General features: G+C 54.8%; 47 protein-coding genes and 1 tRNA gene. 25 read left to right on the top strand and 23 right to left on the bottom strand.

The window, feature by feature from the left end; translation table 11 throughout:
* On the top strand, positions 1-103 hold a 103-nt coding region (locus ACOTX5_RS21025), incomplete at its 5' end, for a hypothetical protein (protein ID WP_223230349.1).
* Between the two features lie 282 nt (positions 104-385).
* Here ACOTX5_RS21025 and ligB read toward each other — a convergent pair.
* Positions 386-2,056 carry an NAD-dependent DNA ligase LigB gene (gene ligB, locus ACOTX5_RS21020; RefSeq protein ID WP_045910954.1) on the bottom strand — a complete coding sequence of 557 codons (1,671 nt, stop codon included), beginning with the start codon at positions 2,054-2,056 and terminating at the stop codon, positions 386-388.
* Positions 2,057-2,306: 250 nt separating this feature from the next.
* Here ligB and gmk point away from each other — a divergent pair, with 250 nt between their 5' ends.
* From gmk to recG, 5 genes are read left to right on the top strand one after another with little or no spacing between them, the layout of a single operon-like run.
* A complete protein-coding gene (gene gmk, locus ACOTX5_RS21015) occupies positions 2,307-2,930 on the top strand; it encodes a guanylate kinase (RefSeq protein ID WP_006177710.1) in 624 nt (207 codons plus the stop codon).
* Between the two features lie 54 nt (positions 2,931-2,984).
* Positions 2,985-3,260 (top strand): DNA-directed RNA polymerase subunit omega, encoded by a 276-nt coding sequence (gene rpoZ, locus ACOTX5_RS21010; protein WP_000135058.1) that lies wholly within the window; start codon positions 2,985-2,987, stop codon positions 3,258-3,260.
* A 19-nt stretch (positions 3,261-3,279) separates the two neighbouring features.
* Entirely contained in the window at positions 3,280-5,394 is a 2,115-nt protein-coding gene (gene spoT / locus ACOTX5_RS21005) for a bifunctional GTP diphosphokinase/guanosine-3',5'-bis pyrophosphate 3'-pyrophosphohydrolase (protein WP_003860921.1), read from the top strand.
* A gap of 4 nt (positions 5,395-5,398) precedes the next feature.
* Positions 5,399-6,088, top strand: coding sequence for a tRNA (guanosine(18)-2'-O)-methyltransferase TrmH (gene trmH / locus ACOTX5_RS21000; RefSeq protein ID WP_003860922.1), 690 nt, complete (start codon positions 5,399-5,401; stop codon positions 6,086-6,088).
* 3 nt (positions 6,089-6,091) lie between these two features.
* Positions 6,092-8,173, top strand: a complete 2,082-nt coding sequence (gene recG / locus ACOTX5_RS20995; protein WP_045910955.1) for an ATP-dependent DNA helicase RecG — start codon at positions 6,092-6,094, stop codon at positions 8,171-8,173.
* Positions 8,174-8,176: 3 nt separating this feature from the next.
* Here recG and gltS read toward each other — a convergent pair whose 3' ends face one another.
* Positions 8,177-9,379, bottom strand: coding sequence for a sodium/glutamate symporter (gene gltS, locus ACOTX5_RS20990; RefSeq protein WP_047727030.1), 1,203 nt, complete (start codon positions 9,377-9,379; stop codon positions 8,177-8,179).
* Between the two features lie 225 nt (positions 9,380-9,604).
* On the opposite strand from gltS, the gene xanP reads away from it, so the two are divergent.
* Both xanP and ACOTX5_RS20980 read left to right on the top strand, forming a co-directional pair.
* Complete coding sequence (gene xanP, locus ACOTX5_RS20985) at positions 9,605-10,996, top strand: xanthine/proton symporter XanP (protein ID WP_015570053.1); 1,392 nt, start codon at positions 9,605-9,607, stop codon at positions 10,994-10,996.
* 118 nt (positions 10,997-11,114) lie between these two features.
* Positions 11,115-12,809 (top strand): AsmA family protein, encoded by a 1,695-nt coding sequence (locus ACOTX5_RS20980; protein WP_063945182.1) that lies wholly within the window; start codon positions 11,115-11,117, stop codon positions 12,807-12,809.
* Between the two features lie 84 nt (positions 12,810-12,893).
* Here ACOTX5_RS20980 and yicI read toward each other — a convergent pair whose 3' ends face one another.
* Both yicI and ACOTX5_RS20970 read right to left on the bottom strand, forming a co-directional pair.
* Positions 12,894-15,212: an alpha-xylosidase gene (yicI, locus tag ACOTX5_RS20975; protein WP_045910958.1), complete on the bottom strand. Its 2,319-nt coding sequence runs from the start codon at positions 15,210-15,212 to the stop codon at positions 12,894-12,896.
* Positions 15,213-15,224: 12 nt separating this feature from the next.
* Positions 15,225-16,616 (bottom strand): glycoside-pentoside-hexuronide family transporter, encoded by a 1,392-nt coding sequence (locus ACOTX5_RS20970; protein ID WP_017693975.1) that lies wholly within the window; start codon positions 16,614-16,616, stop codon positions 15,225-15,227.
* 287 nt (positions 16,617-16,903) lie between these two features.
* Between ACOTX5_RS20970 and ACOTX5_RS20965 the strand changes: the two genes are divergently transcribed.
* Positions 16,904-16,998: transfer RNA gene (locus ACOTX5_RS20965), tRNA-Sec, on the top strand.
* A 112-nt stretch (positions 16,999-17,110) separates the two neighbouring features.
* The gene (locus ACOTX5_RS20960) at positions 17,111-17,599 is read left to right on the top strand and encodes a hypothetical protein (RefSeq protein WP_223832643.1); all 489 of its coding nucleotides are present in this window, start codon (positions 17,111-17,113) and stop codon (positions 17,597-17,599) included.
* Between the two features lie 308 nt (positions 17,600-17,907).
* Here the strand turns inward: ACOTX5_RS20960 and ACOTX5_RS20955 are convergent, their stop codons facing one another.
* Positions 17,908-18,111 carry a toxin-antitoxin system HicB family antitoxin gene (locus ACOTX5_RS20955; protein ID WP_017693977.1) on the bottom strand — a complete coding sequence of 68 codons (204 nt, stop codon included), beginning with the start codon at positions 18,109-18,111 and terminating at the stop codon, positions 17,908-17,910.
* A 136-nt stretch (positions 18,112-18,247) separates the two neighbouring features.
* On the opposite strand from ACOTX5_RS20955, the gene ACOTX5_RS20950 reads away from it, so the two are divergent.
* The 5 genes from ACOTX5_RS20950 to ACOTX5_RS20930 all read left to right on the top strand — a co-directional run bounded on the left by ACOTX5_RS20950 (position 18,248) and on the right by ACOTX5_RS20930 (position 21,383).
* The gene (locus ACOTX5_RS20950; protein WP_006812446.1) at positions 18,248-18,589 is read left to right on the top strand and encodes a SymE family type I addiction module toxin; all 342 of its coding nucleotides are present in this window, start codon (positions 18,248-18,250) and stop codon (positions 18,587-18,589) included.
* A 58-nt stretch (positions 18,590-18,647) separates the two neighbouring features.
* Positions 18,648-19,676, top strand: a complete 1,029-nt coding sequence (locus tag ACOTX5_RS20945; RefSeq protein WP_072052497.1) for a virulence RhuM family protein — start codon at positions 18,648-18,650, stop codon at positions 19,674-19,676.
* Between the two features lie 262 nt (positions 19,677-19,938).
* Entirely contained in the window at positions 19,939-20,424 is a 486-nt protein-coding gene (gene tssD / locus ACOTX5_RS20940) for a type VI secretion system tube protein TssD (RefSeq protein ID WP_017383637.1), read from the top strand.
* A gap of 9 nt (positions 20,425-20,433) precedes the next feature.
* Positions 20,434-20,799: a tlde1 domain-containing protein gene (locus tag ACOTX5_RS20935; protein WP_072052498.1), complete on the top strand. Its 366-nt coding sequence runs from the start codon at positions 20,434-20,436 to the stop codon at positions 20,797-20,799.
* Positions 20,796-21,383: a hypothetical protein gene (locus ACOTX5_RS20930; RefSeq protein WP_223832644.1), complete on the top strand. Its 588-nt coding sequence runs from the start codon at positions 20,796-20,798 to the stop codon at positions 21,381-21,383. The genes ACOTX5_RS20935 and ACOTX5_RS20930 overlap by 4 nt, the downstream gene beginning before the upstream one ends.
* A 32-nt stretch (positions 21,384-21,415) precedes the next feature.
* On the opposite strand, the gene ACOTX5_RS20925 is transcribed toward ACOTX5_RS20930, so the two are convergent.
* The 4 genes from ACOTX5_RS20925 to ACOTX5_RS20910 all read right to left on the bottom strand — a co-directional run bounded on the left by ACOTX5_RS20925 (position 21,416) and on the right by ACOTX5_RS20910 (position 24,301).
* Positions 21,416-21,859, bottom strand: coding sequence for a GNAT family N-acetyltransferase (locus ACOTX5_RS20925; protein ID WP_017383639.1), 444 nt, complete (start codon positions 21,857-21,859; stop codon positions 21,416-21,418).
* A 48-nt stretch (positions 21,860-21,907) separates the two neighbouring features.
* Positions 21,908-22,678 (bottom strand): GlxA family transcriptional regulator, encoded by a 771-nt coding sequence (locus ACOTX5_RS20920; RefSeq protein ID WP_223230145.1) that lies wholly within the window; start codon positions 22,676-22,678, stop codon positions 21,908-21,910.
* A gap of 353 nt (positions 22,679-23,031) precedes the next feature.
* Positions 23,032-23,511 carry a hypothetical protein gene (locus ACOTX5_RS20915; protein ID WP_045910970.1) on the bottom strand — a complete coding sequence of 160 codons (480 nt, stop codon included), beginning with the start codon at positions 23,509-23,511 and terminating at the stop codon, positions 23,032-23,034.
* A 1-nt stretch (position 23,512) separates the two neighbouring features.
* Positions 23,513-24,301 (bottom strand): winged helix-turn-helix domain-containing protein, encoded by a 789-nt coding sequence (locus ACOTX5_RS20910; protein ID WP_045910971.1) that lies wholly within the window; start codon positions 24,299-24,301, stop codon positions 23,513-23,515.
* A gap of 834 nt (positions 24,302-25,135) precedes the next feature.
* Here ACOTX5_RS20910 and ACOTX5_RS20905 point away from each other — a divergent pair.
* The 6 genes from ACOTX5_RS20905 to ACOTX5_RS20880 are packed head-to-tail and all read left to right on the top strand — an operon-like array spanning position 25,136 to position 31,171.
* Positions 25,136-25,738, top strand: coding sequence for a helix-turn-helix domain-containing protein (locus tag ACOTX5_RS20905; RefSeq protein WP_015570068.1), 603 nt, complete (start codon positions 25,136-25,138; stop codon positions 25,736-25,738).
* Between the two features lie 52 nt (positions 25,739-25,790).
* Positions 25,791-26,375, top strand: a complete 585-nt coding sequence (locus tag ACOTX5_RS20900; RefSeq protein ID WP_032668879.1) for a fimbrial protein — start codon at positions 25,791-25,793, stop codon at positions 26,373-26,375.
* Positions 26,376-26,428: 53 nt separating this feature from the next.
* Positions 26,429-27,106 (top strand): fimbrial biogenesis chaperone, encoded by a 678-nt coding sequence (locus ACOTX5_RS20895; RefSeq protein WP_032104018.1) that lies wholly within the window; start codon positions 26,429-26,431, stop codon positions 27,104-27,106.
* A 23-nt stretch (positions 27,107-27,129) separates the two neighbouring features.
* Positions 27,130-29,655, top strand: coding sequence for a fimbria/pilus outer membrane usher protein (locus ACOTX5_RS20890; RefSeq protein ID WP_045910973.1), 2,526 nt, complete (start codon positions 27,130-27,132; stop codon positions 29,653-29,655).
* Positions 29,646-30,164 (top strand): fimbrial protein, encoded by a 519-nt coding sequence (locus ACOTX5_RS20885; RefSeq protein WP_015570071.1) that lies wholly within the window; start codon positions 29,646-29,648, stop codon positions 30,162-30,164. Before ACOTX5_RS20890 ends, ACOTX5_RS20885 begins: the two co-directional genes overlap by 10 nt.
* Positions 30,164-31,171 carry a fimbrial protein gene (locus ACOTX5_RS20880; RefSeq protein WP_017383645.1) on the top strand — a complete coding sequence of 336 codons (1,008 nt, stop codon included), beginning with the start codon at positions 30,164-30,166 and terminating at the stop codon, positions 31,169-31,171. The genes ACOTX5_RS20885 and ACOTX5_RS20880 overlap by 1 nt, the downstream gene beginning before the upstream one ends.
* Position 31,172: 1 nt before the next feature.
* Here the strand turns inward: ACOTX5_RS20880 and ACOTX5_RS20875 are convergent, their stop codons facing one another.
* Positions 31,173-31,697, bottom strand: a complete 525-nt coding sequence (locus ACOTX5_RS20875) for a lipocalin family protein (RefSeq protein ID WP_015570073.1) — start codon at positions 31,695-31,697, stop codon at positions 31,173-31,175.
* A 117-nt stretch (positions 31,698-31,814) separates the two neighbouring features.
* Here ACOTX5_RS20875 and ACOTX5_RS20870 point away from each other — a divergent pair, with 117 nt between their 5' ends.
* The 4 genes from ACOTX5_RS20870 to ACOTX5_RS20855 all read left to right on the top strand — a co-directional run bounded on the left by ACOTX5_RS20870 (position 31,815) and on the right by ACOTX5_RS20855 (position 35,347).
* Positions 31,815-32,540 (top strand): MerR family transcriptional regulator, encoded by a 726-nt coding sequence (locus tag ACOTX5_RS20870; RefSeq protein WP_017383646.1) that lies wholly within the window; start codon positions 31,815-31,817, stop codon positions 32,538-32,540.
* A 99-nt stretch (positions 32,541-32,639) separates the two neighbouring features.
* On the top strand, positions 32,640-33,050 hold the full coding sequence (gene uraH / locus ACOTX5_RS20865; protein WP_017383647.1) for a hydroxyisourate hydrolase: 411 nt from the start codon (positions 32,640-32,642) through the stop codon (positions 33,048-33,050).
* Between the two features lie 102 nt (positions 33,051-33,152).
* Positions 33,153-34,112, top strand: coding sequence for a YbgA family protein (locus tag ACOTX5_RS20860; protein ID WP_032646730.1), 960 nt, complete (start codon positions 33,153-33,155; stop codon positions 34,110-34,112).
* A 146-nt stretch (positions 34,113-34,258) separates the two neighbouring features.
* A complete protein-coding gene (locus tag ACOTX5_RS20855) occupies positions 34,259-35,347 on the top strand; it encodes an AAA family ATPase (protein ID WP_023302851.1) in 1,089 nt (362 codons plus the stop codon).
* 28 nt (positions 35,348-35,375) lie between these two features.
* Here the strand turns inward: ACOTX5_RS20855 and ACOTX5_RS20850 are convergent, their stop codons facing one another.
* The 13 genes from ACOTX5_RS20850 to ACOTX5_RS20790 all read right to left on the bottom strand — a co-directional run bounded on the left by ACOTX5_RS20850 (position 35,376) and on the right by ACOTX5_RS20790 (position 48,749).
* On the bottom strand, positions 35,376-36,329 hold the full coding sequence (locus ACOTX5_RS20850) for a GlxA family transcriptional regulator (protein ID WP_017383650.1): 954 nt from the start codon (positions 36,327-36,329) through the stop codon (positions 35,376-35,378).
* 25 nt (positions 36,330-36,354) lie between these two features.
* On the bottom strand, positions 36,355-37,134 hold the full coding sequence (locus ACOTX5_RS20845; RefSeq protein ID WP_045910974.1) for an MBL fold metallo-hydrolase: 780 nt from the start codon (positions 37,132-37,134) through the stop codon (positions 36,355-36,357).
* A gap of 89 nt (positions 37,135-37,223) precedes the next feature.
* Positions 37,224-38,474, bottom strand: a complete 1,251-nt coding sequence (locus ACOTX5_RS20840) for an HlyD family secretion protein (protein ID WP_017693988.1) — start codon at positions 38,472-38,474, stop codon at positions 37,224-37,226.
* A 6-nt stretch (positions 38,475-38,480) separates the two neighbouring features.
* Positions 38,481-39,230 (bottom strand): hypothetical protein, encoded by a 750-nt coding sequence (locus tag ACOTX5_RS20835; protein WP_017383653.1) that lies wholly within the window; start codon positions 39,228-39,230, stop codon positions 38,481-38,483.
* Positions 39,227-41,323, bottom strand: a complete 2,097-nt coding sequence (locus ACOTX5_RS20830) for a peptidase domain-containing ABC transporter (RefSeq protein WP_017383654.1) — start codon at positions 41,321-41,323, stop codon at positions 39,227-39,229. The genes ACOTX5_RS20835 and ACOTX5_RS20830 overlap by 4 nt, the downstream gene beginning before the upstream one ends.
* A gap of 67 nt (positions 41,324-41,390) precedes the next feature.
* A complete protein-coding gene (locus ACOTX5_RS20825; RefSeq protein WP_001196016.1) occupies positions 41,391-41,576 on the bottom strand; it encodes a hypothetical protein in 186 nt (61 codons plus the stop codon).
* A 23-nt stretch (positions 41,577-41,599) separates the two neighbouring features.
* On the bottom strand, positions 41,600-41,794 hold the full coding sequence (locus ACOTX5_RS20820; protein WP_013094846.1) for a hypothetical protein: 195 nt from the start codon (positions 41,792-41,794) through the stop codon (positions 41,600-41,602).
* Between the two features lie 73 nt (positions 41,795-41,867).
* Positions 41,868-42,521 (bottom strand): hypothetical protein, encoded by a 654-nt coding sequence (locus ACOTX5_RS20815; RefSeq protein ID WP_006812468.1) that lies wholly within the window; start codon positions 42,519-42,521, stop codon positions 41,868-41,870.
* Between the two features lie 6 nt (positions 42,522-42,527).
* Positions 42,528-44,126, bottom strand: coding sequence for a hypothetical protein (locus ACOTX5_RS20810; RefSeq protein ID WP_063945183.1), 1,599 nt, complete (start codon positions 44,124-44,126; stop codon positions 42,528-42,530).
* The gene (locus tag ACOTX5_RS20805) at positions 44,104-46,698 is read right to left on the bottom strand and encodes a CS1-pili formation C-terminal domain-containing protein (protein WP_045910975.1); all 2,595 of its coding nucleotides are present in this window, start codon (positions 46,696-46,698) and stop codon (positions 44,104-44,106) included. The genes ACOTX5_RS20810 and ACOTX5_RS20805 overlap by 23 nt, the downstream gene beginning before the upstream one ends.
* A gap of 6 nt (positions 46,699-46,704) precedes the next feature.
* Positions 46,705-47,382 carry a pilus assembly protein gene (locus ACOTX5_RS20800; protein WP_045910976.1) on the bottom strand — a complete coding sequence of 226 codons (678 nt, stop codon included), beginning with the start codon at positions 47,380-47,382 and terminating at the stop codon, positions 46,705-46,707.
* A gap of 45 nt (positions 47,383-47,427) precedes the next feature.
* Positions 47,428-48,051, bottom strand: coding sequence for a common pilus major fimbrillin subunit EcpA (locus ACOTX5_RS20795; protein ID WP_003860995.1), 624 nt, complete (start codon positions 48,049-48,051; stop codon positions 47,428-47,430).
* A 227-nt stretch (positions 48,052-48,278) separates the two neighbouring features.
* Complete coding sequence (locus ACOTX5_RS20790) at positions 48,279-48,749, bottom strand: hypothetical protein (protein ID WP_126489793.1); 471 nt, start codon at positions 48,747-48,749, stop codon at positions 48,279-48,281.
* Between the last annotated feature and the right edge of the window lie 594 nt (positions 48,750-49,343).

Below are 49,343 nucleotides of genomic sequence, written 5' to 3'. Positions count from 1 at the left end.
GCGGCATTCTGGCTACACAATAACAAGGGAAGACTTACTCGTGGCTGCAACCCTACTAGCTCAAAATTTATTCACACATGGTTACGCTTTGGGGAAATTATGAGGGGATCTCTCAGTACATCACCTATAACCCCTTCATTCCCGGCTATTGCTCTCGATTAATAGTGATTGAGATCAATTATGCCGATCTCTCAAAGAAAATAAAAACGCAAGCAGAGCAAATCCTGAAATCGGGATCGGGAATAATATTTCCTCAAAATATATTTACCATGAATAATTCATTTATATTCATAATTATTGCGTATATAAACCGCGTCTCATAAATACGCTATTCACGGCAGCGGAAGTGTGCCCCCTCGCCAGTCTGTTCAGGAGCGCACGCAGATTAAAATCCACCGATGTGCTCTGCGGCCAGCCATTTTGCCAGGGCATCAATCTGAGGCTGATGCAGCCAGTTTACGATCTGGCGGGCCTTCTCCTGCCCGACACCCGGCAGCATCCGCCACTCCGCTTCGCTTCGCTGAATCAGCGCCTGCCAGGTGCGATCCCCTGCCGCCTTGAGCGTCGACCGGGCCAGCGGTATTCCCATCGCGGTGATCCAGCGGATAAAAGGTCGCTCCCGCGCCAGGTTAAACTGATGCCACAGCGCAGCGCCATGCGATGCCGATATCCCCGCCGTCGCGGTGAGCTGCGCCTGCGTGAGCTGTAGCCAGGAGAAGAGGTGCTCAAACCGATGCGCCTGATAGAGGGTCCGCCATCCTGATTCGCCCACTCCTTCGATATCTAACGCCTGCCTGGAACTTAGCCACGTCAGCCGGGCAAAAAATTGCTCCATGCACTCCGGGGAGGCATAGAAACAGGTTAAACCGTTATAGCGCGATGAGGGCGGCTGCGGTTTACGGCGATCCACATTGCGCCACACCACGTTATCCAGCCGGGGAATACCTTGTCCCGCCAGGCTTACCAGCACCTGATCGCCGGGGGCAATATCCAGCCTCTGCCAGCGGTTAACCGACCCTAAGCTGACGCGCTGTACGCGTTTATCGTCGAGCATCAGCGGCTCAAGCTGCGCAATCGCGGTGATCCGCCCGGTACGGCCAACGGTAAAGTGAATCGCTTTGACTTCCGTCACCTGGGCCACAGGAAGGTATTTCCATGCGACGACCCAACTCCCTTCCCCCGGCAGCCATCGCTCGCCCGGCGGCTCTGCCGAGGCGCGAACCACAATGCCATCCGTGGCGAAGGGCAACGAAGCCTTAAACCAGGCCGTCCGCTGCGCCTCCACATCAGCCGCGTTTTTAACCGGCACGGTATAGCGGGCCGTCAGGGTAAAACCTGCCTCCGCCAGCGTGGAAAGGCGTGCTTTCATCGCTTTTGGGCCGTCCGGCCAGGCCCAGATAAAAATGCCTGTCTGCTTCAGCGCTGCGCGATCGGTCGCGCGCATCATTGCCCCCGCTACCTTCGCACGCGCGTTCATCCCCCCCATCCGCTGCTGGATATGCCCGTCGCGCAGCAGAAAAAGTTCACCCTGCAACACGCTGTTGGCAAGCGGCCCGGCCAGCGTTTGCGGAATAGCGGGGATCATTCGCGCCTGTGCCGTCCACTCTTCCCCCTGTAAGCCGTCGCCCCGGCTAATCGCCTGCACCAGCTTGCCGTTTTTGTAGACCAGGGTGACCGCAACACCATCCACCTTTGGCTGTACCCAGAGATCCTGCTGCGTCGCCATCCAGCGGCTAAGCGCCTGCTTGCTTTCTACCTTATGCACGCCGGTATGGGCGAAGGGATGTTTCACCGTCCCACTGGCGGCTGGAAGATCGTCGTGCAGCGGTTCATCGTGAAAACAGCGCTGCCACTGTTTTAAGCGGGCGTTAAGCCTGTCGTAAACGTCGTCGCTCACCTCGCTGCGGCCCTGCTTCCAGTAATCTTCATTCCAGCGGGTCAGCTGCGCCTTCAGGGCCGCGATCTCCTGCCCGGCTTTAGCCGGTGACCAGACCGGGCAAATAGCCATCGCCCCGCTGCTTAAGAAGATCATCAGTATGCTTATCCATTTCACCATTATTACCCCTCCCTGTTTTGCGAAGGGTATACCCTGCCCGTGAGCCGCAGACCAGCTACAAAATTGCATTTTACGAGCGCGCTTCAGCGCATTGTTTTTATTGCAGCAAAAAGAAGGTAAAAGCTGAAAACGGCACGCAAAATTTAATCATCCAGGGGAAAAAGTGTGACAAAGGCTACGTCACACAGCGGCGACGTGTATAATAAGCCCGTATGTAGGACTTCTTCGTTAACACATACAAAAGACTCTCATGGCTCAAGGCACGCTTTATATTGTTTCTGCTCCTAGTGGCGCGGGTAAATCCAGCCTTATTCAGGCACTGTTAAAAACCCAACCGTTGTACGATACGCAGGTTTCTGTTTCTCACACCACGCGAGCACCGCGTCCGGGTGAAGTGCACGGTGAACACTATTTCTTTGTGAATCACGACGAATTCAGAGCGATGATTGGCAGAGACGCGTTTCTTGAACACGCAGAAGTTTTCGGTAACTACTACGGTACTTCGCGTGAAACCATTGAGCAGGTACTGGCGACCGGCGTTAACGTGTTCCTGGATATCGACTGGCAGGGCGCACAGCAAATTCGTAAGAAAATGCCTGATTCGCGCAGTATCTTTATTTTACCGCCATCGAAAGATGAACTGGATCGTCGCCTGCGTGGTCGCGGCCAGGACAGCGAAGAAGTTATCGCGAAGCGTATGGCGCAGGCAGTTGCAGAAATGAGCCATTACGCGGAATATGATTACCTTATTGTGAATGATGATTTTGATGCCGCGCTGAGCGATCTCAAAACTATCCTTCGCGCAGAACGTCTGCGTATGAGCCGCCAGAAGCAGCGACATGACGCATTAATCACCAAACTGTTGGCAGACTGAACCCACTTTCAGTATCATGCCCAGTCATTTCTTCACCTGTGGAGCATTTTAAGTATGGCACGCGTAACTGTTCAGGACGCTGTAGAGAAAATTGGTAACCGTTTTGACCTGGTGCTGGTCGCCGCGCGTCGCGCTCGTCAGATGCAGGTAGGCGGTAAAGATCCGCTGGTACCGGAAGAAAACGATAAAACCACCGTTATTGCACTTCGCGAAATCGAAGAAGGTCTGATCAACAACCAGATCCTCGACGTGCGTGAGCGCCAGGAGCAGCAAGAGCAGGAAGCCGCTGAATTACAAGCTGTTACCGCTATTGCTGAAGGTCGTCGTTAATTAAACCTGCGGGTCGCCCTTGTATCTGTTTGAAAGCCTGAATCAACTGATTCAAACCTACCTGCCTGAAGACCAGATTAAGCGTCTTCAGCAGGCGTATCTCGTTGCACGTGACGCTCACGAGGGCCAGACACGTTCAAGCGGTGAACCCTATATCACGCACCCGGTAGCGGTGGCCTGTATTCTGGCCGAGATGAAACTCGACTACGAAACGCTGATGGCCGCCCTGCTGCATGACGTGATTGAAGATACCCCTGCCACCTACCAGGACATGGAACAGCTGTTTGGCAAAAGCGTTGCCGAGCTGGTGGAAGGGGTCTCTAAGCTTGATAAGCTGAAATTCCGCGACAAGAAAGAGGCGCAGGCCGAAAACTTCCGCAAGATGATCATGGCGATGGTGCAGGATATCCGCGTCATTCTCATCAAACTGGCTGACCGCACCCACAATATGCGCACGCTGGGCTCACTTCGCCCGGATAAACGTCGCCGCATCGCCCGTGAAACCCTCGAAATTTACAGTCCGCTGGCGCACCGTTTAGGTATTCATCACATTAAAACCGAGCTGGAAGAGCTGGGTTTTGAGGCGTTGTACCCGAACCGCTATCGCGTGATTAAAGAGGTGGTGAAAGCCGCTCGCGGTAACCGTAAAGAGATGATTCAAAAGATCCTCTCTGAAATCGAAGGGCGTTTGCAGGAAGCGGGCATTCCGTGCCGCGTGAGCGGTCGCGAAAAGCATTTGTACTCTATCTACTGCAAAATGGTGCTCAAAGAGCAGCGTTTTCACTCGATTATGGATATCTACGCGTTCCGCGTCATCGTCCACGATTCAGACACCTGTTATCGCGTGCTGGGGCAGATGCACAGCCTGTACAAGCCGCGTCCGGGGCGCGTCAAAGATTACATCGCCATTCCAAAAGCGAACGGATACCAGTCTTTGCACACCTCCATGATTGGCCCGCACGGTGTCCCTGTTGAGGTGCAGATTCGTACCGAAGATATGGATCAGATGGCGGAGATGGGTGTCGCGGCGCACTGGGCTTATAAAGAGCACGGCGGCGAAAGCAGCACCACCGCGCAAATCCGCGCCCAGCGCTGGATGCAGAGCCTGCTGGAGCTGCAACAGAGCGCAGGTAGCTCGTTTGAATTTATCGAGAGCGTTAAATCCGATCTCTTCCCGGATGAGATTTACGTTTTCACGCCGGAAGGGCGCATTGTCGAACTGCCTGCGGGCGCGACACCGGTCGACTTCGCTTACGCCGTGCATACCGATATCGGCCATGCCTGCGTAGGTGCCCGCGTCGACAGGCAGCCTTATCCGCTGTCGCAGCCGCTCTTCAGCGGACAGACGGTGGAGATCATTACCGCGCCGGGGGCACGTCCTAACGCCGCCTGGCTGAACTTTGTCGTGAGCTCAAAAGCGCGCGCAAAAATCCGCCAGCTGCTGAAAAACCTCAAGCGCGACGACTCCGTTAGCCTGGGGCGTCGTCTGCTCAATCACGCGCTGGGTGGCAGCCGCAAACTGGCAGAGATCCCGCCAGAAAACATTCAGCATGAGCTGGAGCGTATGAAGCTCGCCTCGCTGGATGACCTGCTGGCAGAGATTGGTCTCGGCAACGCCATGAGCGTGGTCGTGGCGAAGAACCTGCAACAAGGCGAAACGACAGCCGTTCCTGCCACCACGCAAAATCATGGTCACCTGCCGATCAAAGGCGCTGACGGGGTGCTCATCACCTTCGCCAAATGCTGCCGTCCTATCCCGGGCGACCCGATTATTGCGCACGTCAGCCCGGGTAAAGGGCTGGTGATCCACCATGAATCCTGCCGTAACATCCGTGGCTATCAGAAAGAGCCTGAGAAGTTCATGGCGGTCGAGTGGGATAAAGAGACGGCGCAGGAATTTATCACTGAAATCAAGGTGGATATGTTCAACCACCAGGGTGCCCTGGCGAACCTGACGGCAGCGATCAACACCGCCTCATCCAACATTCAAAGCCTGAATACGGAAGAAAAAGATGGCCGCGTTTATAGCGCCTTTATTCGCCTGACCGCCCGTGACCGTGTGCATCTGGCCAATATTATGCGCAAGATCCGCGTGATGCCGGACGTCATTAAAGTCACCCGTAACCGAAACTAGCATTATGAATTCAAAACGTTACGAGCGAATCTGCGAAATGCTCGCCAGGCGTCAGCCTGATCTGACGGTCTGCATGGAGCAGGTCCATAAACCTCATAACGTCTCTGCTATCGTCCGCACCGCAGATGCCGTCGGCGTGCATGAAGTCCACGCCGTCTGGCCTGGCGCACGTATGCGTACCATGGCCTCCACCGCCGCAGGCAGCAACAGCTGGGTATCCGTGAAAACTCACCAGACTATTGGTGAAGCGGTCTCGCACCTGAAAGGGCGTGGCATGCAGGTTCTGGCAACCAACCTCTCTGCTAAAGCCGTGGATTTCCGTGAGATCGACTACACCCGTCCGACCTGCATTTTAATGGGCCAGGAGAAAACGGGGATCACGCAGGAAGCACTGGATTTGGCCGATCGGGACATCATCATCCCGATGATCGGCATGGTCCAGTCACTCAACGTGTCGGTCGCCTCAGCGCTGATCCTGTATGAAGCGCAGCGCCAGCGTCAGAATGCCGGAATGTACGAGCGCAGCAACAGCATGCTGCCGGAAGAGGAGCAGCAGCGCCTGCTGTTTGAAGGTGGCTATCCGGTGCTGGCTCGCGTTGCGAAGCAGAAGAAATTGCCTTACCCCCACGTCAACGCGCAGGGCGAAATTGAAGCCGATGCCGAGTGGTGGTCCACCATGCAGTACGCGGGGTAAATCATGAAAGGCCGCCTGCTGGACGCCATACCGCTCAACAGCCTGACGGGCGTGGGCGCGGCACAAAGCAGTAAACTGGCGAAGATAGGCCTGCACACCGTGCAGGATCTCCTGCTCCACCTCCCCCTGCGCTACGAAGACCGTACTCAGCTTTATAAGATTGGCGATCTGCTGCCCGCTATTTACGCCACCGTTGAAGGGGAAGTGCTGAACTGCAACATCACCTTTGGCGGACGCAGGATGATGACCTGCCAGATCAGCGACGGCACCGGCATTCTCACCATGCGCTTTTTCAACTTCAATGCGGCAATGAAAAACAGCCTTGCCACTGGACGACGCGTACTTGCGTACGGTGAAGCCAAACGGGGCAAATACGGCGCGGAGATGATCCACCCGGAATACCGCGTGCAGGGCGATCTCAGCTCACCTGAGCTACAGGAGACGCTCACGCCGGTCTATCCAACCACTGAAGGCATTAAGCAGGCTACGCTGCGCAAGCTCACCGACCAGGCGCTGGAGCTGCTTGATACCTGCGCCATTAACGAGCTGCTGCCGCCGGAGCTGGCGCAGGGCATGATGAGCCTGCCGGAGGCGTTGCGCACCCTGCACCGTCCACCGCCAACGCTTCAGCTTGTTGATTTAGAGAGCGGGAAACACCCCGCCCAACGGCGTCTTATCCTTGAGGAATTACTGGCTCACAACCTGAGCATGCTGGCTCTGCGCGCAGGAGCGCAGCGCTTCCACGCGCAGCCATTAAGCCAGCGTGATGAGCTCAAAGATAAGCTGCTGGCCTCACTGCCGTTTAAACCCACCGGCGCCCAGGCGCGGGTGACTGCCGAGATCGAACGCGATATGGCGCTGGATGTGCCGATGATGCGTCTGGTGCAGGGCGACGTGGGTTCCGGGAAAACGCTGGTCGCCGCGCTGGCCGCTTTGCGCGCCATCGCCCACGGTAAGCAGGTGGCGCTGATGGCGCCGACGGAACTGCTGGCCGAGCAGCACGCCAACAATTTCCGTAACTGGTTCGCCCCGCTGGGAATCGAAGTGGGCTGGCTGGCCGGGAAGCAGAAGGGCAAAGCGCGCCTTGCGCAGCAGGAAGCCATTGCCAGCGGGCAGGTGCAGATGATTGTCGGAACGCACGCCATTTTCCAGGAACAGGTGCAGTTTAACGGCCTGGCGCTGGTCATTATCGACGAACAGCACCGCTTTGGTGTTCATCAGCGTCTGGCGCTGTGGGAGAAAGGTCTGCAACAGGGCTTCCACCCGCATCAGCTGATCATGACCGCCACGCCGATTCCGCGCACCCTGGCGATGACGGCCTATGCCGATCTGGATACCTCCACCATCGACGAACTCCCCCCGGGCCGTACGCCGGTGACGACGGTCGCCATTCCGGACACGCGCCGCAACGACATCATTGACCGCGTGCGCAACGCCTGCACCCACGAAGGACGTCAGGCTTACTGGGTCTGTACCCTGATTGAAGAGTCTGAGCTGCTGGAAGCGCAGGCTGCCGAAGCCACGTGGGAAGAGTTAAAGCTCGCCCTGCCGGAGCTGAACGTCGGTCTGGTTCACGGACGCATGAAGCCTGCCGAGAAGCAGGCGGTGATGCAGTCGTTCAAACAGGGCGAGCTGCATTTGCTGGTCGCGACCACGGTCATCGAAGTGGGCGTGGACGTGCCGAACTCCAGCCTGATGATTATTGAGAACCCGGAGCGCCTGGGCCTGGCGCAGCTCCACCAGCTACGAGGCCGCGTGGGCCGTGGCGCGATCGCCTCTCACTGCGTGCTGCTCTACAAAGCCCCGCTGTCGAAAACCGCGCAGATGCGTTTGCAGGTATTACGCGACAGCAATGACGGCTTCGTGATTGCGCAAAAAGATCTGGAGATCCGCGGCCCGGGCGAACTGCTGGGCACGCGTCAGACGGGTAACGCCGAGTTTAAAGTGGCGGATTTATTGCGCGATCAGGCCATGATCCCCGAAGTACAACGCCTTGCGCGTCATATTCATGAACGCTACCCCGAACAGGCGGCAGCGTTAATTGAACGCTGGATGCCGGAAACCGAGCGGTATTCCAACGCCTGACGGTCAGCCAAACATCGGCAGCATCAGGTAGAGCTTAATGACCAGCGCGTTGACGATATCAATGAAGAATGCGCCCACCATCGGCACCACCAGAAACGCCATGTGCGACGGGCCGAACCTTTCGGTGATCGCCTGCATATTCGCGATGGCCGTTGGCGTCGCTCCCAGACCAAACCCACAGTGGCCCGCAGCCAGTACCGCCGCATCATAGTTTTTGCCCATCATGCGCCAGGTAACAAAGATGGCATACAGCGCCATGAACACGGCCTGCACCGCCAGGATCGCCACCATCGGCAGCGCCAGCGAGGCCAGTTCCCACAGCTTGAGGCTCATCAGCGCCATCGCCAGGAACAGCGACAGGCTGACGTTCCCCAGCACGGACACTGCGCGCTCAAAGACGCGGTAGAAGCCCATCTGCGCCAGACCGTTGCTCAGGATCACCCCGATAAACAGCACGCAGACAAAGGTTGGCAGTTCGAAAGCCGTTCCCGCCAGCCATTGCGCAACGATTTTGCCCACGGTAAGGCAGATGGCAATCATGGCGATGGTTTCAATCATCACCAGCGAGGTGATGCTGCGGCCAACGTCCGGTTTTTCAAATGCGGTCGGCACCATTTCATCGTCTGGCCTGCCTTCCGGCCTGGTGGAGTGTTTCACCAGATAGCGCGCCACCGGGCCGCCAATCAGCCCGCCAAGCACCAGGCCAAAGGTCGCGCAGGCCATTGCCACTTCCGTTGCGTTTTCAAAGCCATAGCGTTCGATGAACAGCTTGCTCCACGCCGCGCCCGTTCCGTGGCCACCTGACAGGGTAATCGACCCCGCCAGCAGACCCATCAGCGGATCCAGCCCCAGCAGCGAGGCCATACCGATGCCGATGGCGTTTTGCATCAGCAGCAGGCCCACCACAACAATCAGAAACACGCCCAGCACCTTGCCGCCCGAACACAGGCTTGCGAGGTTAGCGTTCAGGCCGATAGTGGCAAAGAAGGCCAGCATCAACGGATCTTTCAGGGACATATCAAAATCGATTTCCCAGCCCATGCTTTTTTTCAGCACCAGCAGGGCCAGCGCCACCAGCAATCCACCGGCGACAGGTTCAGGAATGGTATACTTTTTCAGAAAGGAAACACTGTGTACCAGCTTGCGACCAAGCAGAAGAACCAGCGTTGCGGCAACAAGGGTCGACAACGTATCGAGATGAATCATAAAAGGCTCCTGTTATGCGCGTGTTCCATACACACGCGGCGTTATCCTGGGCCGGGTGATGCTCGTCATGAGCCGCCGGCGCGAAAAGTGTAATTTTTTTTTCCTGTTCGTTGTAGAAAACCTGCTCACACCGGCAGATTTTCTCTCTTTTTTTTGCTGGCAATCGTTTGCTTTTACCAGGTGGTCAGCTAAAATGCCCGCTTTTCCACCGTGGGATTGCCGCCGATGTCTGTTAACACTCTGGAGTCTGCTGATGCGCAACCGATTGCGCAGAAGCAAAACAGCGAACTGATTTACCGCCTTGAAGATCGTCCCCCGCTGCCTCAAACCCTGTTTGCCGCCTGCCAGCACCTGCTGGCGATGTTCGTTGCGGTCATCACGCCGGCTCTGCTGATTTGCCAGGCGCTGGGGTTACCGGCGCAGGATACGCAACACATCATCAGTATGTCTCTGTTCGCTTCCGGCGTGGCCTCCATCATTCAAATTAAAGCCTGGGGTCCGGTGGGCTCGGGTTTGCTGTCGATTCAGGGCACCAGCTTTAACTTTGTGGCGCCGCTGATCATGGGCGGTACGGCATTGAAAACCGGCGGCGCAGATGTCCCGACGATGATGGCGGCGCTTTTCGGCACCCTGATGCTGGCAAGCTGCACAGAGATGATCATTTCCCGCGTTCTGCACCTGGCGCGCCGGGTGATCACCCCGCTGGTCTCCGGCGTGGTGGTGATGATTATCGGCCTGTCACTGATCCAGGTGGGTCTGACCTCCATCGGGGGCGGCTACGCGGCAATGAGCGACCATACCTTCGGCGCGCCGAAAAACCTGCTGCTGGCAGGCGTCGTGCTGGCGATCATTATTCTGCTTAACCGCCAGCGTAACCCGTACCTGCGCGTGGCATCGCTGGTGATCGCCATGGCGGCCGGTTACCTGCTGGCGTGGGCGCTGGGCATGCTGCCGGAAAACACCACCCCAACCAACAGCGCGTTGATTACCGTGCCAACGCCGCTTTACTACGGCCTGGGCATTGACTGGAGTCTGCTCCTGCCGCTGATGCTGGTCTTTATGATCACTTCGCTGGAAACCATCGGCGATATCACCGCCACCTCCGACGTGTCCGAGCAGCCGGTCTCCGGCCCGCTGTACATGAAACGTCTGAAAGGCGGCGTGCTGGCGAACGGACTGAACTCGTTTGTCTCGGCGGTGTTCAACACCTTCCCGAACTCCTGCTTCGGCCAGAACAACGGCGTGATCCAGCTGACCGGCGTGGCCAGCCGCTACGTGGGCTTCGTGGTGGCGCTGATGCTGGTGGTCCTCGGCCTGTTCCCGGCGGTAAGCGGCTTTGTGCAGCACATCCCTGAGCCGGTTCTGGGCGGAGCAACGCTGGTGATGTTCGGTACCATCGCGGCCTCTGGCGTGCGTATCGTCTCCCGCGAGCCGCTGAACCGCCGCGCAATCATGATTATTGCGCTGTCTCTCGCCGTAGGGCTTGGCGTCTCCCAGCAGCCGATGATTTTGCAGTTTGCCCCGGACTGGGTGAAAAACCTGCTCTCTTCCGGCATCGCCGCGGGCGGTATTACCGCTATCGTGCTGAATCTCATTTTCCCGCCTGAAAAGAACTGATCCCCACACGGCAGGCTGTCAATGCCTGCCGTGACATCTCTTTACACCATTCCCGCCTTGAGCATTGCGCATAAATCGTGCATAACACCCTTATGTGTGTTTCGCGGGAAGGAAGACCATGAAATTTATTGGAAAGCTGCTTATCTATCTTCTGGTAGCCCTGCTCATTGTAGTGCTCGCCTTTTATTTTCTGCTTCAGACCCGCTGGGGCGCATCGCAGGTCAGCAGCTGGATCACGGTGAATACCGATTACGAGCTCAACTTTGACCTGATGGATCACCGCTTTTCATCCCCTTCTCACATCCTTCTGGAAAACGTTACCTTCGGACGAGATGGCAAACCGGCCATGCTGGTCGCTAAAAAAGTGGATATTGGCTTAAGCAGCCGCCAGATCACCGACCCGCTGCATATGGATGCCATCACCCTGTTCGATGGCACGCTGAATTTATCGCCGCAGACGGCGCCGCTGCCGTTCCAGGCCGACCGTCTGCAACTGAATGACATGGCCTTTAACAGCCCGAATACGGAGTGGGATCTCAGTGCGCAAAAGGTGACCGGCGGCGTCAGCCCGTGGCAGCCCGAGGCGGGGAACGTACTGGGAAAAAATGCGCAAATCCAGATGAGCGCCGGGTCGCTCACGCTCAACGGCATACCGGCCAACAACGTGCTGATTCAGGGACAACTCAACGGCAAAGAGGTGGTGCTCAATACCATCGGTGCCGATATGGCGCGCGGCTCGCTTACGGGGTCGGCTCTGCGTAATGCCGACGGTGGCTGGGTTATCAACACCCTGCGTCTGAATGAGATCCGCCTGCAAAGCGACAAATCGCTGCTGGATTTCTTCGCCCCTCTCTCCACCCTGCCTTCGTTACAGATTGGGCGGCTGGAAGTGACCGATGCCCGTCTACAGGGGCCAGACTGGGCGGTAACCGACCTCGATCTCAGCCTGCGTAACCTCACCCTGAGTAAAGGTGACTGGCAAAGCCAGGAGGGACGGTTATCCATGAACGCCAACGAATTTATCTACGGCTCGCTGCATCTGTTTGACCCTATCCTGAATGCGGAATTCTCCCCGCAGGGCATTGCGCTGCGTCAGTTCACCTCCCGCTGGGAAGGAGGCATGGTGCGCACCTCCGGCAACTGGCTGCGCGAGGGTCAGGCGCTGGTGCTGGACGACGTTGCCATTGCCGGGCTGGAATATACGCTTCCGGAAAACTGGAAAACGCTGTGGATGGACCCGCTCCCGGTATGGCTGAACAGCGTAACACTGAAAAAATTCGGCCTGAGCCGCAACCTGGTGATCGACATCGATCCGGCGTTCCCGTGGCAGATCACCTCCCTCGACGGTTATGGCGCTAATCTGCGGCTGGCGCAGGATCACAAGTGGGGCGTGTGGGGCGGTAACGCAACCCTCAACGGGGCGGCAGCAACCTTTAACCGCGTCGACGTGCGTCGCCCGTCGCTGGCGCTGAATGCAAACGCCGCAACGGTAAATATTACCGATCTGAGCGCCTTTACCGAGAAAGGGATCCTGGAAGCGACCGCCACCGTGTCACAGCTGCCACAGCGACAAACCACCGTGAGCCTGAACGGGCGCGGTGTACCACTCAACGTTTTGCAGCAGTGGGGCTGGCCAGCGCTGCCGATTGCAGGCGACGGCAATATTCAGCTCACCGCCAGCGGAAGCGTGCAGGCCAATGCGCCGCTGAAGCCGACGGTGAATGGGAAGCTGAGCGCGGTGAATATGGATAAACGGCAGGTGCAACAGACGATGACGGTCGGGATGGTGTCGACGGTGGCTCCGGCACAGTAAAAAGCCGGGTGGCGGCTTCGCCTTACCCGGCCTACGATCTAATGTAGGCCCGGTAAGCGAAGCGCCACCGGGCATTTTTCCAGCTCAGAGGTGAACCACCACCTCATCCCCCTCGGCTTTCACCACCACACCCCATTCGCTGCCCGCATGTGAGCCGCCTTTTACGCCGCCGACCTTCTGCACGTTGCGCAAGCACACCGACCAGTTTTGCGCATCTCCCGCGCCGGTAAAGGTCACGACGTCGCCCTGACGTGACGCCTTCAGCGTAAACACCACAGAACCGTCCGCCGCAGGCACTTCACTTACCGCCGTTGCGCCATCGCTCAGGTTGAAGAGCTGGAAGGCCGTCCCCTCGTGCCACGCATAGTCTGGCTTCTGGTTATTGTTACCCAGCGCCAGCAGCGTGTTGTCGCGCACATAGACCGGCAGGCTCAGGAAATCATGCTGCTGCTTATGCCAGCGGCTACCCTGAATTTCGTCGTTGTGCCACAGGTGCGTCCAGCGCCCTTCCGGCAGGTAGAACTGCACGTCCCCCGCCTCGGAGAACACCGGCGCCACCATCATTGAATCCCCGAGCATGTACTGGCGGTCGAGGTAATCGCACGCCGGATCGTCCGGGAACTCCAGCATCATCGCCCGCAGCATCGGCGTGCCGGACTCGCGCGCCAGCGCCGCCTGACGATACAGGTACGGCATCAGCTGACACTTCAGTTGCGTGAAGTGGCGCACCACATCGCAGGACTCGTCATCGTACGCCCACGGCACGCGGTAGGATTTGCTGCCGTGCAGGCGGCTGTGGCTGGAGAACAGCCCGAACGCGCACCAGCGTTTGTAGACGTGCGCCGGAGCGGTGTTTTCGAACCCGCCGATATCGTGGCTCCAGAACCCGAAGCCGGACAGGCCAATCGACAGCCCGCCGCGCAGGCTTTCGGCCATCGATTCGTAGTTGGCGTAGCAGTCGCCGCCCCAGTGTACCGGGAACTGTTGCGCACCCACGGAGGCAGAACGGGCAAACAGCACCGCCTCTTCTTCTCCCACCGTCTCTTTCAGCACGTTCCACACCAGCTCGTTATAAATGTAGGCGTAGTGGTTGTGCATCTTCTGCGGATCGGAACCGTCAAACCACTGGACGTCCGTCGGGATACGCTCGCCGAAGTCGGTCTTGAAGCAGTCGACGCCGATCGCCACCAGGCCTTTCAGTTTGTCCGCATACCACCTGCACGCATCCGGGTTGGTGAAGTCATAGATCGCCAGCCCCGGCTGCCATTTGTCCCACTGCCACAGGGAGCCGTCCGGGCGCTTCAGCAGGTAGCCCTTCTCTTTCAGCTCCCGAAAGATCGGCGATTTCTGGCCGATGTACGGGTTGATCCACACGCAGACCTTCAGCCCTTTCTCTTTCAGGCGGCGGATCATGCCTTCCGGATCGGGGAAGGTCACCGGGTCCCACTCGAAGTCGCACCACTGGAAGGCCTTCATCCAGAAGCAGTCGAAGTGGAACACGTGCAGCGGCAGGTCGCGCTCGGCCATGCCGTCGATAAAGCTGTTAACCGTCGCTTCGTCGTAGTTGGTGGTGAAGGAGGTGGTCAGCCACAGGCCGAACGACCACGCAGGCGGCAGCGCCGGACGGCCGGTGAAGCGGGTATAGCGGTTCAGCACTTCTTTCGGCGTCGGGCCGTCGATCACGAAGTACTCCAGATACTCCCCTTCCACGCTGAACTGCACTTTGGAGACCTTCTCGGAGCCGACTTCAAACGAGACATTTTCCGGATGATTCACCAGCACGCCGTAGCCGCGGTTGGTCAGGTAGAACGGGATGTTTTTGTAGGACTGCTCGGTGCTGGTGCCCCCGTCGCGGTTCCAGGTTTCGACCGTCTGGCCGTTACGTACCAGCGCGGTAAAGCGCTCGCCCAGACCGTAGACCGTTTCCCCCACGCCCAGATCCAGACGTTCAAACACATAGTTGCGATCGGTATTGCTGTCCTGCACGTAGCCGTTGTTTTTCAGCTGGCTGCCGGTAATGCGCTGGCCGTTGCGCAGGAAATCCAGCGCCCAGAACTCGCCTTTGGCGACGCGCACGCTGACGCTGCCGCTTTTCAGCTCGGCAAATTCGGCGTTGTTTTCAATCTCAACTTTTACATCCTTCAGAACGTTCAGCGGATAGTGCGGGCCGTTGTTCAGCGCACCCTGGAAGTGCTCAATGCGCACCCCGACAATCCCTTCCTGCGGGGCAAACAGGCGCACCGTGAACATCAACGTGTCGAGCTGCCAGGTGCGTTCGCGCACGTCACGCGGCGCCACATACACCACCAGGTCATTGCCCTGCTGCTCCACGTCGAACACCTGCACCGGATAGGTCACGTTCAGACCCGGTTGAATAAGCCAGTTTCCATCACTGATTTTCATGCTTACGTCCTCTTAGTTCTGCAATTCTTTGCTGACCGGCAGGTTTTCAAACTCCTGCTGATTGCGGCGCGCGCCCTGCGCCAGCTCGCGCAGAATTTTGGTCAGGAAGGGGGTTTTCAGCGTGTAGTAGCGTTTGGCGATGATGGCGCTCAGCACGTAACAGATCGCCGGTGCCAGGGTAAACAGGCCGATAATGATGCTGATGGTCGCGCTGTTCTGGGTTTTGGCTGCCGCGTCGTAGCCGCCGCCTGCCAGCATCCAGCCTATCATCGCCCCGCCCAGCGCCAGGCCGAGTTTCAGCACGAACAGCGTGCCCGCAAAGCTGATGCCGGTCAGTCGTTTGCCGTTGGTCCATTCGCCGTAGTCGACGGTATCGGACATCATTACCCACTGAATCGGCGTCACCAGCTGGTGCAGCACGCCGATAACGAAGATGAAGCCGAACATCAGGACGGTGGCATGCATCGGCACGAAGAACATCGCCACGCTGACCACCGCCAGCGCGGCGTTGGTCCACCAGAAGATGCTGACCTTGCACTTCCAGTCGGTGAGCGGTTTCGCCAGCGCGGAGCCGATCAGGTTGCCGACGCAGTAGGTGGTGAGGAAGGCGACGAACACTTCCGGCGAACCCATGATCCAGGTGCAGTAGTACATCATCGCGCCCCCGCGCACGCAGACGGCGAGAATGTTGAGGATGGTGAGCACGCCGACGATGCGCCACTGGTCGTTTTGCCAGATATCACGCAGATCTTCACGCATGGAGGTGGTGCTCGGCGGCACCTGGATGCGCTCTTTGGTGGTGAAGAAGCAGAACGCCAGCATCAGGAACGCGACCACCGACAGCACGGCGATCCCGCCCTGGAAGCCGAAGGCTTTGTCATCACCGCCAATCAGGTTCACCAGCGGCATCATCAGCACCGTAGAGAGCATACCGCCCGCCGTCGCCAGCACGAAGCGCCAGGACTGGAGGGAGATACGCTGCGTCGGGTCGTTGGTGATCACGCCGCCCAGCGCGCAGTACGGGATGTTGACCACGGTATAGAGCAGGGTCAGCAGGGTGTAGGTAACGGCGGCGTAAACCATTTTACCGTTGAGGCTGAGGTCCGGCGTGGTGTAGGCCAGCACGCAGACGATGCCGAACGGAATGGCGCCGAACAAAATCCACGGACGGAACTTGCCCCAGCGGCTGCGGGTGCGGTCGGCAATCAGGCCCATGCACGGGTCGGAGATCGCATCCAGCGCGCGGGCCAGCAGGAACATGGTGCCGACAAACCCGGCGGGAATACCAAAAATATCGGTGTAGAAAAACATCATATAAAGCATGACGTTATCAAAAATGATATGGCTGGCGGCGTCTCCCATGCCGTAGCCAATCTTCTCTTTTACTGACAGGACTTCGCTCATATTTTTATCCTTCACGCTGTAGGGGGCGCTGAGACCGGTTACCGTTTTTTAAACCATTGTTTCAGGGGCGGGTATTGCGTTTTCTGGTTAAGAGATTACGTTTCTTGTTTTTTGTGATCGGGATAAAAGTTGATGAGCACGAAATGCTAACCTGAGGATTTTCTTAAGAATTAGCTGAAACAGGGGGGTTAATGTCAAAAGAGAGGTGAAAAAAGTGGTGTGGGGTATGTGGTAAATGCCTGAAAGTAGCTATAATGCGCCCCGCCTCCATGTAGCAATGCAGGCGCGGAAGATCGTCATCTCCGGTGAGGTGGCTGGACTTCAAATCCAGTTGGGGGCGCCAGCGTTCCCGGGCAGGTTCGACTCCTGTGATCTTCCGCCAAAATTCTATGATTTCTCTCCAAAGACTAAACAAAACATCTCCGTTATCTATCTCTCGCATATTTTACTTAAAAATGCTAAATTTATTAAAATTAAATATTGGGGATAATAGCATGAGTTCTGGAGATATAGTCGCGTATATTGGTGCCGCAGCCTGGCTACCTCAAATAATTAATTTATTTTATAAATACATAACCAAACCAAAGTTGAAGTTTTACTATAACAATACCCTAGAGATAAGCTATACTTCTTTTGGTCCTATTTTTAATTTAAGGATGAATCTCCTTTCTAATAAAAAACCATTATTAATCGAGGATCTTTCAATTGAAATAAAACATATGGATGGTGATATTCATAGTTTGAAATGGGTCGGGATTACTGAAATCCAAAACGAAATTAGTGATGACAGTGGTAATAAACAATATATCACAAAAGATTATCCTGCGATTGCAATAAATCTTTTCCAAGATCTATTGACAGAAAAATTTATAAAATTTCAAGAACCTAAATTTCATGAACAAGATTCATTACTACAAAACGAATTACTTTCGCATATAAACTATCTTAAAAGTAAATCATCAGTAGACTTTATAAAAAACTGAAAGAATCTCAACAATATCATAATCTGATTACCTCACGAGAAAACTTTATTTGGTGGAAAGCGGGTGAATACTCTGTAACTATAAAAGCAAAATCCTCCGATAACTTCATATTAGAAAATAATACATTCACATTTAAACTAAGCCAAACAGATATTGATTTATTGAAATTCAACATCCCTTGTATCTCGACATTTATTGACTGCCAAATAACTCAATCTGATGACATTAGGAATATAAAATGGAATTGGGTTAATCCAAAAGTTATAAGATGATTTAAAAAAGAGGTACAGTATAAATTTCTGTGCCTCTCATTTAGTTTCATTCAAGTAATTTTTATTATTGATTTTTTTTAGCTCTTCTCTACCAAGGTTTTTCAACCAATTCCCCAAACTCATCCCCGCCTCCTTCGCCGCAGCCTCAAACTGCGCCTTCAACTCCGGCGTAATGCGAATCTGAAAAGTCGGTGCCTTTCCGGATTTTGACTGATTAGGGTCACGTTTGGCTGTTGACATGTACGTACCTACAAGAGCAAGATATCATCATTCAGGTACGTACCTTAACACACGTGTACCTGAGATTGAAACGCCCTCGCCAGGTACTCGCAATACCGGACGAGAGCTAACCTCACCAACTATCAAGGAGTTGATTATGGCTGATTCGCATTCTACCCCAGACACCGACCAATCCGGAACCGAGCGTTCGTTAATTGTGGGATACCGCCCGAATGTTTACGACAAATCTACGCCAAAAATCATCCTTTCCGGCAAGTGGCTGCGCGCGGCGGGGTTTGATACCGGGCAGCAGGTCACGGTAAAGGTCATGAAAGGATGCATCGTTCTGGTGGCGTATAACGAGCAGGAGCAGCGTTTGCAGGACGATTATAAACGGACGAAAGCAAAGCTTATTGAGATAGAGGACGCGCTTGCAGCGATCCAAATTCCACATGCTGGAAAGCGCCTCGCAAAATCAAATACAAACCACCTGGCTTAGCGGCTGTTTCTGGCATACTACGAGCTTACAGGCATCAACCTTATGAAGCGGAGGCAGCATGACATATGAGGAATTAATAAATTCTCCAGCCGGTGAGTTTGTCATGTTTGCCAGCAAGGATGGAAAAGTTCGCATTGAATGCCGCTTCGAAAGCGATACGTTGTGGCTCTCACAGGCCACGATCTGTGAGTTATACGGCAAAGCCAAAGCTACGATCAGCGGGCATATCAAGAATATTTTTGATGAGGGTGAACTGGTCGAAAATTCAGTTGTTCGGTTTTACCGAACAACTGCCAGCGATGGTAAAGTATATAACGTTCAATACTTTAGCCTGCCCGTCATTCTCGCCATCGGCTATCGCGTCCGATCCACGCGAGGTACGCAGTTCCGCCAGTGGGCCACCCAAACGCTCCAGGAATACCTGGTTAAAGGCTTCGTTATGGACGACGAGCGCCTGAAAAATCCGCCTGTGGGATCTTCCGCCGTCCCTGACTATTTCGATGAAATGCTGGAACGCATTCGCGATATACGTGCCAGCGAACGCCGGGTCTATCTTCGCGTGAGGGAGATTTTCGCATTAGCTGCTGACTATCAGCCGTCGCTCAAAGAAACCACGCAATTCTTTCAGACCATCCAGAATAAACTGCATTTTGCCTGCACTGGGCACACCGCTGCTGAGTTGATTCACCAACGTGCGGACGCCACTCAACCGCATATGGGGCTGACCAGCTATAAAGGCGAAGAAGTCCGTAAAAGCGATGTCACCACCGCAAAAAATTATCTGTCTCAGGATGAGGTGAGCGAGCTTAATCGCGTCGTTAATATGTGGCTCGATTTTGCCGAAGATCAGGCCAAACGCCGCAAGCAGGTATTTTTACGAGACTGGCAAACCAAGCTCGATCAGTTTCTGCAATTTAATGACCGGGACGTTTTAGAAGGAGCAGGCAAAATCAGCAAGAAAACGGCTGATGAAAAGGCGTGCTCAGAATACCTCGAGTTTGAAAAAAAGCAGCGCCTGCTGAAAGAAGCCGAAGGTAAGAAAGATATCGCCAGCTTATTAAAATGGGATAAGCAGGCTAAGCGCTAATCCCGGCATAGGTTCATTATTCAATGATATTCATCATTTCAATATTTGATGCTTTTTTAGTGACTATTATTCTTGCGATGGAAGAATAGTCATAAATCAACCTTATAAATTTTTAAACGTCAATTGATACCATCCATATCTCGCAACTACAACTTTCTATTAAACCAACCAAAATTCTTTAACATTCCTGTTTTGAAATGAAAGTCACAATTTAAATCCATTATGAAGAGTAGTTTCCCTCAGTCTATAAAAGGAGATTGAGATGGCTATACCTGTTTACTTATGGCTCGAGGATGATTCAGGCCGGAGGATTAATGGATCTGTCGATATAAAAGATCGCGAAGGTTCAATAGAAGTGATTGAATTTATGCATTCTATAGAACAACCTATAGATAAATTCTCCGGTAAAATCACTGCAAAACGCATTTGTAGTACCTATGCATTCATGAAAGAGATTGATTCATCATCCTCTTATCTATACAAAGCCTTATGCACTGGGCAAACACTTAAAAAAGCAGAGTTCATATTTTACAGAATCAACTATAACGGACTTGAAGAGGCTTACTTTAAGACAACTTTAGAAAATGCAAGAGTAGTTCAAATTGAACCACTCATGTTTGACATTAAACTACCGCGAAACGAACGCTATACACATTGTGAATATGTAGATCTAACATATGAAAAAATAACATGGCATTACATAGATGGAAACATCATTCATTCTGATACCTGGAAGGAACGCGCTTAAGGAGAAAGTATGTCCTGGGAATATGATGTAAAAGAGCACAAATTTTATCTAGATGGTGTCTACCAATTTGATGCAGATTACGCAGGTGCTAGTGGTTACAAAAACGATCCGTCACAAGAATGTGTAAAAAACAGCGGACCGCTGCCACGAGGTACCTACACTATTGGGTCCCCTCATAATTCAGCCCACACCGGGAAATATACTCTCAGCCTCACGCCCTACTCGACAAATGAGATGTGTGGTAGAGACTCATTTAAAATACATGGTAAAAGCAGTTTGCACCCTGACGACTCTTCAGAGGGCTGCATCATTGCTCCTCTGAGTGCCAGAAGGAGTATCTGGAAAAGCAACGATACGGTATTGATAGTCAAATGAAGCGTTTATTTTGTTCATTGCCATTACTCGTTGCAGTCAGTTCGCATGTCTCAGCAACGGAAATGACCGGCTTCGCGACCGAGTATTACGATGAAGACGGATCATTGACGGAAATTTCTACAACAGTGCCCCTTTCACCGACCATCGCTATAGGCAAGCAAGCCGTACGAATGGAGGTTACTCACCTGTCAGATATCACCAGCACACCAGTTAACAAAGACAGCTCAGCACGCTGGGTCTGCCTTCATGACGACGATGGCACGAATTACTGGTTCATTTCTGATAACGAAATGGGTGCAGGATTGTTAACTGCGCTAGTTATTGCCAAAGATGGCATCCATAAAGAGTGTGCTAAAACAACGGAACCTGTCAGCGTCTCAGTCGCGAATGTTCCATTGTTGAATGCTACTCACAGGAATCTAATTGAAATGTTCGGCAAGAAAGGGATCGCCAAAAAGAAAGCGATACTTTTTTATCAGGAGACGCCAGTACAGAATGGATTCATCCAGAGTAATACGGTCTCGTATTACTTCGATGGCGAAAAAGTGCGTGGTGTAATCATCGGGCAAATTACCAGTAACTAGCTTGCAGACGCCCTCTCCAGAGGGAGAGGGCGTTAAGCCTGTCCACTCAACCGCATATGCAACAATGGAAACGGATTCCCCTGCCCGTCCAGCTCCGAGCGCCCGACCTGCTCAAACCCCATATGACGATAAAACGCCACCCCCTGCGGATTCTGCTCGTTCACATCCACTTCATTTACGCCGAATTCTGCAATGGCATATTGCAGCAGCATTTTCCCGATACCCTTCCCCCGGCTCGCATCATCCACAAACAGCATTTCAATGCGATTTTTATCCACGCCCAAAAAGCCGTGAATAATACCCACGTCATCCCGGGCAATCACAACCCTGAGATTAGGCAAATATGCGTTGAGCAATAACGGACGCAGCGCCGCGATATCGCTTTCCTGCAAAAAGCGGTGCGTGGCGCGAACGGACGACTCCCAGACTGCGACGAGGCGTTCAAATTGTGAAGGGTGTGCGGCTTCTATTTTCATGGTGATATTCCGGTTGAGTAAAGTTTCAGGGCAGCAATGTAATGATATTCAGCTCTGCGACGTACGCCACACGCCAGGCGTACAACCATACTCCGTCTGAAAATGACGAATAAAGTGCGCGCAGTCGCTGAACCCCATCCGCTGCGCAATATCCGTCACGCTTTGCTGTGAGTTCTTCAGCAGCCAGCAAGCATAGCGCAGTCTGGCGCTGCGGATAAATTCGCGGGCCGTTTTGCCGAATTCTGCGTGGAACAGTCGGTTGAGCTGGCGTTCACTCAATGCCACTTCTCGCGCAAGCCCGGCGGTGGTGAGCGGCCGGGTCAGGAACTGTTCTATCAGCATGACGGCGCGGCGCAACCGCGAGTCAGGGATAAGCGCAAAATTCGCCGGACGCGGGGTGGCAATTTCATGCGGAACGAGCGACAAACGCTGACAGGTGGTGCTGGCGATATCATCCCCGGCATGGGCGCGGATAAGCTCAGTTGCCAGCGTCAGGGTGGAAATACCGCCCGGGCAGGTCAGCACATCGCCATCGTCGATGAAATCATACCCTTGCTCAGCATAAACCAGCGGGAAAGCCTGCCGAAATGCATCAAGGTGGAAAGGATGGATGGACGCTCGTCGTTCATTCAGCAATCCTTCCTGTGCGAGGACAAAACTGCCGGTGCCAATGCCAATGAGCGGAACCCCGGCATGGTGGGCATGTGCCAGATACGCTTTATCCCCCTGATACCCTAAGTCCAGATACTGCAATTCACCGCCGATAACAGCAAGGTAGTTAAAACTGTCCGGCGGCGCATGGGGAGAATCCGGTCTCATGATAATCCCCGCATTGCTGATAATCGGGATATCAGGAAATTCACTTATCAGGCTGATTTTAAATGCTAATTTATCCTGAGCTTTCGCTGCATAACGCAGCGCCTCCAGCAACCCGGAGACGGCCAGGAGTGAATAACGGGGCCATAATATCAACCCAATATGCAGACACTTTTCCGGTACTGATTTCCCCCCATCGGAGGAGTCAAATACACTTTTCATTTACTTGCCAAATTTAAAATTAATTACATTATCGCAACATGATCTGTCGCACTTTTTATTTCTAAGGTAATCCTGATATTTTAAATCAAGCATAAATGAGACGGGAGGAAAATATAATGTTTTTCTCGTTTATATCATTCTTTTTTTGAGCCACGACACACATATGTCGGTAATGTTCCTAAGGTAAAGATATAGTTACCATTATGTTGTTCATTGATCCGCATATAAATACTCTTGCCCGGATAGACAAAGAATTGCGGTTCATATTTTTCCAGCCAGCTGTCGTCGACATTATCGTCCGGGAACGTCATATTTTTTTCTGACGTCAGCAAATAGAGATGATCCTGTCTATCCACCCGAAAGGAAATTTTCCTGTCGATGGTTTTACCCGGATCGCTCTTTGCCCGGCCATTCATGCTCAGGGTGCCGAATTTCCCGTCGAAGGTGTAATTCAGCCAGACCGTCAGCGTCTCATCCGGATGGTGCTGGACCAGATTAGCCTGGCATGAAAAAGGCTGAACGTAAGTTCGGTGCCACAGGTAATAGCCCGTCAGCACGCCTGCCGTGACGAGGCCCGTCACGTTGATATACAGCATCTGCCGAAAACGAGTCATGCTAGCTATCCTTCAGGAAATAATCAGATATACAGCGGTTCGGTTCTTTCATTGGCCGGTCGCAGCGAATAACCGACGCACGAGGAAGCAGAGCGTACCAGCTGATGTAAACCCAGGGATATTGCACGCATTCAGCCTTGAATTGTTCCACATAGGTCAGCGCTGAAGCGCGTTCAGCGTGAGTCTGAATGTCGTTCGCAAGATAAACGCGACAGGCTCCGACGGATGCCGCAAAACGGTAATCCTCAACAAAACGGTTTTCTGTGGCGTTCATATATCCCGTCACGCCTGCCCCGGCCAGGACGATCAATAGCCCCATGACGACAGCCAGCCAGCGCGTGGGCTTCCTGGCAACGGGCGTTGCTGGCTCGGAGGATGCAGAGACCTCCTCGATCGCTGGCGCCTCCCCACATTGTTCCTCTGCGGGTTGAGGCGCGACGGGTGAAGACTCTCTGACGGTTATTTGCGTGTCGCTTGCCAGCGTCAACCCAATCCGCGGAATGGTAACGATAGGGTCAGTTTCAAAACCAATCTTTTTGAGCCCTTTGCGCAGGATGGAGATGTTCTGGTAATAGGTATTGGAGGAGACAAGCATGCCGCGGCTTTGCCAGACAATATCAAGGAACTCTTGCTGAGTGACAATCGACCCCGCTCTGTCGATTAATAACAACAGGCATCGGCCTGCTGGCGAATTTAACACAACCACACGGTCAGGATTGTTGATATCACGTAACGTGCTGGCCGCAGGATGAAATTCGACGATATTATTTATAATGTAATGCTTATGCATAGGGGCAGTATGAATTCTCCGGTTAACAGATGTTGAACCTGGGTCACCGCATGTATGGGATGACATTCACGTCGGGATTAATGTGACTGATTAACGTCATGCTGTATATCTTCGCCATTGGCGAAAAATCTTAATTTATATTTCATCCCTTAAGCTTCACTGAACCTGCATAAGAACTCAACCCTTGTAGAATGCGGCTTGCAGAGCCGCTTCATCCGCGATCATCCTCATTATGATGTTTTGTGAAGTGAATTTCCGCTCCACAGAAGTATCTGACTACCGGCAGCATCTCATTTATCAGGGCCTCATCTTTTGGCGCACTTCTCGCCTCTTGACATTGACAAATATCTACATAAAAAAACATTGTACGCCACGGACATGCGTGTCTGAAATATTCAGCACCCTTAAGCCTTAAGCTTTCTCAACCTGACCAATATCAATAACTTACATGGTTTTTGTATGCTTTTAAGCCACCTTTCTATCAGTTTTTATCGATGATAACATTCGTAAATTGTTATTCCCCGTCAGCAACTTCACACCCGCACTGACACCAGACGACAAACTCCTTACAAAACATTTATCAAAGCTAAATTTTCATTAAAAATAGCGGCTATCATAATTTACAGAAAGCGAAGCGGAATAAGACCAATCAGAGGGAAGCGTCGTAACCGGTCTCGATCTTAGTAATTAATACAATTTTAGATTAATTCAGATTACCTCTTTATTGGCCGACGTATAGTAGGCCTACAGTATGCAATACGTCATTGCTTCGAGAATACTGGCGATAACCTTATAAATAATTCGCCTGATTACTATTATAAATCGAGGAATAACATGACGAACAATAGCCAAATAACACAGCATATAACTGTTGCACTGATGGGCGGCGATCATTATGCAAGAAACGGCATTAAAACGTTATTAAGCAGCATCCGCGACGACCTTCACATCATTATCATCGAAGGAGGTTATCAGGAACTGGATAAGGCGCTGTCGTCGATTCGTATCGATATCTTATTTATATCCGGCGCAGAGAAATACCATACAGGGTATGACTCACTGAAATATTTAAAAAAAATCAAAGTCACGCAGCCTGAAGTGATTATCTGCCTGTACTCAACCTCTGCCCATTCCCTGTTATGGGTCCGGGAAGATATTGATGCCTATATCTCGCTACAGAACACGGTTTATCAGTGGCGGATAAAGCTAGCAAAAATGGTCGATAGCCATTATCGGCCCCAAAAGCAGCCAGCGGCGTTATCGCTGACGCCTGGAGAAAGGAGGGTATTAAAGGAACTCAGGAACGGACTGGATATACGTTACATCGCAGAACTGGAGAAACTTTCTTATCGCCGCGTGAGCGCCTTAAAAAGCTCAGCGATAAGGAAACTCGGGCTCAGGAATAAGACAGATTTGCTGGTCTTTTTAACCAGTTAGACCTGCCGCTTTCAGAGCAAATCTCGTAATAAAAAAATCAAGGAACTATGAAATGAAAGCACGCCTTACTTGCCATTCTCTGCTGGCATTAAGCATTGCCGCCCTGCTGCCAGCGGGCGCAGCACTGGCCGCCACCACCAGCGGCGGCACGGTTAACTTCAGCGGTAAAGTGGTGACCTCCGCCTGTGCCATCAGCGCCGGTAGCGCCAATATCGACGTCGACATGGGTGAAGTGCGTACCGCCACGCTGGCTGCCGCAGGCAGTGAAGCCAGTACCGCAAAGGCCTTCTCCATCACCCTGGAAGATTGCGAAATCGCCGATACCTCGGCGTCCACGGAAGATAACCCTATTGCCGCAACGACCGTGGCTATCACCTTCACCGGTACACCGGACAGTACCGATGTGAATAGCCTGGCCGCGGGAGTAAACGGCGGCGCGGGCTCGGCGCAGCATGTCGCTATCCGTCTTTATGACGAACAGGGCAACGTCGTCAGGCTGGGTGAGCCGGCAGCAGCGATCCCCCTGCGTGCGGGGGCGAACATCCTGAACTTCAGCGCGAAATATTACTCCCCACTGGGCAACGCCACGGCGGGTGATGCCAGCGCGGTCGCCACCTACACCGTGACCTATTCGTAATCTTCAGGCCCGGTCTGCTGGCCGGGTCTGACTCAGCTTTCAGGAGACGCACTATGCGCGTAAACACATGGATTTGTCTGGCTGGCACGTTATGTTCATCCGCCGTGTACGCAGGCGGCGTGGGGTTAGGCGCAACGCGGCTGATCTACACCGGCGCGGCTACGCAGACGATGATGCAGGTAAGAAATACCCACCCTGATGCCACGTTTCTGATCCAGTCCTGGATGGAAGACGAGAAAGGGAGCCGTACCAACGACTTCGTCATCACGCCGCCGCTGTACGTCATGAAGCCCGCCAGCGAAAGCGCGGTGAAAATCATGTTCAGCGGCGACGCCCTGCCAGCCGATCGCGAGACGCTGTACTGGATGACGGTCAAAGCTATCCCACAGCAGGTTAAAAACGGTTCCGGCAATTCGCTGCAATTCGCCTCTGCCAACCGCATCAAGGTCTTTTATCGCCCGGAGCGGCTCAGGGAAGGTGCAGGGGAGGCATGGAAAAACCTTGCCGGCGCCTACCGCGCGGGCAAGGTCACGCTGACCAACCCAACGCCGTATTACCTCACCACCATTAACGTGAAAATTGATGGCAGGCCGGTGTCGCCCGTCATGGTGCCGCCGAAATCCAGCGTGACGCTGGCAGACACCTTCAGCCATGCGAGCAGCTTAAGCTACCAGACGATTAACGATTATGGCGCCTGGACGCCCGTTACCCGCACGTCATTGTCCCAATAATAAAAACAGTAAGGCGTGACCACATGAAAATTAAAATCCTGTGCGCCACGGCGATCGCCCTGGTGATTCGGCAAGCCGTGGCTGCCGAAAGCGAGCTGCAATTTAATCCTGCGTTTCTCAACGGCGAGCGCGCCAACAGCGCCGATCTCGCCTGGGTCAACGCCGGGAGCGCGTTGCCGCCGGGCGAGTACAATCTTAACGTGTATATCAACACCCAGTTCGCGTTCACAGGTAACGTCACGTTTCGCGTCGCTGAAAACACCGCCGGTGAAGCCCTGCCTTGCCTTACGCCTGCGCAATTCGCCGCACTTGGCATCGACAGCCGTCAGGCTAAAGGGGGTGAGCTGCCGCCTGCGCAGCGCTGCATTTTTTTAACCCGGTCATTCGCCGATACCCGGTTTGATTTTGACCAGAGGACGCTTACCCTCAACTTCACCGTACCGCAAAGCGCGATGCGCGCTCTGCCGCGCGGGTACGTCAGCCCGGAGAGCTGGGAGTCCGGCATCCCTGCCGCGTGGCTGAACTATGTGGTCAATGGCGCGAATAATGACTACCGGGGCGAGACGCGCACGCGGGAACAACAGCTGTTTGTGAGCCTCAACAGCGGCGCCAACCTGGGCGCATGGCGGCTGCGTGATTTCACCACGTGGACCAAAGAGAGTAACGAGCTCACCCACGTCCAGACCTGGCTACAGCGGGATATCCGCGCCCTGCGTGCCCAGGTTTATGCCGGTGAAACGTTCACCTCATCGCAGGTGTTTGACGCCGTTGGCCTGCGTGGGGTTGCCCTGAAGACCGATGACAATATGTTGCCCGCCAGCCTGAGCGGTTACGCGCCCGAAGTGCGCGGCATCGCGCGCGGCAATGCCACGGTGACGGTTCGCCAGAACGGTAACGTCATCTATCAAACCTCCGTTCCGCCGGGGGCGTTTGTGCTGAAAGATCTCTATCCGACCTCTTCCGGCGGCGATCTCGCGGTCACCATTCAGGAGAGCGACGGTAGCCAGACGCAATACACCCTGCCCTTTGCCAGCGTGCCGAATCTGGTGCGTAACGGTCAGGTCAAATATGCTCTGGGGGCGGGGAAATACCGCCCTGCGGGCAATCAGATCTCGCCCTCCTTCGCGCAGGGCGAGCTGTTCCTGGGCTGGCGATACGGCCTCACGTTTTATGGCGGGGCGCAGTTTTCCGATCGCTACAACGGCCTGGCCTTCGGTATCGGGCAGAATCTCGGCCGCTTTGGCGCCTACTCCCTCGACCTCACCCATGCCCGCAGCCAGCTGGCTGATAACCAGCACTACACCGGTGATTCGGTGCGCCTGCGGTACAGCAAGCTGCTGAACGATATCGGTACGCGGGTCAATTTCTTCTCGCTGCGTTACTCAACGGCAGGGTTTTATACCCTCAGCGATACCACTTACAAAGGCATGGCGGGCGGAGCGCCAAAACAGACCGTGGAAGACGATGGCACCGTCACCACTCACTACGACACGGTTTACAACCTGCATATGTCGCGTAAGGCAAAAAATCAGCTGCTGTTGTCGCAGCCGATGGGCGAATACGGCGCGCTGTCGCTGTCCTGGGATCAACAAACCTACTGGAATACGTCAAAAACCACGCAAAGTTTGCAGTTCGCGTGGAACGCGACGTTTCGTAACCTGTCGCTTGGCATCAGCGCCCAGCGTAGCTCTGGCCTGTACGACAACAAGAAAGACAATATCCTCGCGTTGTCCCTGTCGGTGCCGCTGGGTAACCCGGCGCTGTCGACCCGTCTCCGTTTTACCGCTACCCATGCGGATCCCGCTGGCACCACCGCCAGTACCGGTGTCAGTGGTTATCTGCCGGGGCAGGAGAATCTTTTCTATAGCGTCAACCAGCGCTACAGCGCGCAGCAGCACTACGGCGGCGATGCCGCGCTGCAATACGAGGGCGCGTGGGGAGACTATAACCTGGGCTACAGCTACGCCGGTGACTCCCGCAACCTCAGTTACGGGATGAGCGGCGGTGCGGTGCTGCATGAGGATGGTCTGACGCTGAGCCAGCCGCTCGGGAACACCAATATTCTGGTGAAAGCCCCGGGCGCCAGTCATGTCGCCGTGCTCAACCACAAGGGCATCAAAACCGACAGCCGGGGCTATGCGGTGATCCCGTACGCCACGCCGTATCGCGTTAATCAGGTTGCGCTGGATGTCACCACCGTGGGCAATGACGTGGAACTTGAGAACGCCATCGCCAATAAAATCCCCACCGACGGGGCACTGGTTCGCGCCACCCTCACCACGCGTCAGGGGGCAAAAGCGATGTTTATCGTACGTCACGCTAAAGACGTGCTCCCCTTCGGTACGCTGGTCTCGTCAGAGGATGACAAAGCCAGCGGTATCGTCGGCGACGGCGGCAGCGTGTATCTGACCGGCCTGTCAGCGGAGGGAACATTGCATGCCGTATGGGGGCGCAACAGCGCCCAGCGCTGCACGATCCGCTATGCGCTGAACCCGCAGAATTATCACGCCCGCACCGGGCTTTATTCCCAGGAGGTCATATGTCAGTAACCATCCGGTTCCTCCCCCTGATCCTGCTGATGTTCATCACCGTTCCCGCGCGCGGCTATGACGTGCTGGTTTCCGTGACCGGCAACGTGATCGGCAATACCTGCATTGTCTCGGAAGATTCGAAGGAGCAAAACGTGCCGCTGGGCACCCTCGGCGTGAAGCAATTTAGCGAGGCGGGCGCGGTCAGCAATATCAAAACGCCCTTCACGCTCACCCTTGAAGCATGCGGCCCCACCTTTGCTGGCGTGAAAATCCGCTTCAGCGGTACGCCGGATGACGAGAACCCGCAGCTTCTCAAAGTCGCTGACGGCGGCGCGACCGGCGTGGCGGTGCAGATTCTGGATAAAGACAGCGTACTTATCCCGCTGGACACCCAAACCGCTGCTTACGGCGCGGCGGGGGATGACAGCGTAAAAATGACCTTCTATGCGCGACTGGCCGCCACGGGTGCGCCGGTCAATGCCGGAGACGTTTCGGCAGTGGCGACCTGGACGACGGAGTATCAATAATGCGTTTACTGTTTTTAGCCCTGTTTTTCATGTCCTCTCAGGCGCTTGCCCTCTCCTGGACATCGGATATCACCCTTTCGCCAACGCCCATGTCGTGGTCCGGCCCGGCAGACTCCATCGTGCCTGGAAAGACGATCGGCTCTGAATGGAGCGCCTCTGCGAGCGTCTCGGAAGTGTTCTGGTGCGGCCTGGTATTTACCTGCTCCAAAGGGACGCTGGAGCCGAGCAGCAGTATAACCGCCACCGGCATCACGGTTATTCTTGATGGCGCAAATTACATGGTATTTGAAACGGGCGTGCCCGGCATCGGCTTCATTCTTGGGCTTAAAGATTATAACGGCACCACCTATGTCCCGATGCAGACGGGCATTACGCAGAGCTATCCGGCCGATGGGACTAACGGTTACGCCACCGCACTGGGCTGGTCGGCAAAAGTGACGTTTATCAAGACCGGCGTTCCGCTGAAATCCGGCGTATACCAGACCCCGACCATTAACGCGGCGATCCTGACGGCCTATAACAACGAAGTGAAAACCGCGCAGGTGATCATCAACCCCACCACCATCACGGTGACGGCAAGCGGCTGCACGGTAGGCACGAAAAGCGCCAACGTCGACCTGGGCACCATTGATATTCACACGCTGCCCAGCGTAGGCAGCACCTCGCCGTCGGGGGAGTTTAACGTCAGCCTGACCTGCGATGAGAACGTGGCGGTTAACGCAGTGATGACCGATCAGACCACACCGTCAAATACCTCGTCGGTCGTGACGCTGACCGGGGACTCCACGGCCTCCGGCATTGGCGTACAGTTTTTCTATAACGGTACCGGGCCGCTGATGATGGGGCCGGACAGCTCGTCCGCAGGTACGACGGGACAGTTTTTCATCCAGACCACCAGCTCGGCACAAACGCTGTCCCTGCCGTTCCAGGCGCAGTACATCCGAACCGGTGAACTGGTCCCCGGCTCGGCCAACGCCCTGGCAAGCATCACCTTTTCGTATCAGTAGGTTAGTGCTTCACCCACACCAGCTGATCGACCCGGAAGCCCAGCTCGCGTGCGGTGTTCAGGTAGTCCTGTTTTACCGCATCCGGAATGGTCGGGGTGCGCGATAAAATCCACAGATAGTCGCGGTTCGGGCCGCTGACCAGCGCGTACTGGTACTTATCATCCAGCTTGATCACGTTATAGCCGCCGTAGAACGGGCCGAAGAACGATACCTTCAGCGCAGCCGTGGTCGGTTCGCCGGTAAAGTACGCCTTTCCTTCGCTCTCATTCCATTTTTTCTTCACCGGATCGTAGCCGCGGTTCAGTACGCTGATACCGCCATCGCTGCGCTTGCCGTACGTCGCGGTGACCTGTTCCAGACCGCGCTCGAAGCGATTTTCCAGTCGGGCGACTTCATACCATTTGCCGAGATAGCGGCTGGCATCAAAGCCGGTAATGGGCTGCACGCCTTTCGGCGGCGTGGGAGATTTACAGGCAACCAGCGTCAGCGCAATGGCGACACCGGTAACGACAGGCCATAGCCTCATGAGAACTCCTTTCATTTACGCGGTTGGACGTTAAGTGTAGCGCACCCGTGCGGCGCTTCATCCCGTCGGGGAATATTCGTAGTATATTGAGACAACTCCTTCTCTTCGGATGCAGACATGGCTTACTCCATCGGCGAATTCGCCAGACTCAGCGGCATCACCGCCACCACGCTGCGGGCGTGGCAGCGACGCTATGGCTTGCTCAAACCCGAGCGTACGGACGGCGGTCACCGCCTGTACAGCGATGAGGACGTTCAGCAGGCGCTGAAAATCCTCGACTGGGTAAAAAAAGGCGTACCCATCGGTCAGGTAAAATCACTGCTGGAACGCCCTGCGCCGCGCCGCGCCAATAACTGGCAAACCCTGCAACAGGCCATGCTGCAAAAGTTGCAGGAGGGGAAAATTGAGTCCCTGCGTCAGATGATTTACGACGCCGGACGCGAATACCCAAGGCCAGAGCTGGTCACTAACGTGCTGCGTCCGTTGCGCAGCCAGATATCGGCCAACGTCGCCGCCGCCATGACGCTGCGTGAGATCCTCGACGGCATCCTCATCGCCTATACCTCGTTTTGCCTTGAGGGCGATAAAAAAGCGCCGGGCGATAACATCCTCATCAGCGGCTGGCATCTGAACGACCCCTGTGAGATCTGGCTTGAAGCTCTGACGCGCACCGGCCAGGGCCACCGCATCGACATACTGCCGGTTCCCCCTGCCGCGCTGGCCCCGGAAATTTTCCCGGACCGCAAATGGCTGCTGGTCACCAGCGGTAAACTTACCGCCGCGCGGAAAAAGCAGGTTGCGCAGTGGCAGCAGCAGGTTTCCCTTGAGGTGATTATCCTCTGATTATTTTCTGCTGAGGCAATCTTCACGAAAAGTTGAATATTTTTTCGCACAGCGAGTGCTAACGTTTTCCTGTCACCGACAACTCAACAGGAAAACACGATGAAAAAGACACTCCCTCTGATGATGCTGGCTACAATGGCTTTCGCGCCTGCCGCGTTCAGCGCCCCGGCAGGCACCCTGAGCGTTCACGTTCTGGACCAGCAAACCGGTATGCCGCCAGCGGATGTGGCCGTCACGCTGGAGAAGCAGGAGCAGGACAAGTGGACCCCGATTGCCAGCGGTAAAACCGACCACGACGGGCGCATCAAATCGCTCTATCCGCAGGATCAGGATATGGCGCCTGGCGTGTATAAAGTGACCTTCAAAACCGCCGATTACTTCCACGGTAAAAAGCTGGACTCCTTCTTCCCGGAAGTGCCGGTGCTGTTCACCGTCACCCGCACCAATGAAAAACTGCACATCCCGCTTCTGCTCAGCCAGTACGGTTACTCAACCTACAAGGGCAGCTGATTGCTCTTGATTTTAAAGACGATTTAAAAATAATCCCGCCAATACTTGGACAAATACGCATTGTTGTGTAACTTTTAGGTATGAGATCGGGAGGTGCACACCATGACAACAAAACCTGTGCTGGGTATTAGCGGATGTTTGACCGGTTCCGCCGTTCGCTTTGACGGCGGGCATAAGCGTATGGGCTTTGTGATGGATGAGCTGGCGCAGTGGGTCGCTTTCCGTCCGGTATGCCCTGAAATGGCTATCGGCCTGCCCACGCCTCGTCCGGCGCTGCGTCTGGTGATGACCACCGGCGGCGAGACAGAAATGCGGTTCAGCAAAGCGCCGCACGATGACGTCACGCAGAAGATGGCCGCATTTACGGCAGATTATCTGCCGAAAATCGGCGATCTGGCGGGTTTTATCGTCTGTGCAAAATCCCCCAGCTGCGGCATGGAGCGCGTGCGGCTGTACGACGAAAACGGCAACCGGGGCCGCAAGGAGGGTGTCGGGCTGTTCACCGCCGCCCTCCTTGAAACTTTCCCCTGGCTGCCCGTCGAAGAAGACGGTCGCCTGCACGATCCGGTACTACGGGAAAACTTTGTTGAGCGCGTTTTCGCTCTCCACGAACTGAACGTAATGCGTAAAAATGGCCTGACGCGCCGTGCCCTGCTGGACTTTCACAGCCGCTATAAGCTTCAGCTTCTGGCGCACCATCAGGCAGGCTACCGTGAAATTGGCCCGTTCGTGGCATCACTGCACGAGTGGGACGATTTGGACGCGTTTTTCGTGGCCTATCGCGACAAGCTGATGACCATCCTGAAAAAACCCGCTTCGCGGAAGAATCACACTAACGTGCTGATGCACATTCAGGGCTATTTCCGTAACCAGCTGAACAGCCGCCAGCGTGGAGAACTGCGGGATGTGATCCTGCATTACCGGGACGGGCTGCTGCCGATCCTCGCGCCGCTGACGCTGCTGAAGCATTATCTGGCTGAATACCCTGACCGGTATCTGATGACGCAAAACTACTTTGATCCCTATCCTGATGATTTGGGTCTGCGTCTGGCCGTTACCTGATAAGAAAGAAGCGAAGGCCCTGTTGACCCACAGAGGCCCAAAGCAGTACCCCGTTTAGACGACACCCTCACTGTCGTCTTTTTTTTGCGCTCAGCGTAAAATACTGTAATTCTGTACAGGTTAAGCGTGCATAGCGGAGTACCCCGATGATCAAAAATTTGCATATTCAGAACTACCGCTCAATTCGCGATATGTCGCTTGAGCTGGAACAGCTCAATATCGTGTTCGGCCCCAACGGCACCGGAAAATCTAATATTTATAAAGCGATTTACCTGATGCACAGCGCGGCGCAGGGGCAATTCTCCCAGGCGCTGGCGAACGAGGGGGGAATTTTGAAAGTGTTCTGGGCGGGAAAAACCCGCAGCGACCAGCTGCGACGCATGAACCTGGCGGTGGAAACGGAAACCTATGAATATGAGCTTCAGGTCGGGTTCGTGGAAAAGCTGCCCTACCCCTCACAGTTTCAGCTCGATCCGGTGATCAAGGAGGAATCTATCTGGCTCGGCGGACAGCACCGTCGCCCGTCGTCACAGCTGATGAAGCGTAAGAATCAGGCGGTATTCCTGAACAACGTGCATCACGAAAAAGTGACCCACAGCGGCACGCTGTATGAGAACGAGTCGGTGTTCGGTCAGCTCGGTGAACCGCACCTCTACCCCGAAGTGTCGCAGATGCGCGAGTCCCTGCGTAACTGGCGATTTTATCACGAGTTTTCCGTCTCATCCGGCTCGGCGATCCGTGCCCCGCAGGTGGGCTTTCGTTCCCCGGTGCTGGCCAGCGACGGCGCGAACCTGACCGCCGCGTTTCAGACCATTGTCGAAATTGGCGACGAGCTGCTGCTGATGCGCATTCTCGACCAGGCCTTCCCCGGCTGCGTGTTTTACAGCGACAACACCGGCGGGCGCTTCCGCATGATGATGCAGCGCGAGGGGCTGAGCAGACCGCTGGAACCGGCAGAGTTCTCCGACGGCACGCTGCGTTTTTTGTGCCTGGCGGTGGCGCTGTTAAGCCCGCGCCCTCCCGCATTCATCGCCCTCAACGAACCGGAAAACAGCCTGCATCCGCAGATGCTGCCCGCCCTGGCAAGCCTCATTGCCGAGGCCAGCCGCTATTCGCAGATCTGGCTCACCAGCCATTCGCCGGAGCTGGCGCATTTGATTGAGAAGCACCGATCGTTTTCGTTGTATCAGCTGTCGATGGCGGAGGGGGAGACGAGGATGGAGAGGCTGGGGTAATTGCCAGGTGGCGCTACGCTTACCTGGCCTACTGGCGAGTACGAAACGTCTTGCGCCACTCCGCCGGGCTGACGCCAAAGCGCGCCTTAAATTGCTGCCGATACGTCACCGCTGATAAAAACCCCACCTGCCCGGCGACATTTTCGATTGGCAGGTTGCCGGACTCCAGCAGGATCTGGCTGCGCCGCAGGCGCTCGGCGGTAAGCCAGTCGGCAACGCTCATGCCCGTCGCCTTGATAAAATGGCGGGTCAGCGTGCGCCGGCTCATCGACACCACTTCCGCAAGAGAGTCCAGGTTATGCGGTTCGGAAATATGCTGCTGAAGGTAGTCAATCAGACAGTTAATCCGCCCATCACGGGTATCTTTCGGCACAGGTTGCGCAATAAACTGCGCCTGCCCGCCCTCTCGGTGCGGCGGGACGATCATCCGGCGGGCAATCTGATTGGCGACGACGCTGCCAAAGCGCTGACGGATGATGTACAAACAGCAGTCGAGCGCGGCGGCGGTACCCGCCGAGGTAATCATATTGCCGTCATCCACGTAGAGGGCGTTGATATCCAGTCGGACGTCCGGAAATAGCGACTGGAACTGGCGTTCAAACTCCCAGTGTGTGGCGGCCCGTTTGCCGCTGAGTATGCCCGCATAGCCCAGCACAAATGATCCCAGACACAGCCCAACAATTTCCGCCCCGTTGTCTCTGGCCTGAACCAGGCTGTCGAGCAGCGTCTGAGGCGGGCGCTCCAGAACGTGCTGCCAGTAGGGTACAACCACAATTTCAGCCGATGCGATCGCGGAAAAATCCTGCGTCGCATGCAGGGCAAAACCGTCTTTCGAGTTCAGGAATCCCGGTTTTTCAGCGCAGATCGTGACGTTAAAGCGCTTTTCCCCGGATACCGTGTCGCCAAACAGGATGCAGGGGACGGAGTAGTGGAACGGGCTAAACCCGTCCACCGCGACAATGGCAACGTTAATAAGCGGCATCTGTCTCTCCTGTCCCCTTTAACAGTCAGAATATAACGGTTTCGCCGTCCTGGGGAATGCTCACCGCGTCACCTGCCTCGTTGGCATCAACATACTCGCGCAGCGCGCGGCGGGTCAGCAGGCAGTGGTTGAGAGCTTCCATATGGGTCGCCACGATTTTCGCCTGCGGCAGCAGGAAATGCACGTTAAGCAGATCTTCTTCCCCCATGATAATCGGCCCAAACCCAATGACATGAGCGTAACCGGCGTTGAGCACGACGATATCCGGCTGGTGCTTTTGCAGATCGGCCGCCACCGCATCGCGCCAGATGGTATCCCCTGCGATATAAAGCGTCTTCTCATCGGGATGACGGAACACCACGCCGCAGGCTTCCCCCAGAAACTCTGCCAGCTCCGGCACGGCGTAAGCGCGGTCAGTACCGTGCTGGCCGCCGTGGGTTTTCACTATCCGGATATCGCCGTACGTTGTTTCCCCGGTCATGATCGTCAGGTTGGTAAATCCCTGGCTGCGCAGCAGCGCGGCATCACTATCATTTTGCACGTAGATCGGCTTGCCTTTGGCGATCAGCTCAACGGCGTACTGATCCCAGTGATCGGCATGGGTATGGGTGACGATCACCGCGTCAGCATCCAGAAGCGTTTGAACGTCAACGGGAAGATCGACCATCGGGTTGCGAATATTAGCCCGCGCCGTGCCGGGAAAACCCGGATAAGTGCCTTTTGGCGCCAGCATTGGGTCGATTAAAAAGCGTTTTCCCGCGTAAGTGATCAGCTGGGTGGCATTGCGAATTTGCGTAATGTTCATGGGCTATCCTCCGGTTGGTATGAGAAGGAGAATAGCCCCAGGGTGCCGTTAAGAATGTGGGCTAAAGGGCGATGATCGATGAAATCGGGTCAATCGATAAACCGCTTGCGTACCCTTTCCAGCGGCGCAATCAGCAGATTGATAAGCGGCTTACGATCGATAACGATATCGGCGTTCACCGTCATTCCGCCCATCAGCATGCGCTTTTTCTTGTCCGGGTCGGTAAACCAGGAGGGGACGCGCACTTTAGCCAGGTAGTAGTTCTGCCCCTCCTGGAGCGGGATCAGCGCCGAATGGGCATCAATGTTTACCTCATAGAAATCGGACAACGTCGCTTCCACGGAACCGTATTTGTCTACGGGCCAGGAGTCGAAGCGCAGCTTGACCTTATCGCCTTTCGCCACGCGCCCCACCCCCGTTGCCGGAACATACAGGTACCCCTCCATCGTCGCCGCGGTATTTTTACGGATCACCACCACCACCTCGCTATTTTGCGTAATGGCCCGGCCAGGCGGGAAGTTAATCGCCACCACGTAACCGTCGGAAGGGGCCAGCATCGCCATGGTGGAACTTCCCCGGCTGGACAGGTTGCGGTCAATTTCGCTGATGCGGTTTTTCACATACAGCTGCTCTTCGCTCAGAGAGTCAATTTGCGACTGGGTGCTGTCGGTCAGGCTGGTTTTTCGTGCCTCAAGCTCAAGAATAGTGCTCTCCTCCAGCGTCAGGTTGAGCTGCGCATTGAGCACATCGTTGTGGCTTTTATCGAGATCCACTTTGGAGACATAGCCCTTCCCGGAGACGGATTTCCACGCCTCGTAGGTGTCGGTGCTGTTTTTTAACAACGCGCGCAGCTTCTTCACCTTATCGCGGGAAACGGCGATCTGCTTGTCAGTGAGAGCCAGCTGCTGCGCCAGATTTTTGCGATACGACGCAATCGAGTCCTCAATGGCCTGGATGCGCTGCTCGCTGCGCTTCTTCTCCGCTTCCATCTGCTGGCGGTCAAACTGCACCACCGAGCCCTGCTTGCCGCCATAGTCCTGCGACACGGTGAACAGCGGATCGTTTTCCTTCACGTACTGACCTGGCCGTACGGCAAAATCCACAAGCGTACCGGACTCCCGGGCGCGGACTTCCACATCGCCCTGCGCCGGGATCAGCACCCCACGTGCCAGCGTGGTTTCCGAAAAATTAAAGACGATGGCAAAAACCAGCAGGCAGAGAAAAAAGGTGATGAACAAGGTCAGCACGGCTTTCAGCCGTGGCGCGTTGATGTGATAGCTTTTTGAGAAATGATGCGGGATCAGCGCCCGCCGCTGTCGGCTTCGGTTTTTTAATTTCACGATATGTCATCCATGATAAATCACTGAAAGATCGTCCCATGCACTCCAGAGCGTGGGGGTTTTGCGCAGCGCGTTCAGCGTGTCGGCGGCGGCCTGACGGTAATCCTCTGGCGCATACGCCTGACTCTCCAGCCCAAACTCCACCGCATGCAGCGAACAGATCGGCAGCAGCGTTCGGACGCTGTAGCCATAGCGCGATAAAAACCGCGTTGAGACATCCGTTAACCACGCCTTTTGATCCCCTGCCTGGGTGGAGAACAGCGGCGCATCCGGCAGGCGTTCGTCCATCAGCAGCACCGTCACCAGGCGGTGAGGGGCGAAAAACGAGCTGGCGCGTCGGCCTTCGTGCGCGGCCATTAGCTTATGCAGCGCAGGGTGACGGGTAATAAACTGAAAGCGCACATCGGCTGGCGCGGTGGCGAGCAGCGCATCCACGATCAGACCAAAGCCCGCCCAGCGCATTCCCAGAAGCAGGGTGCGAGATGAACTGTAAAACGCCTGCTCCTGCGTCCACTGCGCCACGTACGCGTGCAGATCGAAGCGGACGTTGCGCGCCCAAAGCGCGGGCGGGAAGATCTGCTCCACGAAGTTAAACCCGCTCAGCTCATGGGCGTTCTGATGCAGAAAATCAGCCGGGACATCGGTCTCCGGGCAGCGCATAAACTGGCTGTAGTTTTGCGTGATCCGGTTTGCCAGCAGCGTGCGCCCGGCCTGGCGCGCGCAGAGTCGCGCATAGAGACGCGGCAGAAACATCATTGCTCACTCTCCCGCAGGGTGCCGTTTTCCATGGTATAGAGACGCCCCTGGCAGCCCACCACGTCCGGCGAGTGGGTGACAAACACCAGGCCAATCCCCAGGCTACGCAGGTTCGCCAGCACTTTCTGCGCGGTCGTTTTATCCAGGTTCGCCGTCACTTCGTCACAGAGCAGAAGCTTAGGCTGGCTGTACAGGGCGCGCGCCAGAACCAGACGCTGCATCTCCCCGGCAGAGAAAAAGGTGTTCCCCGGCAGCATCTCCGTTTCGTAGCCGTGCGGCAGCCTGGCGACGACGTGGTCCACCTCCGCCAGCCGACACGCGGCAATGACCTGCTCTTTATCCGGTGCGCTGTCAAAGCAGGCGATGTTGTCCAGAATCGAGCCGGTAAAGAGAATATCGTCCGCATGGACGATGCGGATGTGCTGACGCAGCGAGGAAAGATCGCACTCCTCAATGGGGATCTTATTGATCCGCAGCGTGCCAGACGATGCCAGCAGCATGCCGGAGATCAGACGCAGCAGCGTGGTTTTTCCCGACCCGCTCTGGCCCACAATCACCGCTTCTTCGCCCTGCTTCAGGGTCATATTGATATGCTGTAGCGTGGCCTCCCGGCCAGGATAGGCAAATGAGACATCCTCAAATTGCAGACAGACCGGCGAGGTGACAATCCGCTTCCCAAACTGGCTGGTTTCAGAGGGGGCAAACAGCAGGTCGCCCACGCGATCCAGCGGCCCCTTGAGGGCATTTTTGTCCAGCAGCTTCTGCGCCACCTGCACCATGGCATCGGAAAAATAGCGCTTATAGCTGATATAGGCGTAAAGCATCCCGATGCTCATCTGCCCTTCCAGGATCAACCACGCGCCAAAGCAGACCACCAGCAGCTGCTCGGCATTGATCACCAGCAGCGAAGCCACGTCAAAGCGGGCCAGCAGCCGCTCTTTACGCATCAGCCCGGCGATGTGTTCGCGCTGGGATTTATCCATCACCGCATCCCGGGCCTGCTCCATATTGTTCGCTTTGAGCGTAATGATCCCTTTCTGCGTCTCCACCAGCAGGGATTCATACTGGGCGGTGCGCTCGATGGAGTCATCCACCGCGCGTTGATAGGGGCCGATCAGCGAAAAGCGGATCAGGAAAAACACGCCCATCAGCAGCATCGTCAGCAGCGCAATTTTGACGTTATACAGCAGCATAAACAGCAGGCTGGTGACGGCGATCAGGCTGGAAAAGAGAATTTGCACGTAACCATTGCTGATGAACTCCGCGCAGGCGTGGAGCGATTTTTCAATGGCCAGCACGATGCCCGGCGGGCGCGAGCGGAACCAGCTGGTCTGGGTGCGCAGCATGTAGTGGCGCACGGACTGGCTTAAATCGTCATAGGCAATGTTACGCATCAGGATCTCAAGCAGCTGCTTGAGGAATTTACCGATGACTTCAAAGATAAAGACAATAGCGAAGATCGCGGTGAGCAGGATCACCAGATCGCTGTCGCTGCGGGAAATGGCCTCATCCATAATCAGCTGCACGTAGGTGGGGCTTGCCAGCATGGTGATGAGGGTAAAAATACAGAGCACAAACAGCAGCAGCTGGCGCTGGAACAGGCTCGGGGATTTATTGGCTAACCGGCCAAGCGTGAGCTTTTCATCCGGGGATTTCTTTTCGAAGCACGGCGTGGGCTTAAGCTCAAGAACATAGCCGGAAAAGAGTTTTTCCGCCTCTTTCAGACGGTAACGACGCACGCCGCTGGCCGGGTCGTGAACGGTCACGCTGCGGCTGTCGATCTTCACGATGACCACGAAATGGTTGCCGCGCCAGAAGGCGATGAGCGGCAGCTCAGACGTTTCTATTTCAGTGATTTCGCCTTTAAGCACCCGGCCAGACATATTTTTATCGCTGGCAAGGGTCATCAATTCCGCCATTGAGGTTCCCGCATCGGCGGAAACGGAAATCTCCCGGCGCAGCTGGCTGACAGAGACATGGTGGTCGTAGTGCCCCAACACCATCGCCAGGCAGGCCAGTCCACATTCGGTAAATTCATGCTGGCGAATAACAGGGGTCTTACCCTGTTTTTTATACTGAAAGAGCGAAAACATAATGATCCGTGGCTGAAATAAAAAAATGGCCCGGCAATGCGGGCCATGCGTACAACGTGCTTCTCGCTTAGGCGCTGAAGAAACCGCCGATGAAGCCGCCCACCAGGCCGAACACGCCGCCGATGGTGCCGCCCAGCGCGCCTAACATCTGGCTGCCCGCGTTATAGCCCGCGCTTGCGCCCTGAATAGCGGCAGCAAACGGATCCCAACCACCGATGATGGCCTGTGCTTTTTTGAAATCAATAACTTGCATGAGTCTTTTCCTGTTAACGTGAATTAGTTGTAGCTACCAACCAGCGCACCCAGGAAGCCCATTGCGCCACCCAGAATTCCGCCAACCACACCGCCAACCATGCCCATGATGCTTGCGCCGGTGTCGTAACCCAGCTGTGCACCTTTAACCAGACCAGCGAACGGGTTTAACGCGCCACCGATAATGTCTTTCGCTTCTACGAATGAAATCGCTTTCATTTTTATCTCCTGTAGTGATGGATCTTTAGCATGATGCTAAAGGCTAATTTCCTTTTATGAAGGAAAGCGGTTGCTACGGGCAGGTGGTAAGCGGAATGATTTTATTGCCATAAATAATCATCCGCCTTGCAGCCTGCCCGGCATTATCTATTTCCAGCCGTTGCCCCGGCGGAATATATTTTGAATTGTTGTATTGCGTACTGCACCCGACCGAGGAAACATATTTAAAATAGGTATTCCCGGTATTACTCACCACCCCGTTGCTAAACGCATAATCAAAATGTCGTGTCCATGGACGGACAATCAAAATAGCCTCAAGCGAGACCACCACATCCGACTGGATGCGCTGGCCTTTGCGCGTGATAACCTTTGCCTGGAGCGGCGTCTCGGTGAATTTTACGCGATAGTATCGCTCTTTGTTGTCATGCGGGCCGGTATAATAAAATTTAAAACCCGCGCGTTCACCGCTCCCCAGCGTTAATTGCTTAGGCGAATACATGACTTCGCCGTCTTTTATTTCGGTTTCTTTTCCCTTCTCTTTAGGAACGTCTACCTGAATAAGCGAAACGGTATAATTCTGACGCTCGCTGGTATCGTTTTTTATCGGCTGAAAAACAACTTCTCTTTCGGGAAGAAAATCAATATTCAGACTTTCGATAATTAAAGCATTTGCCCCTGTGGAAATGAAGCAATTTATTGCAAAAATAGCCAGGAATTTTCCAGTCATGGTTGATTAATTCCAGGATGCGCTAACATCTATTCTTCCCTGCGCGGTCACTTCGCCAAACCAGCTATTTCCGTCATAGGTGGTTTTCGATACCGGATTATCCATAACGAACTGGAGGATCAGCGGTGTTTTCCAGAGCCACATATCGGTCACGCCGGAACTCATTTTGTCCCACTCTTCCGCATGGGTGGCCGGCGCCGGGATCGACAGTACTTCGCCTTTACAGTTGTGCGCCATCAGCGTCTGGCTTTTCCCCACCAGCACGTTGCCCGGAATGGGAACCGTGAAACCGTTGCCGCTAAAGGCGCAGTAGTCCACCCCATTCAGGCTTTGGGTAGGCCCGGTGACTTTTACCGTGACCGCAATCGCCGCATCTTTTTGCGCCCCGCTGTAGGTGATGGTGTAGGGGATCTCAATGGGCGCTTCGCCGATAATGCCTTTCCCGGAGCCGCCCAGACCGTCAGGATCGAGGGTGTAATCCGGGTTGTCTGGCACAATCTCCAGCCCGGGCTCGATAGGGTTAATCACCAGGCCGCCCCCCGGCTGGAAGCAGAAATCCGCCGCCAGCGAGCTGTTGCCGGGCGTCAGACACAGGCTGACGATATTGCCAATGTTGCTGCCGTCCCCCGCCTGCGCCACGCTCAGAATTAACGCTTTCGGCAAAAAGATTTTAAGGGACGCTTTGCCGCCGTTTTTCTGCGGCGCTGCAAGGAAGGTGTTCGCCAGGACACGCGTATCGCTCAGGATACCGCCGGAGATACTGTACCAGGTGTTTTCATCGAAGGTCAGCTCGGCGGCAAGCCCGGTGCCGCCGCTCATGTGCGATTGCAGCACGCTGTTGACGCGGGAAGAGGTGAGCGCCAGCCCCCCGTTGTAACCGGAGATATCCTCCCCAACAAACGTGTATTCGAGCAGGTCGCACAGGACGCCAGAGACCGTGTTGCGGGTGTATTTGGTGCAGGTGGCCCCCGTTGATCCATCGACAATCGTCACCTCACCGCTGATCGGGTCAATCCCCAGGTTAAGCGCCCTGGCGTTGGTCATGGTCAGCGTGCCCACCTTGTGAAGCATATTGGTGGTGGTCACTTTGTTGATGGAGCTGATTTGCGGCGTGGAGGTGATGGTCACTTCATCCCCTGGCGCGGCGTTGAGCAGATAGTTAAAGAACGGATCGCCCAGTACCCAGCGCCCGTATGACGTGCCGGGCTCCATCACCGGCGGCTTAACCACCATCGACGTGTCGGTATAGCTGGTCGTCGGGGTGTACCCCGTGTTGCCGCAGGACGAGGAACACGCCGTCCCTTTGAAGAACGGAGAGGCGCTGGAACCGGTCACCGAAAAGTCGATGGTCAGCGCGCTGCCTGCCGGACCGCTGTAGCTGTTGTCCGGGATGTAAGTGGCGATACCGTTATTCGTTTTCGCACTCAGGGTCGGCCACTCGCGCGAACCGTGTAAAAACGCGGTCGACGTGCTGTTCAGACTAAACAGCCCCGCGCTGTTTCCCGTACCGTTATTGTCCGGGTTATTAATGGCTAAATAGGGCAGCTCCTGCGCCTGGGCCGCCGCGCTCATCAGCAGTAAATTAAGAGCGAATATCTTTTTCATCGTCACGTTCCTGCGTTCCTTTTGCTTCCTGCCAGACGAAATCGCCTTTGTCGCAGGAGATGTCCCCGAGCCACAGCGCACCGCGGTTAGACTCGATGTCCAGGCGCACTTCGCAGACGCTGTCGTCCGGCGTGGCGATACTCAGGACAGGGTTGTTCTTATCAACGTCGATCACGAAGCGTCCGTCGTTTTCCGTCCGGGTCAGCCCGACGTGGTTTTTGATCTGCATGGCGCCAACCGGGGCCCCGTTTGCATCCACAAGACGACCAAACAGGGTGACGATTTTCTTCACCTGCGGCTTCATCACCACGGTATTACCCGGATAAACCGTGATATGGCGACGCGCATTCGCGCCAATCTCATAGCTTTCCGTACCGGTTTCACTGTTCATCACTTCCAGGTCATAAGCCTGGTATGCCGGCAGCGACAGCCAGGTCTTATCCCCTTTGATGCGTTCCGCCCGGCCGTTAAGCTTCAGGGTCAGTGCTTCATCAGATTTGAGACCGGTACTGACAATCACCCCTGCGCTTTCGGTACCTTTCCCGGCGGCGATGGCCTCTTTGGACCAGCCCACGCTGCCGTCACTGGTCAGCGTGGAGTTCCAGCCTTTACTCATGCCGCTCTGGACGCTGAGGATGTTGCTGTTCCACGGCGTGTCGAAGTTCACGCTGCCGCCGCCGCTTACGCTGCGATCCTGGCGGCTGTTAAAGGCTTTCGAGACGTTGGCGGTAGCCGATTTCAGGTAATCGCCCTCAAACTGGCGGCTGGCGCTGACGTTCAGCGCCGTGCCGGTATCGCGATTGTGGGAAACGCCAACCGACACGGTATTGCCGAGCGGTATGGCGAAATCGAGCATTACGTAACGATCTTTCTCTTCGTAATACCCGTCGTATTTGTTGCGCGACATCCCCACCCGCAGGCGCGCCGTACCGTAGCGACCGGCGTATAACCCCTGGGAGTAGTCCAGCTGATAGCGTTTATAGCGATAGAGGTCGTCTTCCTGACGCATCAGGCTCAGGTTGCCTGCCGAGGGCAGGCCGAATGACGGCAGGCTAAAGGAAGCGCCCCAGGTGTTGCCCTTGCTCTCATAGATATCCAGGAACTTGCCGCTGGAGAGCTGTTCATGGGAGTACCACACCGAGCCGATCTGCCACGGCAGGCTGAGATTCGCCCCATAGTTGGCGCGATACGTTCCGTCGGAGGCGGCCATGGTCTGGGTATTCACCGAGAAATAGCCCGTCAGGTTCAGGGAGGCCCACAGCTCGCTGACGATGTGTTCCCGCATCATGTATGTAGAGGCGTTCCAGTCGACCATCCCGCTGCGCTTGCTGAACGAGGCCCCCACCAGCGACATGGTGTCTTTATGTTTGGTGTCGTAATCGTAGTAGTAGGTGTTGTCCTGCTCGTTTTTGCGTTTCGCGTATTTTTTATAATTGACGACGGATTTATCGCGGCTATACATCCCGCCCCACATCTGCCAGCGCAGCGTTTCCGACATGTTGCTGGAGAACGGCTTATTCACGGTGTACATGCTGCGCGACACGGTGCGGCTTCCGCTCACCACTTCAACTTCGACGCTGTAGATCCCGTAGGGCAGGCTGCTGGTGTCAATTTCATGGTTGCCGACGTCAAAGCGCTGAATGCCGATAAGCTGCCCGTCACGGCGAATACGGGCCTCGCCCGCCGTGGGGAAATAGACCACCACCGGCGTCAGAGAGAGCGTGTTGTCGCGCTTGCGGGAGTTGGCCTGGTTGCCCATGGAAACGCCGTAGACTTCCCCGCCGGAAATCCCGCTGACGCTCGCCAGAGACTGCATCGCCCAGCCGTTCAGCATGCCCGCGGCGTAGCGCATCCCCTGATAGTCGCGCTCCCACATAACCGCGTTCATCTGGGTATCGCTGCTGCTCTCGTTGACGTAGCCAGAGCCGTCGATCAGCACATGATCGACGCCCATTGAGATCCAGTTTCTCGCGTTCAGATAGCCCGACGACCAGCTGTCACCGTAGCCGCTCTCGGTGTGATACGCCCCGAGGTTGTAGGAGAACGTGCCGCTCAGGTCGTCAGACTCCGGCGCATCAATGTCCACCTCACGCGGGCGAATATTCACCCCGTAGTCGCTCTGCGACAGATTCAGCAACAGGCGCATTTTTTTCTGATCCAGTTCGAACGCCGAACCCGCGCTAACCGGAATACGCATCTGGTCATCAAACTGCTTATCGTTAATGCTTTGCAGTAACGCCCGCATCTCTTTTGACAGACGAATGCCGTTATCAGACTCCTGGACCTGAACATCCCTCAGCCCCAGCTTCAGATCTTTTGCAAAGAGCGTCACGTCACCGATACGAACATATTCGCTCGCCGTGCCTTCGTGGTTCCCTTGTTGTGCTGAGTGTGGACGCGTATTCACCAGATAGACGGGAATTTTGATCCCCTGCTCCAGCAGTGCATAAAGCGAGTCGGGAAAACGGTAATTAGCGATAACCACGGAGCTTGAGGCTGCATGCGCAAGCGCGGGCAGCGTGCCGGATGCGCAAGCCATCATCACCGGCAACACTAATTTATTTTTCACCATGCATCCTTACTTAACAGGAATGAACTGTTTCAGGTCCCATATTCCGAGATGAAAATGGTTATCCGTAACGTTGATATCCTCGATAGCGCGCGAGGTCTCTGGCATCAGGTAGAAGTTTTTGCTACACGGCGTGCCGGGGGATTCCGGATTCGGCTTCAGGCAGGTCCCGGTCGCATTGACGCGAAACGAGGTGTTCCCTTTATTGGTTATTTTTCCCGCCACATAGACGAAATCAATCTTCTTATCCCGGGGCTGAACCACCAGAATGGTGCTCACCACCGCACGCGTCATCCCGGTGCCGTTTTTTGGCGAACCGCTGTCCACCTCTTCGCTTACCCCTTCATCCGTGAAGGTAATGCGGTAGTAACGCTCTTTGTTATCGGCGTTCCCGTGATAGTAAAATTTGACGATATTGCTGGTACCGGCGGGCATTACCATGCGCGTGGGTGTCAGCAACAGTTCGTCCACTTTCTCCGGATTAATGACGATCCCTTCATCCATTGGGCTGCTGATCCGCTGTGCGCGAACAGAAACAATACGCACGCTGTTTGCTTCGTTTTTTATTTCCTTGGCGGTGGAGTCAGCATCCGCAGAAATAATGGTGGTGACTTTTCCCACATTAATGGCCAGCGCGGAGGAAGAGATAAATAATAAAAATAAGAAGGCGGATTTGAGGTTAAACATGCTATTTCCCTAAACAGGGGCTTGCGCCCCTGGATCGATCAGGCCTTAGCCCCAGGTTGCGCGGAACGCAACAGACACGGTCCCTTCCCACAGGCTGTTGGTCAGGTCTTTGAACTCTTTCGCCGTACCGGCGTTGTCCTGAGCGGAGTCAACGTAGAAGACGAATTTGTCCTGGCCGGTAATTTCGGTATCTGCCGCCGCGCCTGCGCTGGTGGTCAGGTTCCACAGGCCAGAAGAGACGCCGGTGTTAGAAGAAGAATCAACCAGCGTGGTCCATGCGGTCGATTTCGCCCCCACGGTGCCACCGATAGAGCCCAGGTCGTTACCGCCCCAACGCGCACCCACTTTCAGCTTGGTCGCTTCACCACCCACGCTGAACAGCGTGTTGTTTGAATCGTCGAGGATAGCTTCGAGTTTGAAGCTGGTCGCCGTAGAGTGATCGCCACGGATAGCCACATCAAACAGACCGGTATCGGTGTTGAAAGATTTGGTATTGGCGCTGTAAACGAAGTTCAAAGCACGCGTTGGCGTAACAACCAGATCGGATTCGCTGTCTTTGGTCGCGGTTGCCTGCCAGGTGGCAGAAGCCGTCGTTTCAGCTGCATTAACTGCGCTCAGGGCAGAAACAGACAGCAGGGAGCCCAGAACGATAGCGTTCAGTTTGTTCATTTATTTAGTCCTTCAAAAAAGAATCCACGTGTATAAAAAGGGGAGCCCCTTTTTCGAGGCGGAGTATAGACAGCCGCAAAATAACGAGGCAATACAGAAAAATTCACTCGACGGAGAGCAACAATAAAAATATAAATAAATTTCTCGTATCTTATTGTTACGTATTGAGTAAATTACTCAATTTCCCGAGTAATAGATAAATATCGATTTTTCAATAAAGAGAAATATCAGGACGTCGGGACAGCCACACACATCATTACAGGCAACACCAGCCCCTTAATTAACCACGCATGTTTTTTTACGCTGGTAATATAGAAGAAGTTGATATTATCAAGTAACATTTCGTTTACAACGCCATCCGGCGCCGCATCATCTTCAGATTTATTCAGCTTTTTATCCTTAATATAAAAGATATTGCTGCCGTCGACCTTTTCCACGCTGAGCGTGTAATTTCTGTCAATCAGGTAGCTTTTGCCCTCTTTCTTGAGTACGCCTTTATGAATAACCGTCACAACATCTTTGTTGTTAAACAGGAAAAGCGTGGTTAGCGACATATCGGTTGACTCACCCGTGGAATAGGTTTTCCAGGAAATGGTATCTGACTGGCAGCCAAACCCCTCATCCTGCGTTCTGGTAAAATAGACCCATAACAACGCGATGATAGACAGCGCCAGTACGATACTGAACAGTACACTCATTTTAGTCCTTGACATATTTTAACTCCCGGTCAGGCTTCTGTAAGAAATGCAGTTCTTATAATCGTCGATACTGTCCTGCTGATAACAGATGGCCAGGAAATAATTTTCTATCTGCGACTTTTTAAACCTGGAATAGTAAGCATCTGCAACCTGATGTTGACAGTCGATATGTTGACTGGCGATGACCTCTTTTACGTGATTAAAGTAGTGCTGTCGCGGCTGATACATATTCTTATCGATCAGGTATATCGTACACCTGTCCACTTTACCGAGCAGATGCATATCAGAATCTTTCAGGCTCTCGGCATAGGAATCCCGCTGGTGCAACAGTAAAACAGCGGTGCCGGTAACAATAATCAGTAATAACGTGCAGAGAGAAATAAAGAGTCTGTGCAGCGATATTATTTGTTTAGGCGGATCGGCATCTTTCTTATGCGCTAGCGTATCGAATGCTTCAGAGGCAGATTCTTCGCTAAGCGCTGATGAATCCCCTAATGATTTTGGTAAAAATCATTAAGTTAAGGTGGATACACATCTTGTCATATGATCAAATGGTTTCGCGAAAAATCAATAATCAGACAACAAGATGTGCGA

This window comes from Enterobacter cloacae complex sp. IR5441, assembly GCF_049238215.1.
GTDB classification, from domain to species: domain Bacteria; phylum Pseudomonadota; class Gammaproteobacteria; order Enterobacterales; family Enterobacteriaceae; genus Enterobacter; species Enterobacter hormaechei_C.
Note: the sequence above shows the minus strand (reverse complement) of the source record. Positions and strands in the feature narration are given on the sequence as shown.

What these genes read in the sequence shown, in the direction of transcription:
- ACOTX5_RS20870 (WP_017383646.1), top strand. Translation starts at nt 31,815, where the DNA reads ATGGCTTACTCCATCGGCGAATTCGCCAGACTCAGCGGCATCACCGCC.
- ACOTX5_RS20835 (WP_017383653.1), bottom strand. Translation starts at nt 39,230, where the DNA reads ATGATGTTTCTGCCGCGTCTCTATGCGCGACTCTGCGCGCGCCAGGCC.
- ACOTX5_RS20830 (WP_017383654.1), bottom strand. Translation starts at nt 41,323, where the DNA reads ATGTTTTCGCTCTTTCAGTATAAAAAACAGGGTAAGACCCCTGTTATT.
- ACOTX5_RS20960 (WP_223832643.1), top strand. Translation starts at nt 17,111, where the DNA reads ATGAGTTCTGGAGATATAGTCGCGTATATTGGTGCCGCAGCCTGGCTA.
- ACOTX5_RS20795 (WP_003860995.1), bottom strand. Translation starts at nt 48,051, where the DNA reads ATGAACAAACTGAACGCTATCGTTCTGGGCTCCCTGCTGTCTGTTTCT.
- ACOTX5_RS20820 (WP_013094846.1), bottom strand. Translation starts at nt 41,794, where the DNA reads ATGAAAGCGATTTCATTCGTAGAAGCGAAAGACATTATCGGTGGCGCG.
- ligB (WP_045910954.1), bottom strand. Translation starts at nt 2,056, where the DNA reads ATGGTGAAATGGATAAGCATACTGATGATCTTCTTAAGCAGCGGGGCG.
- ACOTX5_RS20805 (WP_045910975.1), bottom strand. Translation starts at nt 46,698, where the DNA reads ATGGTGAAAAATAAATTAGTGTTGCCGGTGATGATGGCTTGCGCATCC.
- ACOTX5_RS20890 (WP_045910973.1), top strand. Translation starts at nt 27,130, where the DNA reads ATGAAAATTAAAATCCTGTGCGCCACGGCGATCGCCCTGGTGATTCGG.
- ACOTX5_RS20925 (WP_017383639.1), bottom strand. Translation starts at nt 21,859, where the DNA reads ATGAAAATAGAAGCCGCACACCCTTCACAATTTGAACGCCTCGTCGCA.
- ACOTX5_RS20900 (WP_032668879.1), top strand. Translation starts at nt 25,791, where the DNA reads ATGAAAGCACGCCTTACTTGCCATTCTCTGCTGGCATTAAGCATTGCC.
- ACOTX5_RS20790 (WP_126489793.1), bottom strand. Translation starts at nt 48,749, where the DNA reads ATGAGTGTACTGTTCAGTATCGTACTGGCGCTGTCTATCATCGCGTTG.
- ACOTX5_RS20800 (WP_045910976.1), bottom strand. Translation starts at nt 47,382, where the DNA reads ATGTTTAACCTCAAATCCGCCTTCTTATTTTTATTATTTATCTCTTCC.
- ACOTX5_RS20905 (WP_015570068.1), top strand. Translation starts at nt 25,136, where the DNA reads ATGACGAACAATAGCCAAATAACACAGCATATAACTGTTGCACTGATG.
- ACOTX5_RS20920 (WP_223230145.1), bottom strand. Translation starts at nt 22,678, where the DNA reads ATGAGACCGGATTCTCCCCATGCGCCGCCGGACAGTTTTAACTACCTT.
- ACOTX5_RS20930 (WP_223832644.1), top strand. Translation starts at nt 20,796, where the DNA reads ATGAAGCGTTTATTTTGTTCATTGCCATTACTCGTTGCAGTCAGTTCG.
- ACOTX5_RS20910 (WP_045910971.1), bottom strand. Translation starts at nt 24,301, where the DNA reads ATGCATAAGCATTACATTATAAATAATATCGTCGAATTTCATCCTGCG.
- ACOTX5_RS20935 (WP_072052498.1), top strand. Translation starts at nt 20,434, where the DNA reads ATGTCCTGGGAATATGATGTAAAAGAGCACAAATTTTATCTAGATGGT.
- ACOTX5_RS20880 (WP_017383645.1), top strand. Translation starts at nt 30,164, where the DNA reads ATGCGTTTACTGTTTTTAGCCCTGTTTTTCATGTCCTCTCAGGCGCTT.
- ACOTX5_RS20945 (WP_072052497.1), top strand. Translation starts at nt 18,648, where the DNA reads ATGACATATGAGGAATTAATAAATTCTCCAGCCGGTGAGTTTGTCATG.
- trmH (WP_003860922.1), top strand. Translation starts at nt 5,399, where the DNA reads ATGAATTCAAAACGTTACGAGCGAATCTGCGAAATGCTCGCCAGGCGT.
- ACOTX5_RS20825 (WP_001196016.1), bottom strand. Translation starts at nt 41,576, where the DNA reads ATGCAAGTTATTGATTTCAAAAAAGCACAGGCCATCATCGGTGGTTGG.
- ACOTX5_RS20845 (WP_045910974.1), bottom strand. Translation starts at nt 37,134, where the DNA reads ATGAACATTACGCAAATTCGCAATGCCACCCAGCTGATCACTTACGCG.
- ACOTX5_RS20970 (WP_017693975.1), bottom strand. Translation starts at nt 16,616, where the DNA reads ATGAGCGAAGTCCTGTCAGTAAAAGAGAAGATTGGCTACGGCATGGGA.
- ACOTX5_RS20855 (WP_023302851.1), top strand. Translation starts at nt 34,259, where the DNA reads ATGATCAAAAATTTGCATATTCAGAACTACCGCTCAATTCGCGATATG.
- ACOTX5_RS20915 (WP_045910970.1), bottom strand. Translation starts at nt 23,511, where the DNA reads ATGACTCGTTTTCGGCAGATGCTGTATATCAACGTGACGGGCCTCGTC.
- ACOTX5_RS20815 (WP_006812468.1), bottom strand. Translation starts at nt 42,521, where the DNA reads ATGACTGGAAAATTCCTGGCTATTTTTGCAATAAATTGCTTCATTTCC.
- ACOTX5_RS20950 (WP_006812446.1), top strand. Translation starts at nt 18,248, where the DNA reads ATGGCTGATTCGCATTCTACCCCAGACACCGACCAATCCGGAACCGAG.
- ACOTX5_RS20850 (WP_017383650.1), bottom strand. Translation starts at nt 36,329, where the DNA reads ATGCCGCTTATTAACGTTGCCATTGTCGCGGTGGACGGGTTTAGCCCG.
- ACOTX5_RS20875 (WP_015570073.1), bottom strand. Translation starts at nt 31,697, where the DNA reads ATGAGGCTATGGCCTGTCGTTACCGGTGTCGCCATTGCGCTGACGCTG.
- tssD (WP_017383637.1), top strand. Translation starts at nt 19,939, where the DNA reads ATGGCTATACCTGTTTACTTATGGCTCGAGGATGATTCAGGCCGGAGG.
- ACOTX5_RS20980 (WP_063945182.1), top strand. Translation starts at nt 11,115, where the DNA reads ATGAAATTTATTGGAAAGCTGCTTATCTATCTTCTGGTAGCCCTGCTC.
- xanP (WP_015570053.1), top strand. Translation starts at nt 9,605, where the DNA reads ATGTCTGTTAACACTCTGGAGTCTGCTGATGCGCAACCGATTGCGCAG.
- ACOTX5_RS20810 (WP_063945183.1), bottom strand. Translation starts at nt 44,126, where the DNA reads ATGAAAAAGATATTCGCTCTTAATTTACTGCTGATGAGCGCGGCGGCC.
- yicI (WP_045910958.1), bottom strand. Translation starts at nt 15,212, where the DNA reads ATGAAAATCAGTGATGGAAACTGGCTTATTCAACCGGGTCTGAACGTG.
- ACOTX5_RS20895 (WP_032104018.1), top strand. Translation starts at nt 26,429, where the DNA reads ATGCGCGTAAACACATGGATTTGTCTGGCTGGCACGTTATGTTCATCC.
- gmk (WP_006177710.1), top strand. Translation starts at nt 2,307, where the DNA reads ATGGCTCAAGGCACGCTTTATATTGTTTCTGCTCCTAGTGGCGCGGGT.
- ACOTX5_RS20955 (WP_017693977.1), bottom strand. Translation starts at nt 18,111, where the DNA reads ATGTCAACAGCCAAACGTGACCCTAATCAGTCAAAATCCGGAAAGGCA.
- gltS (WP_047727030.1), bottom strand. Translation starts at nt 9,379, where the DNA reads ATGATTCATCTCGATACGTTGTCGACCCTTGTTGCCGCAACGCTGGTT.
- ACOTX5_RS20885 (WP_015570071.1), top strand. Translation starts at nt 29,646, where the DNA reads ATGTCAGTAACCATCCGGTTCCTCCCCCTGATCCTGCTGATGTTCATC.
- rpoZ (WP_000135058.1), top strand. Translation starts at nt 2,985, where the DNA reads ATGGCACGCGTAACTGTTCAGGACGCTGTAGAGAAAATTGGTAACCGT.
- uraH (WP_017383647.1), top strand. Translation starts at nt 32,640, where the DNA reads ATGAAAAAGACACTCCCTCTGATGATGCTGGCTACAATGGCTTTCGCG.
- recG (WP_045910955.1), top strand. Translation starts at nt 6,092, where the DNA reads ATGAAAGGCCGCCTGCTGGACGCCATACCGCTCAACAGCCTGACGGGC.
- ACOTX5_RS20860 (WP_032646730.1), top strand. Translation starts at nt 33,153, where the DNA reads ATGACAACAAAACCTGTGCTGGGTATTAGCGGATGTTTGACCGGTTCC.